A 56443-nucleotide genomic window follows, 5' to 3' on the forward strand; every position below is an offset into this window, starting at 1 on the left:
GGCTGTCGGGCCGTTTCGCCGTCTGTCCGGTGGGTGGGTCGGGTCCGTGCCGGTGATCCGCCCGTTGCAGCCGTCGTGTGGTCCGGTGTGTCGGTGCGGTGGGTTCGTGTCGCCGTCCGCAACGGGCATGTGATTCACCGGCACGGCCCCTTCCGTGAGAGGGCGGGTGCGGGTGTGGGTGGGGTGCGGATACGGATACGGGTGCGGGTGGGTGCGGATACGGGTGCGGGTGCGGGTGCGAGTGGGGTGAGGGGCCGGTCATGGCCCGTCCCGACGGCAGTTCCCGCGTCGTCCGGCGGTACGTCCCGTGCCGTCCGGCATTCCTCGGCCCGTCCGGCGGCGGTTCCCGTCCCGTCCCGCCTTGAGGGCAGAGAGCCACCTCTCAGCCCGTCCGGCGTTTGAGGACGAGGCCGTCCAGGCCGATCGGGGCCGGGGGCGTACAGACGGCGAGGAACGCGGGGGCATGGTCCGGAGGGAACGGGGCAGGCGTCCCGTACCCCACGGGATCCGGCGTCGTCCGGGAGGGCAACCCTCCCGGACACCGCCCCGGTGACCCCGATGGCGGCCGCCGCGTCCCCCTCTCCCGGACCGGCGGCCGCCACCGCTCGGAAGGTCTGTGGGGTGGGCCACACGAACCCGGACGTCCGGGATGCTGGAGGCGCGATAGCCTGACGGGCGGATCTCTCTTGACGCCGAGAGATCGATCATCGGAACCTTTGATCGATCATTGCGGCGGTTGCCAGGGACGATCCTGCACCCGGGGCAGGGACGCCCCACCGCCAGCTGTCATACGGAGAACGCCATGACCCGCACTCCCGTGAACGTCACCGTCACCGGCGCGGCCGGCCAGATCGGTTACGCCCTGCTCTTCCGCATCGCCTCCGGCCAGCTGCTCGGCGCGGACGTGCCGGTCAAACTGCGCCTCCTGGAGATCACGCCGGCCCTGAAGGCCGCCGAGGGCACCGCCATGGAGCTCGACGACTGCGCCTTCCCGCTCCTTCAGGGCATCGACATCACGGACGACCCGAACGTCGCCTTCGACGGCACCAACGTCGGTCTGCTCGTCGGCGCCCGCCCGCGTACCAAGGGCATGGAGCGCGGTGACCTCCTGGAGGCCAACGGCGGTATCTTCAAGCCGCAGGGCAAGGCCATCAACGACCACGCCGCGGACGACGTCAAGATCCTGGTCGTCGGCAACCCGGCGAACACCAACGCGCTCATCGCGCAGGCCGCCGCCCCGGACGTACCGGTCGAGCGCTTCACGGCCATGACCCGCCTGGACCACAACCGCGCGCTGACCCAGCTCGCGAAGAAGACGGGCAGCACGGTCGCCGACATCAAGCGTCTGACCATCTGGGGCAACCACTCCGCCACCCAGTACCCCGACATCTTCCACGCCACGGTCGCCGGCAAGAACGCCGCCGAGGTCGTGGGCGACGAGAAGTGGCTGGCCGAGGACTTCATCCCGACCGTCGCCAAGCGCGGTGCCGCGATCATCGAGGCCCGTGGCGCGTCCTCCGCCGCCTCGGCCGCCAACGCCGCCATCGACCACGTGTACACGTGGGTCAACGGCACCGCGGACGGCAACTGGACCTCGATGGGTATCCCGTCGGACGGTTCCTACGGTGTGCCGGAGGGTCTCATCTCCTCCTTCCCCGTCACCACCAAGGACGGCCAGTACGAGATCGTCCAGGGCCTGGACATCAACGAGTTCTCCCGCGCCCGCATCGACGCGTCGGTGAAGGAGCTGGAGGAGGAGCGCGAGGCCGTTCGCGCCCTCGGCCTCATCTGAGCCACCCACACCTGCGTCGGCCCCCGCCCGGAAGCGATTCCGGGCGGGGGCCGACGTGTGCGTAGGGAAAGTACGTATCGAACATGCGCGCTTTGTCGCCATAAAGAAGGGTGCGGCAGGGGCAGACCTCACTATCGTCGTGACGTGCGAGCCGCCCAGGGAACCGGGGCGGCCGGGGGAAACACGGCGGGGGTGGTCCCAGTGACGGGATCCGGGCGACAGTACGCGCACAGCGAGGCCACTCGGCCGCCGTGCGCCGGGGCCCATCTTGACCCGGCCTTCGGGGCCAGGGTGATCGACGAACTCGTCGGGCACGAGGAGCATCCCGCGGCACCGTCCCTCGGTGCGGACGCCGACGCCGTACGCCCACGCGTTACGGGCGCGCCGACGGGAGGCCTCGACCGGGGTCGCGCTGCTCGTGAACCGGGGCTTGTTCCTCGTCGCGGAGACGTCGGTGGCGGACCCCGGGGGCATCGCGATGCTGTCCGGCTCCGTCGCGGTGCCGTACTACGCGTCGGTCTGCGTGCTCCTCTGGCTCGCGCGGGCCGCCTCCGGCCGGGGCACGACGATGCTCCCGGAGGCGGTGCGCACCCTGCGGGACCGGCTGCGGCTGCTCACCGCGAGGGACGACATGGCCGGGCTCGACAGCGAACTCGCCGTGGTGCAGGGGAAGATCGAGCGCACGGGCCGCGGGGATCCGGCGCGGCCCGGACGGCTGCGCGTGCGGCTGGAGACCGCCGCGGCGGCGGTCGCGGGGCCGGCCGCGACGGCCGCCGTCGTGCAGGTGATCGCACAGCTCGCGGAACAGCGGCAGCGGTCCGGGAGGAACGGGGGGTGACGAGATGACACAGCGGTGGGACGCGGACCGTCAGCGGTGGATCGACGACGACGGCACCGGCGTGCGCGACGGGAGCGCCGCCGCGGGCGGATCCGGTGCCGCGGGGGCGCCGCCGGACGCGCAGGCGCAGTGGTGGGCGTCCGCGCCGACCCAGGCGGGGACCCTGCGCCCGGACGGGTATCCGCCCGCGGTTCCTCCCCCGCCGCCACAGCTGCCGCAGCAGGCGCCGTATCCGTTTCCGCAGCCGCCCGTGCTCGGTCCGGCTCCCGCCGGAGGCCGCCCGCCCTCCGGTGGGGCGGACTCGCGCCGGCTGCTCGTGGTGATCGTGGCGGTGGCCGTCCTCGCGGGCGGGTTGGGTGGCGGAGTGTGGGCGCTGACCAGGGACGACAGGGGAGGCCGTACGGACGCCGGCGCGTCGTCGCCGGCGGTGACCGTCACGGCCACGCAGACGGCGCCCCCGCAGGAGACCGGGCAGGCCTCCGGCAGCGACGACACCTTCGCCGACTCGGCGCAGCCCACCGTCGCGGCACCCGCGCCCGGATACAGCCGGGCGGTGGACCCGGTCGGCTACACGGTGGACGTGCCGGACGGGTGGGCGCGCAAGGAGGAGCGGGGCAAGCTGGCGCAGGTCGTCACGTACACGTCCCCCGGTGGTGACCGCAGGCTGATGCTGTTCGAGGTCAAGGAGAACTCCCTGGCCGAGTCGATGGACAAGGCCGAGACGATCTGGGGGAAACTGAACGGCTACCGGTTCCTGGGACGGCAGTCGGGATCCGACTGGATCGAGGTGACCTACCGCTACGACAGCAAGGACAACGGACCCACGCACGTCGTCGACCACCGCTTCCGGGCCGCCGACGGCACGCTGTACGCGATCAACGCGAGCGGCCCCGAGGGCGGTGACATGACCGGTGACCTGACGACGGCCGTGAACTCCTTCTGCCCCACCGGCGCCGACTGCGCGAACGGTTCCTAGGGCCTTGCTACGGGGGGCAACCGCTTCTCGAACCAGTGGGCCGCGTACACGTTGTCGTCGTACCGCGGGATCTCCGTGTATCCGCACGCCCGGTACATGGCCTGCGCCTCGGTGAGCACGGCGTGCGTGTCGAGTCGGACGACGGTGCAGCCGAGTGCGGCGGCGTGCTCCTCGAGGCCGCGCAGGACGCGCCGCGCGAGGCCGAGGCGGCGGGCGTCGGGGTGGACCCACACGTGCCGGATCTCACCCACTCCCGGTTCCAGTCGGCGCAGTGCCCCGCAGGCCACGGGCCGTCCCTCCTCGTAGGCGACGAGGAAGGCGCCCGCGTCCCCCGACACCTCGTGGGGCCGGACGAGGGCGGCGGTGTCGAAGCCCTCGGGGAAGCGGGCGTCGATGTCGGCGGCGTAGGCGGCGAGGCAGTCGCGGGCGTCGCGCGAGGCGCCGTCGACGCGTACGACCGTGATCGCGGCGAGCCGCAGGAGCCGCTGGGCGGCGCCGAGTGCGGCGGTCAGCTCGTCGCGCTGCCGTCCGCCGAGTCCGGCGAGCAGTCCTTCCGCCAGTTCGTCGGCCAGCCGGTTCTGCTCGGTCACCTCGGCCCGTCCGGTCGCGGTGAGTTCGGCGACCCGCAGCCGGTTGTCGTGCGGGTGAACCGTCACCCGGACGAGCCCCTGTGTCTCCAGGGCTCGCACCGTGCGGCTCAAGTACCCGGCGTCCAGGCCGAGTCGGCTCCTCAGGTCCCGCAGCGAGGCGCCCTCGGCGCCGATCTCGAACAGCAGCCGGGCCTCGCCGAGCGGGCGGTCCTGGCCGAGGTAGTGGTCGTCGAGCGCGCCGATGCGGCGGGTGAAGTAGCGGTTGAAGCGACGCAGCGCACGCACGTGGTGGGCCGGCGGGTGCGCTGACGGGTTCGCTGACACGGGCCTCATATTTCTTTGACTTTAGTCAAAGGAAAGTCCGGCGTCCACGGGGTGGCGGGCCGGAGTCCGGTACCCGTACCCAGGGTTGTCGGGCTCGCGCGGGCCGCGCTCCTGGCTTCCGGTCACTCTCGGTAGAAGATTTCAGCCGTTGTGGTCCTATTTCGTGGGATTTTTCAGTGACCCGGCGCACTTTTGGTGACCGGTTGTGCATGCATCCGGGGTCGGGGGGGCAGGTGCTCCCGGTCCCCAAGGGCGACATGCGTGTGACCCGGGGCGCGGAACAGGAACGGAAGGCATCACCGATCATGGCCGGACAGCAGGCAGAACAGACCATCCACGTGGGCGGCGAATGGCGCGACGCCGTCTCCCGCGCCACCCGCGAGATCCTCGATCCCGCCGATGCCAAGCCGTTCGCCGTGGTCGCGGAGGGTGACGAGCGGGATGCGGACGCGGCCGTCGAGGCGGCCCGCCGTGCCTTCGACGAGGGCCCCTGGCCCCGCACCCCCACCGCCGACCGGGCCGCCCTGCTCCGTCGCGTCGCCGACCTCCTGGTGCGCGACCGCGAGGAACTCGGGCTGCTCGAGAGCCGTGACGCGGGCAAGACCGTCGAGGAGGGCCGCGTCGACATCGACTGCGTCGCCGACGCCTTCCGCCACTTCGCCGATCTCGTCGTGGGCGAGGGCGGCGGGCGGGTCGTGGACGCCGGCACCGACGAGGTCCACAGCGTCGTCGTGCACGAGCCGGTCGGCGTGTGCACGATGATCACCCCCTGGAACTACCCGCTACTCCAGGCCAGTTGGAAGATCGCTCCCGCGCTCGCCGCCGGGAACACCTTCGTCGTCAAGCCGAGCGAGATCACCCCGCTGACGACCGTCGCCCTGATCCGGCTGCTCGCCGAGGCCGGACTTCCGGCCGGCGTCGCCAACATCGTCACCGGGCCCGGCCAGAGCGTCGGCGCGCGCCTCGCCGAGCATCCCGGCGTCGACCTCGTCTCCTTCACCGGCGGGCTCGTCAGCGGGACCAAGGTCGGCCAGGCCGCCATGGCGGGCGTCAAGAAGGTCGCCCTGGAGCTGGGCGGCAAGAACCCGAACGTCGTCTTCGCCGACGCCTGCGCGACCGAGGAGGGCTTCGACACCGCGGTCGACCAGGCCCTCAACGCCGCCTTCATCCACAGCGGCCAGGTCTGCTCGGCCGGTTCGCGGCTCATCGTCGAGGAATCGGTCCGCGAGCGGTTCGTCGCCGAACTCGCCCGCAGGGCCGCCCGGATCAGGCTCGGCCGCGGCACCGAGGACGGCGTCGAGTGCGGCCCGCTCGTCTCCGAGCAGCAGCGCGAGAAGACGGAGGCGTACGTCGCCTCCGCGCTCGCCGAGGGGGCGGTGCTGCGGTCCGGCGGCAAGCGGCCCGAGCCGTCCGACGTGCGGCCCGCCACCGGCTACTTCTACGAGCCGACCGTCCTCGACCAGTGCCACCGCGAGATGAAGGTCGTCCGCGAGGAGGTGTTCGGACCCGTCCTGACGGTGGAGACCTTCCGCACCGAGGACGAGGCCGTCGCCCTCGCCAACGACACCGAGTACGGGCTGGCCGGCGCCGTCTGGACCGCCGACGCGGGCCGCGCCCGGCGCGTCGCCGGACGGCTGCGGCACGGCACCGTCTGGATCAACGACTTCCACCCCTACCTCCCGCAGGCGGAGTGGGGCGGTTTCGGAAAGAGCGGTGTGGGGCGCGAACTCGGCCCGGCCGGTCTCGCCGAGTACCGCGAGACCAAGCACGTGTACCAGAACCTGGCGCCCAAGCCGGTCCGCTGGTTCGCGGGCTGACACCGGTCCCCGCCCGGCCGGCCGCGGTCCGGCCCCGGCCAACCCCCACCACCCGCACCTTGGAGCACGACCACATGCACGAGAACACGTACGACTACGTCGTCATCGGCGGCGGCACGGCGGGCTCCGTGATCGCCTCCCGCCTCACCGAGAACCCCGACGTCACCGTCGCCGTCATCGAAGGCGGCCCCAGTGACGTGGACCGCGACGACGTCCTCACCCTGCGCCGCTGGATGGGCCTGCTCGGCGGCGAACTCGACTACGACTACCCGACGACCCCGCAGCCGCGCGGCAACTCGCACATCCGGCACAGCCGCGCCCGGGTGCTCGGCGGCTGCTCGTCCCACAACACGCTGATCGCGTTCAAGCCGCTGCCGTCCGACTGGGACGAGTGGGAGGCGTCGGGAGCCGAGGGCTGGGGCGCGGTGCCGATGGAGGCGTACTACGCGCGCCTGCTCAACAACATCGTCCCGGTCGACGAGAAGGACCGGAACGCCATCGCCCGCGACTTCGTCGACGCCGCCCGGACCGCGCTCGGCGTGCCGCGCGTCGAGGGCTTCAACGAGAAGCCGTTCACCGAAGGCGTCGGCTTCTTCGACCTCGCCTACCACCCCGAGAACAACAAGAGGTCGAGCGCGTCCGTGGCGTACCTGCACCCCGTCATGGACCAGCGGCCCAATCTGACGATCCTGCTGGAGACCTGGGCGTACCGGCTGGAGCTGGACGGGACCCGCGCGAGGGGCGTGCACGTGCGCACCAAGGACGGCGAGGAGATCCTCGTGAGCGCGCGGAACGAGGTCGTGCTGTGCGCGGGCGCCGTCGACTCGCCGCGGCTGCTGATGCACTCCGGCATCGGGCCGAAGGAGGACCTGGAGCGGCTCGGCATACCCGTCGCCCACGACCTGCCCGGGGTCGGCGAGAACCTGCTCGACCACCCCGAGTCGGTCATCGTGTGGGAGACCGACGGCCCGATCCCCGAGAACTCCGCGATGGACTCCGACGCGGGCCTGTTCGTCCGCCGGGACCCGGAGCACCAGGGACCCGACCTGATGTTCCACTTCTACCAGGTCCCCTTCACGGACAACCCCGAGCGACTGGGCTACGAACGCCCGGCGCACGGCGTCTCGATGACCCCGAACATCCCCAAGCCGCGCAGCCGCGGCCGGCTGTACCTCACCAGCGCCGATCCGTCCGTCAAACCCGCCCTGGACTTCCGCTACTTCACGGACGAGGACGACTACGACGGGCGCACCCTCGTCGACGGCATCAAGATCGCCCGAGAGATCGCCAAGTCCGAGCCGCTGGCCGGCTGGCTCAAGCGGGAGGTGTGCCCCGGCCCCGGCATCACGGACGACGAGGAGCTCAGCGCCTACGCCCGCCAGGTCGCGCACACCGTCTACCACCCCGCGGGCACCTGCCGCATGGGTGACCCGGCCGACGAACTCGCCGTCGTGGACCCCGAGCTGCGCATCCGCGGGCTCGACGGGATCCGGATCGCCGACGCGTCCGTCTTCCCGACCATGCCCGCCGTGAACCCGATGATCGGGGTGCTCATGGTCGGGGAGAAGTGCGTCGATCTGATCGGTGGTGGTGAGTGATGAGTACGGCAACCCTCCAGGAGAACAAGGCCGTCGAGCCCGTCTTCTCCGTGCACAACCTGTGGAAGGTGTTCGGCCCGAAGGCCGAGCGCGTCCCGGCGGACCCCGAACTCGCCGCGCTCGCCCCCGCCGAGCTGCGCTCGCGCACCGGCTGCACGGCCGCCGTCCGCGACGTCGGCTTCGACGTGCGCAAGGGCGAGGTCTTCGTCGTCATGGGCCTGTCCGGCTCCGGCAAGTCCACCCTGGTCCGGTGTCTGACGCGGCTCATCGAACCGACGTCCGGCAGCCTCGCCATCGATGGCGAGGACGTTCTCGCCATGGACCGGACCCGGCTGCGCGAACTCCGCCGCCACCGCGCCGCGATGGTCTTCCAGCACTTCGGCCTGCTGCCGCACCGCACGGTCCTCGACAACGTCGCCTACGGTCTGGAGATCCAGGGCGTCGGCAAGGAGGAGCGCCGCGCCAGGGCCGCGGAGATCGTCACCAAGGTCGGCCTGGAGGGCCTGGAGCAGCGCAGGCCGGGCCAGCTCTCCGGCGGTCAGCAGCAGCGCGTCGGACTGGCCCGCGCCCTCGCGGTGGACCCGGAGGTCCTGCTGTTCGACGAGCCGTTCAGCGCGCTCGACCCGCTGATCCGGCGCGACATGCAGGAGGAGGTCGTCCGGCTGCACCGCGAGGAGGGCCGCACGATGGTCTTCATCACCCACGACCTGAACGAGGCCCTGCGCCTGGGCGACCGGATCGCCCTGATGCGCGACGGCAGGATCGTCCAGCTCGGCACCCCCGAGGAGATCGTCGGCTCGCCCGCCGACGACTACGTACGGGAGTTCGTCCGGGACGTCCCGCGCGAGCAGGTCGTGACCGTCCGTACCGCGATGCGGGCGGCGTCCGCGCACGAGGCGGCCGGCGGTCCGGCCCTGACGCCCGACGCGACCGTGTCCCAGGCGATCGAGGCGGTGGCCCGGACCGGCGCCCCCGCCCGTGTCATGGACGGCGGCCGCTGTCTCGGAGTCGTCGACCACGAGCGCCTGCTCGGCGTCGTCGCCGGGACGCAGTCCGGTGCGGGTGACACGGCACAGGCCCAGTCCGGTCCTGGTGACGCCGCCGGGTCCGGCTCCGGCGGGGAGAGCGCGGCCGGAAGCGGGTCCGACCTCGGCGCCGCCGCCGGAACGGAGCAGGACAAGGAGGTGGTCTGATGGCCACCGTCACCGCGCCGCTCGCCCCCTCCCGGATCGGCGGACTGCTCAGACACCGGGCCGTCGGCAAGCTCCTGATGCTCGCCGTCGCCGCGGCCGTCGTCGTGCCCGTCCTCGACTCCCGCTGGGCCAGCGGCACCTGGCCGCACGCCCTCACCGTCGACCTCGGCGGGCCGCTCGGCCGGACCAGCGACTGGATCATCGACAACCGCGACAGCCACCCGCTGTTCCTGTACTTCTTCGGGTACGTCAGCAACGCCGTCGTCCTGGCCGTGCGCGCCGTCTACCTCGTGCTGCTCGCCGCCGGCTGGGCCGGCGTGACGGCCGTGGCGGCACTCGTCGCCTGGCGGACCGCCGGCGTACGGCTGGCACTCGGCACGGCCGCGGCTTTCCTCGCCTGCGGCGTGCTCGGCATGTGGGTGCCCACCATGCAGACACTGGCGCTCATGGTGGTCGCCGTCCTCGCGTCCGTCGTCCTGGGCGCACTGCTCGGCCTGGCCGCGGGCCTGTCCGACCGCACGTATCGCGCGCTGCGGCCCGTCCTGGACACCATGCAGGTCCTGCCCGCCTTCGCCTACCTGCTCCCCGTCGTGCTGGTCTTCGGCATCGGCGTCCCCGCGGCCGTGCTCGCCACCGTCGTCTACGCCGCCCCGCCCATGGCCCGCCTCACCGCGCTCGGCCTGCGCGACGCGGACACCGGCGTGATGGAGGCGGTCGCCTCGCTGGGCGCCACCGCCCGTCAGCGGCTCACCACAGCCCGGCTCCCGCTGGCCCGCAAGGAGCTCCTGCTCGGCCTCAACCAGACGATCATGATGGCGCTGTCCATGGCCGTCATCGCGTCCGTGATCGGTGCGGGCGGCCTCGGCGACCGCGTCTACCAGGCACTCGCCTCCGTCGACGTGGGCGCCGCGCTCGCCGCCGGCGTCCCCATCGTGCTGCTCGCCGTCGTCCTGGACCGGGTCACCGCCTCCGCGGGGGAGCGGCTCGGCGAGTCGGAACGCGCCCTCGCACCCTGGGCGTACGCCGCGGCCGCCGCCGTGGCCGTCGCGGTCGCCGGACGCCTCACCGGCCGTCTCGACTGGCCCGGCTCGTGGGTGGTGGGCATCGCCGAGCCCGTGAACCGGGTCGTCGACTGGATGACGAACCACCTCTACTCCGGCGTCCCCGTCATCGGGGGCACCGCCGACTGGGCGGGCCACTTCACGACCTGGGTCCTCGACCCGCTCCGGGACTGCCTGCTGTGGCTGTCCTGGTGGTCGGTCCTGCTGATCGTGGCCGCTCTGGCCTGGCTGATCGGCACCTGGCGCACCGCGCTCACCGCCGTCCTCGCCATGGCCGCGATCGGCGTGCTGGGTGTGTGGAAGCCGTCCCTGGACACGCTCTCGCAGGTCCTCGCGGCCGTCGCGGTGACCCTGGTGCTGGGCTTCGCCACCGGTATCGCGGCGGCGCGCAGCGAGCGCGTCGAACGGCTGCTGCGGCCCGTGCTGGACGTCTTCCAGACCATGCCGCAGTTCGTCTACCTGATCCCGGTGGTGGCGCTGTTCGGCGTGGGCCGCGCGCCCGCCGTCGCCGCGGCCGTCGTCTACGCGCTGCCCGCCGTGGTCCGCATCACCACCCAGGGGCTGCGCGCGGTGGACCCCGCCGCGTTGGAGGCGGCCCGCTCGATGGGCGCGACCAGCGGGCAGCAGCTGCGCCAGGTCCAGCTGCCGCTGGCCCGGCCGGCCCTGCTGCTCGCTGTCAACCAGGGCGTCGTGCTCGTCCTCGCCGTGGTCATCATCGGCGGTCTCGTCGGCGGTGGAGCGCTCGGCTACGACGTCGTCTTCGGTCTGGCGCAGGGCGACCTGGCGACCGGGCTGGTCGCCGGCGCCGCGATCGTCTGCCTCGGCCTGATGCTCGACCGGGTGACCCAGCCCACCGAACGCCGTGCGAAGAAGGGAGCGTGACATGCGATTTCGTACCACCGCCGTGGTGGCGGGCGGATCGGCGCTCCTGCTGCTGACCGGCTGCGGCGCCGCCGACATGACCAAGCAGGCCTCGCCGTTCGCGAACGCCCAGGGCGCGAAGACGGTCACCCTGTCCGTGCAGTCCTGGGTGGGCGCGCAGGCCAACGTGGCCGTCGCCCAGTACCTGCTGGAGCACGAGATGGGCTACCGCGTCGACACCGTCCAGGTCGACGAGGTCCCCGCCTGGGACGCGCTCAGCCAGGGCCGCGTCGACGCGATCCTGGAGGACTGGGGTCACCCCGACCAGGAGAAGCGGTACGTCGACGACAAGAAGACGATCACGAAGGGTGGGCAGCTCGGGGTGACCGGGCACATCGGCTGGTACGTCCCGACGTACTTCGCCGAGCAGCACCCGGACGTGACCGACTGGAAGAACCTCGACAAGTACGCCGACCGGTTGCGCACGGCCGAGAGCGGCGGCAAGGGCCAGCTCCTGGACGGCTCCCCGTCCTACGTCACCAACGACAAGGCGCTGGTGAACAACCTGAAGCTGAACTACCAGGTGGTGTTCGCGGGTTCCGAGGCGGCGCAGATCACCCAGATCAAGCAGTTCGCCAAGGCGAAGAAGCCCTTCCTCACCTACTGGTACTCCCCGCAGTGGCTCTTCGAGAAGGTCCCGATGACGGAGGTGAGACTCCCCGCCTACAAGGAGGGCTGCGACGCCGACGCCGCGAAGGTCGCCTGCGCCTACCCGCACACCCCGCTCCAGAAGTACCTCAACACGGACTTCGCGAAGAGCGGCGGCAAGGCGGCGGACTTCCTGAAGAAGTTCAAGTGGACGACCGAGGACCAGAACGAGGTCTCCCTGATGATCGCCAACGACAAGCTGACGCCCGAGGAGGCGGCGAAGAAGTGGGTGGGCAGCCACGAGTCGACGTGGCGGGCGTGGCTGCCCTGACCCTGCCTGCTTCCGCGGGCCCCCGCCGGAGTCCCGCCGGCGGGGGCCCCGCTCACCGCCGGAGTCCCGCCGGCGGTGGGGGCCTGCCTACCGCCGGAGTTCCGCGGCGATCTCCCCCAGGGCCTGAGCGGTCCGGCGCTGCAGCCCCGGCCCGAACGTGACGCGGGTGGCGCCCCGTTCGCCCAGCTCCGTGAGGTGCTCGTCGAGCCGGGCGTCGCCGGTCCTGGCGAACACGTTGACCGGCCCCTCGATCCCGGCGCGCAGCTGGGGGAGTACGTCGACGGGAGCGCCGATGGGGTACACGCAGTCGGCGCCTGCGGCGACGTACAGCGCGGCCCGCTCGATCGCCCGTTCCGGGTCCGGGTCCCCGTACGCGAACGTGTCGATGCGGGCGTTGACGAAGAGCCGGTCCCCGGCGGCGGCCCGCACCTCGGCCAGCCAGTCGGCGTGCCGGGCGGGGTCCTTGAGGACGCCTCCCACCGAGTCCTCCAGATTGCAGCCGACCGCCCCCGTCCCCAGGAGCCGCTCCACCAGTTCCCCGGGCGGGAGCCCGTAGCCGTCCTCGACGTCCGCGGACACGGGCACGTCCACCGCGCGGACGATCCGCGCGACCGCCGCGAACATCTCCTCGGCGGGCGTCGCCCCGTCCTCGTACCCGAGGGAGGCGGCGACCCCGGCGCTCGGTGTGGCGAGCGCCGGGAACCCGGCGTCCACGAACACCCGCGCGCTGGCCGCGTCCCACGGGCCCGGCAGCACCAGCGGGTCACCCGGCGGGCGGCCCCGGTGCAGTGCCCGGAACGTCTCGGCCCTGTCCGTGCCGTGACTCACCACGCGGTGGCGCCCGGTGCGATGCGCCGGGTCACCATCAGCCGGTTCCAGCTGTTGATGGCGGTGATCAGCCCGATGAGATGCGCGATCCCCGCCTCGTCGAAATGCTCGGCGGCGCGCTCGTAGACCTCGTCCGGCACGAAACCGTCCGTCAGGACCGTGACCGCGTCGGTCAGGGCGAGCGCCGCCCGTTCGCGTTCGCTGAACGCCTCCTCGGCCTCCTCCCAGGCGTTGAGGAGCTGGATGCGGTCGTCGTCGACTCCGTGCTTGCGGGCGAGCTTCACATGCATGTCGAGACAGAACGCGCAGTGGTTTGTCTGCGAGGCGCGGATCATGACCATCTCCGCCAGCGCCGGGTCCCCGAGACCCTTCTTCGCGGCGGCGCTGAACGCCTGCATCGCGGTACGCACCTCGGCGTCGAGGAGGCTCGTACGGGTGCTCCCGTCCGAGCCCGTCACTTGTACTGACCCGCTCGGTAGTGCCCGGCCACCAGCCGGCAGGCCACGCCGAACCGGTTCCAGGCGTTGATCACCGTGATCGCGGCGATCAGCTGGGCCAGTTCGGCCTCCTCGAAGTGCTTGGCGGCCTGCTCGTACACCTCGTCGGGCACGAATCCGTCCGTCAGGACCGTGACCGCCTCGGTCAGTTCGAGCGCCGCGACCTCCTTCTGCGTGTAGAAGTGCTTCGACTCCTCCCACGCGCCGAGCTGGATGATCCGCTCGACGCTCTCACCGGCGGCGATCGCGTCCTTGGTGTGCATGTCCAGGCAGAAGGCGCAGTGGTTGAGCTGCGAGGCGCGGATCTTCACCAGTTCCAGGATCACGGGGTCCAGACCCTTCCGGGCCGCCGCGTCGAGCTTGATCATCGCCTTGTACACGTCGGGGGCGAGCATGGCCCAGTCCAGGCGGGGGGTGTGCTCGGGAACGTATTCGGTGGAGCGGCCGGTGGTCGTGGTGTCGTCATGCGTCGTCATGGGTCCCGACACTACGGGCGGAGTAGCCCAGGAGTATGGTCCATTTCCATGGCAGAGTCACGGGCCACTTTGGGAGGCGAGGGATTCGACCTCCATGTCGAGCCGACCGGGTCCGGGGTGCGCAAAGGGCTGACGGACGCGCTGCGCGAGGCCGTCCGCAGCGGCCGGCTCGCACCCGGCACCCGGCTCCCCTCCTCCCGGTCGCTCGCCGTCGACCTGGGCATCGCCCGCAACACGGTCGCCGACGCGTACGCCGACCTCGTCGCCGAGGGCTGGCTCACCGCACGCCAGGGCTCGGGCACCAGGGTGGCCGAGCGGACGGTCGTACCGCCGGCCCCGGAGACGGCGCCGCGCCACCGCGAGCAGGCGCGCCCCGCCTACGACCTCGCCCCCGGCAGCCCGGACCTCGCCTCCTTCCCACGCACCGCATGGCTCAGGGCCGCCCGCCGAGCGCTGAGCGCCGCGCCGCACGAAGCACTCGGGTACGGCGATCCGCGCGGCACCCCCGAACTGCGCACCGCCCTGTCCGGCTACCTCTCCCGCGCCCGCGGCGTGCGGGCCGATCCGGAGCGCATCGTGGTCTGCTCCGGATTCGCCGACGGCCTGACGCTGCTCGGCGCGGTCCTGCGACAGCGCGGCGTGCGCTCCGTGGCCGTCGAGGCCTACGGGCTCGAACTGCACTGGAACCTCCTGCACCGTTCGGGCCTGCGGACCGTCCCGCTGCCCCTGGACGGACTCGGCGCCCGCACCGACGACCTGGCCGGGGTCGGAGCCGTCCTGCTCACGCCCGCGCACCAGTTCCCCATGGGGGTGCCGCTCCATCCGGACCGCCGGGCCGCCGTCGTGGACTGGGCCCGCCGCACCGGCGGCCTGATCCTGGAGGACGACTACGACGGCGAGTTCCGCTACGACCGCCAGCCCGTCGGCGCCCTCCAGGGACTGGACCCCCGGCACGTCGTCCACCTGGGTACCGCGAGCAAGTCCCTGGCCCCCGCGCTGCGACTGGGCTGGCTGGTCCTGCCGCCGTCGCTCACGCCCGAGGTCACCGCGCTCAAGGACGGCGGGGGCTGGTCGACCGGGGCGCTGGACCAGCTCACCCTCGCTGAGTTCCTCACCTCCGGCGCCTACGACCGGCACGTCCGGGCGGCCCGGCTGCGCTACCGACGGCGCCGCGACGCGCTGGTCGCGGCCCTCGCCGATCGCGCCCCGACGGTCCACGCCACCGGAATCGCGGCCGGCCTGCACGCCGTCCTCAGGCTTCCCGCGGGCACCGAACAGTCGGTGGTCCGGGCGGCGGCCTGGCAGGGGCTGGCCGTCCACGGCCTGACGCGCTACCGCCACCCCGACGCGGTCACGGAACCGCAGGACGCGCTGGTGGTGGGGTACGGGACACCGCCGGACCACGCGTGGTCGGGGGCGCTCGACGCGCTGTGCCGGGCGCTGCCCTGACGCGACTCCCGGCTCCCTTTCCCCGGTTCGCGGCACGGGCTCCCGTTCCCCGGCTCCCGCTCCCTGGCTCGCGGCCCCGGCTCCGGCTCCCGTTCCCCGGCTCCTGCTCGCGGCTCCGGCTCCCGCTCCCTGGCTCGCGGCTCTGGCTCCCGCTCCCTGGCTCCCGGCTCCAGCTCCCTTTCCCCGGTTCGCGGCCCGGACTCCCGGTTGCCGCGGAGCCGGAGGGGACCGTCGCGCTCTCTGAAGCGAGGCCTCTGCCGAGGGGAGTCGGGAGCGGCTCCTGCACCTGGGTCGGGCGGACGTGGACCGCTGCCTGCCGAGCGGGCCGGGAGCGGCTGTGGCGTGCTTTGCCCCGGAGCCGTGACTAAGCGGGCCCGCTGCCCGCCGAGCGAGCCGGAGCGACTACGTCGATTCCCATCGGGGCCTCGCCGGAGCGACTACGTCGATTCCTGCACCGGGGCCCCGCCGGAGCCCTGCACCGGGGCCTCGCCGAAGCGGGCCAGCGCCAACGCGCCCGCCACCGCGACCGCGAAGCCGAGGACCGCCAGCCAGGCGAGCCCCTCCCGCGTGCGGTCGCCCAGCCACACCACGCCCACCAGGGCGGGCCCGATCGTCTCCCCGATCACCAGCCCGGCGGTCGCGGTCGTGACGGAGCCGCGCTGAAGGGCCGAGGTGAGCAGCAGGAACGCCGCGCCGCCGCCGATGAGCAGCGCGTACGCCGCCGGATCGGCCAGCAGCGCACCGGGGTCGAGGTCGTCGATGAGCCGCACCGACACCTCGACCACACCGAAGCCGAAGCCGGCGCCGAGACCGAGGACGAGCGGGCGCCCCCGATCGGGCAGCCGCCCGCTCACGAGGCCCAGCAGCAGCACCCCGACGGCCGTGCCCAGCATCGCGTACTTCAGGGCCGCCGACCCCGGGCGCTCGCCCTCGGTGCCGGACGCCGACCCCAGCATCGCGAGCCCCGCGCACACCAGTCCCACCGCGCCCCACTCGACCCGGTCCAGCCGTACCCGCAGCAGCCGTGAGGCCACGACCGCCGTCACGGCGAGGCTCGCGGCGAGCGCCGCCCCCACCGTGTAGATCGGAATCGACCGGAGCGCGGCGATCTGGAGCAGGAACCCGACCCCGTCGAGCGCGAGCCCGGCCAGATAGCGCCATTGCCGCAGTGCGCGGAGCAACAGTGCCGCGTCCCCGCCCGGCCCGGTGCCGGCGGCCGCGCGCGACGCCATCGCCTGGAGCACCGTCGCGGTTCCGAAGCAGACCGACGCACCAAGCGCGCACACCATTCCAAAGAGCACGAAGCGACTGTAGGGGAGCCCGCATCGCAGGGGGCCGTCGCACGCACGTACTGCGGTGCTCTCTACTCTGATCGTCGGACGTCCAAGAAGAATCACAAACGAAGCAAAGTCGAACCGAACGAAACAACGGGGGAACGGACATGGCTGACACACGTCGTCAACTGCGCTCGGGCACCGTCGTGCTCGGCGGCATGGGCCTCCTCGCCGCTGCACTCACGGCCTGCTCCTCGGAGCCGGACAAGCGCTGCGTCGACCGCGACAGCTACAACCTCGCCAAGGGCTACCGGGTCGTCGCCGACAAGAACTGCAAGTCCACCAAGGTGTCCGTAAACGGCAGTTGGTACTACGGCGGCAAGAAGAAGAGCGGCTGGGTCGACGGCGGCTCCTTCGTCAAGCCCGGCAAGGGCTCCGGTGGCTCCGGCGGCAGCCACAGCGGCGTCGACCGCGGCGGCTTCGGCAGCGGCAAGGGCAGCTCCGGCGGCTGAACAGGAGACACCCCGTGGAACGCCGCACCATCGCACCCCGCCCCGACTGGCAGCGGACCGTCGAGGAACAGGGCCTCATCTATCCGCTCACCCGCCACCCCGACGACTCCCTGCGCCCCTACTGGGACGAGAGCGCGTACTACGTCTTCTCGCTCCCCGAGGTCGAGGCGCTGGAGGAGGTCGTGGACGAACTGCACCGCATGTGCCTGGCCGCGGCCGAGCACATCGTCCGCACGGACCGCTTCGCCGACCTCGGCATCACCGACCCGCACGTCGTGCGGGCCGTCGCCGAGGCCTGGCGGCGGCGCGCCGAACTCCCCTCCGTCTACGGCCGTTTCGATCTGCGCTACGACGGCACGGGCCCCGCCAAGCTGCTGGAGTACAACGCCGACACGCCGACCTCCCTCGTCGAGGCCGCGAGCCCGCAGTGGTTCTGGATGGAGGACCGCTTCCCCGGCGCCGACCAGTGGAACTCGCTGCACGAACGCCTCGTCGCCGCCTGGAAGAAGCAGGCACCCCTCCTGCCGCCGGGCAGCCCGCTGCACTTCGCGCACTCCTCCGCCGACGAACTCGGCGAGGACCTGATGACGGTCGCCTACCTCAAGGAGACCGCGGAGCAGGCGGGCCTCGACACCGACTGGATCTCCATGGAGGAGATCGGCTGGGATCCCCTCTCCGGCCGCTTCGTCGACAACTCGCTCCGCTTCATCCGCAGCTGCTTCAAGCTCTACCCCTGGGAGTGGCTCACCGCCGACCGCTTCGCCGGACACGTCCTGGACACCCTCGACAACGGCGGCGGCACAGGGACGACGCTGTGGATCGAGCCGGCCTGGAAGATGCTCCTCTCCAACAAGGCCCTCCTCGCCGTCCTCTGGGAGCTCTACCCGGACCATCCGAACCTGCTCCCCGCCTACCTCGACGGCCCGCGTGAACTGGCCGCCGGCCGGGGCTACGTGGCCAAGCCGCTCCTCGGCCGCGAGGGCGCCGGCGTCACCGTGCACGAGCCGGGCGCCGCCCCGGCCGTACGGACCGACGAGCCCTGCGTCTACCAGGAGCTGGCTCCCCTCCCGTCCTTCGACGGCAACCGCGTCGTCCTGGGCGCCTGGGTCGTCGAGGACGAGTCGGCGGGCCTCGGCATCCGCGAGTCGTCCGGCCTGGTCACGGACGAGTACGCCCGCTTCCTGCCGCACGTGATCCTCTGACGGCCCGGCACGCGAACCCCACGCGGCCCCGGGCGCCCGGCGACACGGAGGCCGGGGCCGGGCCCGTGCCACGGCGGGCACCCGCGCCCCCGGACCCGGCGCCGCGCCTCGGCCGCCCCGGGCCACCCCGCGCCGGGACCCGGAGCAACCCGGAGACGACGGATCCCAGAGGTCGCGCCGGGTCCCGGCAGCTCCCGGACCCGGCCCTAGGCCCCCAGCACCTCGCGGAGCCGGCCGAGCCCCCAGTCGAGGTCCTCCTCGGAGATGACCAGCGGCGGGGCGATCCGGATCGTCACGCCGTGGGTGTCCTTCACCAGGACGCCCCGGTCCACCAGCTTCTCGGAGATCTCCCGGCCCGTGCCGTACTCCGCGGCGATGTCGACGCCCGCCCACAGCCCGCGCCCGCGGACCTGCGTGACATGACCTGAGTCCTTCAACCGGCCCAGCTCCTGGTGCAGATGAGCACCCAGCTCGGCCGCCCGCCGCTGGTACTCGCCCGACCGCAGCATCGCGATCACCTCCAACGCCACCGCGCAGGCCAGCGGATTGCCCCCGAACGTCGAACCGTGCTCCCCGGGCCGGAACACCCCCAGCACGTCGGCGCCCGCCACCACCGCCGACACGGGGACGACCCCGCCCCCGAGGGCCTTGCCCAGCACATACACGTCCGGCACGACCCCCTCGTGCTCGCACGCGAACGTCTTCCCCGTGCGGCCGAGACCCGACTGGACCTCGTCCGCGACGAACAGCACGTTCCGCTCGCGGGTCAGTTGCCGCACCCCCGGCAGGTAGCCCGGGGGCGGCACCAGCACCCCCGCCTCGCCCTGGATCGGTTCCAGCAGCACGGCGACCGTGTTCTCCGTCAGCGCCCCCCGCATCGCGGTCAGGTCCCCGTACGGCACGATCTCGAAGCCCGGTGTGTACGGCCCGAAGTCCGCCCGCGCCTCGGGGTCCGTGGAGAAACTGATGAGCGTGGTCGTACGGCCGTGGAAGTTGTTCCCCGCGACGACGATCTTCGCCCTCTCCGCGGGCACCCCCTTCACGCGGTACCCCCACTTCCGGGCCGTCTTCACCGCGGTCTCCACCGCCTCCGCGCCCGTATTCATCGGCAGCACCATCTCCATGCCGCACAGCGCCGCCAGTTCCCGGCAGAAGTCCGCGAACCGGTCGTGGTGGAACGCCCGCGACGTCAGCGTCACCCGCTCCAGCTGCGCCTTCGCCGCCTCGATCAGCCGCCGGTTTCCGTGCCCGAAGTTCAGCGCCGAGTATCCGGCCAGCATGTCGAGGTAACGGCGCCCCTCGACGTCCGTCATCCAGGCCCCGTCCGCCGTCGCCACGACGACCGGCAGCGGGTGGTAGTTGTGCGCGCTGTGCGCGTCGGCCGAGGCGATGAGCGCCTTCGTCGTCTCCGTTGCGGTCACGCGATCTCCGTTTCTTGACGAGCGGCACGGGGCGACGCGCGTGCCCGCGCACGGGCGGCACGGGCCGCCCGGACCGGGCGGCTCGCGCTTCCCGGACCACGGGCGGATACGTGCTCCCGGGCGGGAGACGGCGTGTCCTCCGGGCGGGGAGTGGCGCCCGCCGACGGTGGGCCCCGGCCTCCTTCCTACCGTCGCTCGCATGGTGGACCGGGGAAGCCGCAGATCCGGCGCGCCCGGTAGGCTGACCGGCGGGGCCGTGACTGGCGCGCTGGGATGGGACCGACCATCGGGGAGCGGCCCTCGAACCGTGTGCCGTGCGCCTGGGCCGACCCGTGAACGCTGAACACCACGTCCGGAGGCCGTCATGCCAGAGCCCCTTTCCACCGAGTCCACCGCGTTCCGCAGTGCCCTGGACGTGATCCGGGCCGTGGAGCCCCGCGTCGCCGACGCCATCCGCCAGGAGGTCGCCGACCAGCGCGACATGCTCAAGCTGATCGCGTCGGAGAACTACGCCTCCCCGGCCACGCTCCTCGCCATGGGCAACTGGTTCAGCGACAAGTACGCCGAGGGGACCGTCGGCCGACGCTTCTACGCCGGCTGCCGCAACGTCGACACCGTCGAGGCCCTCGCCGCCGAGCACGCCCGCGAACTCTTCGGCGCCGAGCACGCCTACGCCCAGCCGCACTCCGGCATCGACGCCAACCTCGTGGCCTTCTGGGCCGTCCTCGCCGCCCGCGTCGAGGCCCCCGCCCTGGAGCGCGCCGGCGTCCGCAACGTCAACGACCTCACCGAGGCCGACTGGGCCGAACTGCGCCACGCCTTCGGCAACCAGCGCATGCTCGGCATGTCCCTCGACGCCGGCGGCCACCTCACCCACGGCTTCCGCCCGAACATCTCCGGCAAGATGTTCGACCAGCGCTCCTACGGCACCGACCCCGCCACCGGCCTCATCGACTACGAGGCCCTGCGCACCGCCGCCCGCGAGTTCAAGCCGCTCATCATCGTCGCCGGCTACTCCGCCTACCCCCGCCTGGTGAACTTCCGGATCATGCGCGAGATCGCCGACGAGGTCGGCGCCACGCTCATGGTCGACATGGCGCACTTCGCGGGTCTCGTCGCCGGCAAGGTGCTCACCGGAGACTTCGACCCCGTCCCGCACGCCCAGATCGTCACGACCACCACGCACAAGTCGCTGCGCGGCCCGCGCGGCGGCATGGTGCTGTGCGACGAGAGCCTCGCCGAGCAGGTCGACCGCGGCTGCCCGATGGTCCTCGGCGGCCCCCTCCCGCACGTCATGGCGGCCAAAGCCGTCGCGCTCGCCGAGGCCCGCCGTCCCGAGTTCCGCGACTACGCACAGGCCGTCGTCGACAACTCCCGTGCCCTCGCCGAGGGACTGATGCGCCGCGGCGCCACGCTGGTCACCGGCGGCACCGACAACCACCTCAACCTGATCGACGTCGCCTCCTCCTACGGCCTCACCGGCCGTCAGGCCGAGTCCGCCCTGCTCGACTCGGGCATCGTCACCAACCGCAACGCCATCCCCGCCGACCCCAACGGCGCCTGGTACACCTCCGGCATCCGCATCGGCACGCCCGCGCTGACCACCCGGGGTCTGGGTACGGCCGAGATGGACGAGATCGCGGGCCTGATCGACCGCGTCCTGACCTCCGCCGAGCCCGGCACCACGGCCAAGGGCAGCCCGTCCAAGGCCCAGCACGTTTTGGACGCGAAGATCTCCGACGAGATCGCCCACCGCGCCACCGACCTGCTCGCCGGTTTCCCGCTCTACCCGGAGATCGACCTCGGCTGACGCGTCTCGCGCGGGCTACAGATCGATCAGCTCCTGTCGTGGTTCCCGCGGCGGTCCGGCAGCCTCACGCCGGGCCGCCGCGCGGCGTATCAGGACGGAGCCCCCCGCACCGAGGACCAGCCCCGCCGTCAGCCCGGGTACCGCCCACCTCACGCTGTCCGCCGCGTCCGGCTCCGCCACGCGCCCCGAGGCGCTTTTCGAGCCGAACAGGTCTCCCTCCTCGTCCAGTTGGTCGAACACCGCGCGCGGCGCCCGATGCCAGCGGATGTCGTCGTCCCGGACGTCGGGGGAAGGATCCGTCCGCACCCATGGAGTGCCGTCCGCAGCGACGAACACCTGGTCCTGACGCTCGATGGCGACATCGCCACCCGGTGCCCTGCTGGTCTGCGGCCAGCCCCCCACTCCTGTGAGCCCCCAGATCACGGTGACCCGCACTTCGGGGAATCGGCCCTCCGCCCATGCCTCGGGAACCCGCTCCGTCCCCGTGTACCGCGGGGAGAGCAGCCGCCACAGCCGTACGAAGTCCCGCTCCCCGGAGTGCAGCGAGGTCGCCCGCCCCGTGTCACCGGCGACGACCAGCGCCAGGTCGGGGGTGTCGGCCTTCGCCCGCGCCGAGTCGCGCGCCCGTTCGTGTGCCGAATCGTGTGCAGAGGCCCGAGCGCCCGGAGCGCCGAACGCGGCCGACGCCACGACGACCAGCAACAGAAGCCACACCCGCCTCCCCCCGGTCCCCGCCCGCCTCCCACCGGTCCAGAGCCTTGTGCCGGCCCTCGCTCGCGTCCCGCCGTGCCACGACGCAGCCCCGCCGGTCCACGGCCCGCTCCCGTCGAGCTGCGACGCCGGCGCGCCGAGCCGCTGCACCATCCCACGGGTCCACAGCCTCGTCCGGGCCGGCCGGCGTTCCGACCGGGCGGGGCGCCGTCTCCTCGTGCCGGGGCGCCACCCCCGCCGGGCGGCCCGGGACCTCTCCTGTCCGAACGGCGATCTCATCCGGCCCCCTCCTCCCCGTGCGTCCCTCTCACCGGTCTGCCCGCCTCCCCGCGGATCCTCACATGTCCAGCAACTCCTGGTGAGGTTCATCCCTGCGAGGCCGCCACAGCCGGGCCAGCAGCGCCCCGGCGGCCGCTCCGGGCAGAGCCCACCACCAGTCGGTGCCGTCGTCGGAGGCGGCCGCGGCCGGCCTCGTCGTCCCCGCGCGGACCTCACCGGACGGGGTCGGGGTCGCCGCGTCGACAGAGTCGTCCGCCGGCTCCCACGCGCCCGGGGGGATTCCCGCCGCCCCCTCGGGCGACGGCTTGCCCAGGACGCCGAGCTTCTTGAACAGCGCCCGTACCTGGGCGGGGTGCGCGGCCTTGTGCCAGTAGCCGTTCATGCTCCGGATGTCGGTGGCCGTGTGTATCCAGACCTCCTTGCCGCGCGGCGCGTCCGGATAGACACGGTCGACCCGCCACGGCGACACGTCGTGCGCCAGCCAGGTGACATTGAGCTGACGCCCGCTCGCCGCGCTCAGCCCCGGCGGCTCCTCACGGTCGCCCGCGTCGGGCTCGCCCAGCAGGCGCATCAACTCCCCGTACTCCTCGTCCGAGTAGTACAGCGAGGCGGTCTGCGCGCTCTCCGGCGAGACCACCAGCACGCTCGTCGGTCCACCGGCCGTCGCCGAGGGCGCCGCGATCAGCACCACCGCGAGTGTCACGATCAACACCCCCGTCACCGACGGCAGTTCACGAAGCCTGCGCATCCGAGCCCCCAACCAGCCGGTCGTCCCGCGTGCGGCCCGCCCGCACGCGATGTCTCACTTCTGGTACACCGCTCGACCCGCCGGGGTTCCCACCCGGCGCCGACGGATCCGCGGCGCTGCCTCACCGACCGGAAACACGTCCTATTTCAGCGACTTGGCGATCGCCACCGCCCGCTCCCTCGACGCGACGCCCTCCAGACGCAGGGTCACCTCACCACCGGAGTGCAGCCACAGCAGCGTGGGCCCCGCGGTCCGCACCGAGCGGGTGAAGCGGTCGCCGTCGTCGTCGACCAGCCAGAAACTCAGCAGATGCGGCTTCGCGAACCACAGGGCCTGGCGGCCGTAGTCCTCGGGGGCGCCGAGCGCCACCCATTCCGGGGGCCGGCGCACCGTCTTGGAGAAGCCGATGTCCAGCTGTGCGGGGTACTCGTCCAGCCGGACCGTGCGCCCGTGCTCCTGCCAGCACAGACTCATCAGCAGGCGCCCCTTCGGCTCACGTGTCACCGTCACCGCGTCGGGCACGCCGAGGGCGCCGGGCACGAGCGGGGTGAATCCGGCCCGCCGTCCGGCCTGCGCCAGGGTCAGCGAAGGCCCGCACCCCGGCACCCGCGCGCCGGGCGAGGGCACCGCCGACGGGTCGTACCTCACCTCGACCCCGCCGAAGCCGAACCAGTCGACGACCGCGGCGCGCACCGGAGGCGTGAGCACGAGAACCGTGAGCAGTCCGCACAGGCCCGCCGTCAGCCCGCGCCGGCGCGCCCGGGCCCAGCGCAGCACCGCCCGCATCCGGTCGCGGACGCCCGGCGGCTCGGCCACCGGGACCGGGATGTGCTCGGCGAGCATCTGCTCCAGCACCCGCTCGACCATCGACTCGCCGTCGGCCGCATCCGGCCGGTCCAGCGAGCGCCCGAGCGCCCGGAGCTCCTCCGGCAGCCGTGAGACGTCCTCGCCGCCCCGCCGCCTCCGGTCGCCGGGGGACCCGGCCGCACCGTCCCGCTCACGCATGCCCTTCACCCCCTTCCCGCTCCAGGGCCCCGAAGTCCGGCAGCAGTCGGCTCAGCTTGCGCAGCGCGCGGTTGAGCCGGGACTTCACCGTGCCGCGCGGCCAGCCCAGCGCCTGGGCCGTCTCGGGCTCGTCCATCTCCAGCAGATAGCGGTAGGTGACGACGAGGCGGTGTTCCTCGCTCAGCTGCTCCAGGGCGGCCAGCAGCGCCGTCCGGCGCTCTGTCTCCACCGCCGCGACCGCCGGATCCGCCGCCTCGGGTATCAGCGGTTCCGCCTCCACGAACGCGGCCTCCCGGCCCGCCAGGGTCCGCTGGCGCACCGCCGTCCGCACTGTGTTCCTCGTCTCATTGGCGACGATCGACAGCAGCCACGGCTTGAACGCCGCGCCGTCCCGAAAGCGCCCCAGCGAGCAGTACGCCTTGATGAAGGCCTGCTGCACCACGTCCTCCGCGTCCGCACCCGCCCCCAGCGCCCTGGCCGCCCTGATCGCGATGCCCGTGTGGGCACGGACCAGCTCCGCATACGCCTCCGGCTCACCGGCGCGTACGCGTGCGATCACCGCGGCCTCGTCGACGACGATGCGGCCCCCCTCCCGCGTCCTCACATTCTTGTTACACCGCTGGAGGCGGATCGGTTCCCACCTGTTCCCGAGCAATGAGAGTCACCTGAGAGAATGGGCCCCATGGCCTCAGATCGTCCTCGCGTCCTCTCCGGGATCCAGCCCACCGCGGGCTCGTTCCACCTCGGCAACTACCTGGGTGCGGTCCGCCAGTGGGTGGCCCTCCAGGAGTCCCACGACGCGTTCTACATGGTCGTCGACCTGCACGCGATCACCGTGCCGCAGGACCCCGCGGACCTGCGTGCCAACACCCGGCTCGCCGCCGCGCAGCTGCTCGCCGCCGGCCTCGACCCGGAGCGCTGCACGCTGTTCGTCCAGAGCCATGTCCCCGAGCACGCCCAGCTCGCCTGGATCATGAACTGCCTCACCGGCTTCGGCGAGGCGTCCCGCATGACCCAGTTCAAGGACAAGTCCGCCAAGCAGGGTGCAGACCGCGCCTCCGTCGGTCTGTTCACCTACCCGGTCCTCCAGGTCGCGGACATCCTGCTGTACCAGGCCAACGAGGTCCCGGTCGGCGAGGACCAGCGCCAGCACATCGAGCTCACCCGCGACCTCGCCGAGCGTTTCAACGGCCGTTTCGGCCAGACGTTCACGATCCCGAAGCCGTACATCCTCAAGGAGACGGCGAAGATCTTCGACCTCCAGGACCCGACGATCAAGATGAGCAAGTCGGCGTCGACGCCGAAGGGCCTCATCAATCTGCTCGACGATCCGAAGGCGACCGCCAAGAAGGTCAAGAGCGCGGTCACGGACACGGACACCGTCATCAGGTATGACGCGGACCTGAAGCCGGGTATCAGCAACCTGCTGACCATCTACTCGACCCTCACCGGCACCGGTATCGCGGAATTGGAGCAGAAGTACACCGGCAAGGGCTACGGTGCGCTCAAGACGGACCTCGCCGAGGTCATGGTCGACTTCGTGACGCCGTTCCGGGAGCGCACCCAGCAGTATCTGGACGACCCGGAGACGCTCGACTCGATCCTGGCCAAGGGCGCCGAGAAGGCGCGTGTCGTCGCCGCGGAGACGCTCTCCCAGGCGTACGACAGGGTCGGCTTCCTGCCCGCCAAACACTGACGGCCGACACCGCTGCCCCGGCAGCGGTGCGACCGCCGCTACCACAGCCCGTTCGGCAGTGCGTACGAGACGAGCGCGACACTCGTACGGCCGCCGCCGACGGGCCGTACCGCCGTACAGTCGATAGCCGGACCGGCCGAGCAGCAACCCCTGCCCGCGCCGGGGCGGCGGACCTCGAGACAACGACAGGAGACGACGTGGGGACCGTAACGATCGGCGTGTCGATCGCGGTCCCGGAGCCTCACGGCAGCCTGCTCCAGGAGCGGCGCCTGAGCTTCGGCGACGCCGCGGCTTCCGGCATCCCCACGCACGTCACCCTGCTGCCGCCGACGGAGGTCGACGACTCGGTGCTGCCCGCGGTCGAGGCGCACCTCACCGAGGTCGCCTCCGCCGGGCGCCCCTTCCCGATGCGGCTGTACGGCACGGGCACCTTCCGCCCCCTGTCGCCCGTCGTCTTCGTGCGGGTCGTCGAAGGGGCCGAGGCCTGCGCCCGGATCCAGATGCAGGTCCGGGACGCGTCCGGTCCCGTCGCCCGTGAGCTGCACTTCCCGTATCACCCGCACGTCACCGTGGCGCACGGCATCGACGACGCCGCGATGGACCGGGCCTTCGAGGAGCTGTCCGAGTACGAGGCCCAGTGGCCGTGCGCCGGATTCGCGCTCTACGAGCAGGGCGCCGACGGCATCTGGCGCAAACTGCGGGAGTTCCCCTTCGGCGGCACGCTGGTGCCGCCGCAGGCCGGGGCACCCGAGGTCGACAGCACGCTGCCGGCCCGCTGAGCGCCCGGCGCCCCCCCCGGAGCGCCCCTCGGGCCGTTGCCCGGAGCGACCCCGCGGGTGCGTCACCGGACTCCCGGCCGTCGCCCGCACCCGGCACCCACGCCATGCCCTGCGGGGTCCGCAGTCCCCGCGCCTCTCCAGGAGCCCGACCCGGCGCCCGCGCGTGTGTCAGATCGGCAGACGCCGGAACAGCGGGCGCGGCAGGTGCCGCAGTGCCGCCATCACGAACCGCAGCGCCCCCGGTACCCACACCGTCTCCGAGCGCCGCCGCAGACCCGTCTCGACCGCCGCCGCGACCGCCTCGGGAGTGGTGGCCATCGGCGCCTGCGGCAGCCCCGCCGTCATCTTCGTCCGCACGAATCCGGGCCGTACGACCATCACGTGCACGCCCGTGCCGTACAGCGCGTCGCCCAGGCCCTGCGAGAAGGCGTCGAGGCCCGCCTTGCTGGAGCCGTAGATGAAGTTGGAGCGGCGGGCGCGCTCGCCGGCGACCGAGGAGAGCACCACGAGGGAGCCGTGCCCCTGGGACTGGAGCGCCCGCGCCGCGATCAGGCCCGCGGACACCGCGCCCGTGTAGTTGGTCTGCGCGACCCGCGCCGCGGCCAACGGCTCCTTCTCGTCCCGTGCCTGGTCGCCGAGGACGCCGAAGGCGAGCAGCACCATGTCGATGTCGCCCTCCGCGAAGACCTTGCCGAGCACGGTCTCGTGGGAGGCGCTGTCGAGGGCGTCGAAGGCGACGGTACGGACGTCAGCGCCCATCCCGCGCAGCCGCCCGGCGGCCTGCTCCAGCTCCGGCGACGGGCGTCCGGCCAGCCACACGGTGCGGGTGCGCCGGACGATCAGACGCCGTGCGCTGGCCAGCGCGATCTCGGACGTACCGCCGAGGATCAGCAGGGACTGGGGGATGCCGAAGGCGTCCTTCATGGCAGCTCCTAAGGGCGAGAGAGGGCGGACTGCGGGACGTGCGCGGGCGACGGGGGCGGGGCCGCGAGGGGGCGTGCGGGAGCGGCGGCCGGCGCGCGGGACTAGAGATCGAGGCGTCGGGACAGGTCGGAGGTGAAGACCCGCGCCGGGTCCAGTTCCTGCCGCAGGGCACGGAACTCGGCGATCCGCGGATACATCCCGGCCAGCAGCTCGGGGCGCAGCCGCGCGTCCTTGGCCAGGTACACCCGGCCCCCGGCCGTGGCCACCTCCTCGTCCAGTTCGTCGAGGAAGGCGCCGAGTCCCGTCAGATTCGCGGGGACGTCCAGGGCGAGGGTCCAGCCGGGCACGGGGAACGACAGCCAGCCGGGATCGGCCTCTCCGAAGCGCTTGAGGACGGCGAGGAAGGACGGGCACCGGCGCTCGGAGATGCGCCGCACGATCCGGTGCAGGGCCTCCTCCTGTCCGTGTCCGACGACGAACTGGTACTGGACGAAGCCGCCGCGCCCGTAGACCCGGTTCCAGTGCGGAACGCCGTCGAGGGGGTGGAAGAAGGTCGAGATCTTCTGCAGTTCACCGGCACGCGCGCGTGGCGCCTTGCGGTACCAGAGCTCGTTGAACAGCCCCACCGTCGTACGTCCCAGAAGGCCCTCCGGTACGAACGAGGGGGCGCTGGGGAACTGCGCGGGCCGGAACACCAGAGGGTGCCGGCGCGCGCGGGGCGGCAGCGCGCCCAGCGGCGCGTGCTCGCCCCGGGTCAGTACCGAGCGCCCCAGGGAGCAGCCCCGGGCGAGCAGGTCGATCCAGGCGACCGAATACCGGTAGCGGTGGTCGGAGGCGGTGAGGCGGGCCATCAAGTCGTCAAGGTCCGCGGCGCGTTCGGTGTCGACGGACATCAGCGCGGTCTCGACGGGCTGGAGCCGGACGGTCGCCGTGAGGATCACACCGGTCAGGCCCATGCCGCCGGCCGTCGCGTCGAAGAGGGGGGTGCCGTGGCCGACCGTACGGATCCGGCCGTCGGCGGTGAGGAGTTCGAAGGAGAGGACGTGGCGGGCGAACGAGCCCGACACGTGGTGGTTCTTGCCGTGGATGTCCGCGCCGATCGCGCCGCCGACCGTCACATAGCGGGTTCCTGGGGTGACCGGCACGAACCAGCCGAGGGGCAGCAGGACTTCCATCAGCCGGTGCAGGGACACCCCGGCGTCGCACAGGACGGTGCCGCCGTCCGCGTCGATCGCGTGGATCCGGTCGAGGCCCGTCATGTCGAGCACGGCTCCGCCCGCGTTCTGCGCGGCGTCCCCGTACGCCCGTCCGAGGCCCCGGGCGATGCTGCCGCGTGCCCCGCACGCCCGGACCGCGGCCGCCGCCTCCTCGTACGTGCGCGGGCGGACCAGACGAGCGGTGGTCGGGGCGGTGCGGCCCCAACCCGTGACGGAGACGGTGTCGGCAGGCATGACCGTGACCGTAGCGCCGACAAGGGTGCATAACATCAGAATCATCCCCTACCTCACGGCTCCTCACCGAAATGGGTGATTAATGGGATGTCGTCCTAGATTGCCGTAATTCTGCGGCCACTCCCTAGAAGAGTGAGATCGCATGGACGACCTTGACGACCGGGACGACCGGGACGACGTGGACCGACGGCTCGACATGGACCACCGACGTGACGACGCGCACGGGCTCGGCGAGGACGTGGACCGTCGACTGCTGGCCGCGCTCCACGAGTGCGGTACGGAACATCCGCGGGTGGCGGCCGTCGCGCGCGCCCTGTCGTGGAGCGGGGAGCACGGCGCGCTGTGGCTCGCGGCGGGGCTCACCGGGGCCGCCGTCGACCGTGAGCGGCGGGCGGCGTGGCTGCGTGCGACGGCGCTCACCACGACCGCGCACCTCGCCAGCATGGGGGTGAAGCGGATCGTGCGCCGCCCGCGTCCGGCCCACCTGGTGCCACTGACGCGCACGGCCGGGCGCCACTCCTTCCCGAGCTCGCACGCCTCCTCGTCGGCGGCCGCGGCGGTCGCCTTCGGCGCGCTGGGCGCCCACGTGGCCACGCCGGTCGCCGCCGCGATGTGCCTCTCCCGGCTCGTCGTCGGCGTCCACTACCCCTCGGACGTCGCCGCGGGCGCCGCCCTGGGGGCCCTGACGGCCCGGCTGGGCGCCCGCTGGATCGGGGTCGGCCATGGCTGAGCGCACGGCGCTCCTGGAGCGCGCACCGGCCGCCGCGGCACCGGAGCGTGGGCCGGGTGGTCTGGCCCGCGGCCTGCTCAGGACCGCCCGCCCACGCCAGTGGGTGAAGAACGTGCTCGTCGTGGCCGCCCCGGCCGCCGCGGGGCGGCTCTTCTCCGAGCATGCGCTCGTCCAACTCGCTCTCGTGTTCGCGTTGTTCACCGCCTGCGCCGCCGCCGTGTACCTGATCAACGACGCCCGGGACGCCGACGCCGACCGTGCCCACCCGGTCAAGCGGCACCGGCCGGTCGCCGCGGGCCAGGTCCCCGTCCCGGTCGCGTACGCCGTCGGAGGCGCCCTCGCGGTCCTCGGTCCGGCCGCCGCGACCGTGCTCTGCTCACCGGCCGTCGCCGCGTTGCTGACCGCTTACATCGGCATGCAACTGGCTTACTGCGTCAGCCTGAAGCACGTCCTGGTGGTCGACCTCGTCGTCGTCACGACCGGGTTCCTGATGCGCGCGATGGTCGGCGGACTCGCCCTCGGCATCCCGCTCTCGCGCTGGTTCCTGATCACCACCGGCTTCGGGGCGCTGTTCATGGTCTCGGCGAAGCGTTACTCCGAGGCCGTGCAGATGGCCGGGAAAGCGGGCGCCACGCGCGCGTTGCTCACCGAGTACACCACCGGCTACCTGCGCTTCGTGTGGCAGCTGGCCGCCGGGGTCTCCGTCCTCGGCTACTGCCTCTGGGCCCTCGAGGAGGGCGGGGTGCCGAGCACCGGCCTGCTCCCGTGGCGGCAGCTGTCGATGGTGGCCTTCATCCTGGCGGTCCTGCGCTACGCCGTCTTCGCCGACCGCGGCACCGCGGGTGAGCCCGAGGACGTGGTCCTGCACGACCGTGCCCTCGCGCTCATCGGCCTGGTCTGGCTGGCGATGTACGGGCTCGCGGTGGCGAACTGGTGAGCGTCGCCCAGCGGGGGCTCGGCCAGGAGCTCCTCGGCTTCGCCACCGCCGGAATCCTCGCCTACGCCACCGACCTCGGCCTGTTCGTCTGGCTGCGCGGACCCGTGGGGCTGGACCCGCTGACCGCCAAGGCGCTGTCGTTCGTGGCGGGCTGCTCGGTCGCCTACGCGGGCAACGCGCTCGGCACCTACCGTCAGACGGCGGTGCGCGGCATGCGCCAGTACGCGGTCTTCTTCGCGGTGAACATCGCGGGCGCTCTCGTCCAGCTGCTCTGCATCGCCGTCAGTCACTACGGTCTCGGCTTCACCTCGCAGCGCGCGGACACCGTGGCGGGGGCCGGAATCGGCATGGCGATCGCCACTGTCCTGCGTTTTTGGGGTACTCGGACCTTGGTTTTCCGAGGTGAGGGCAGAGTCGGATCATGGACTGGCTGAAGAAGCTCCCCGGCGTGGGGCCGTTGGTCGCACGACTGACGGCCACGCACGCGTGGCGCTCGTACGAGCGTCTGGACCGGGTGAAGTGGACGCGGCTCGCCGCGGCCATGACGTTCATCAGCTTCGTGGCGCTGTTCCCGCTGCTGACGGTCGCCGCGGCGATCGCGGCGGCCGCCCTGAGCGCCCAGCAGCAGAAGGACCTCCAGGACAAGCTGGCCGAGCAGGTGCCCGGGATCTCCGACCAGCTGGACATCGACAGCCTCGTCCAGAACGCCGCCACGATCGGAGTGATCGCCGGCGCCGTCCTGCTGTTCACCGGCATCGGCTGGGTCGGCTCGATGCGGGAGTGCCTGCGGGCCGTCTGGGAGCTGCCGGACAGCGAGGAGAACCCGTTCCTGCGCAAGATCAAGGACGCCGGGGTGCTCGTCGGACTCGGCGGCGCGGTGCTCGTGACCGTCGCCGCCTCCACCATCGCGTCCACGACGGTGGGATGGACGGCTCGACGGCTGTCCGTCGACGAGAGCGGCTGGGGCGAGACCGTGCTCCGTCTCGCCGCGTTCGCCGTCGCGGTGCTCGCCGGGTTCCTGCTCCTGCTGTACGTGCTGACGCTGTTGCCCGGTGTCGAGCCGCCGCGCCGTCGGCTGATCGTCGCCGCGCTCATCGGCGCGGCCGGCTTCGAGCTGCTCAAGCTGCTGCTCAGCGGCTACATGCGGGGCGTCGCCTCGAAGAGCATGTACGGCGCCTTCGGCGTGCCGATCGCGCTGCTGCTGTGGATCAACTTCACCGCGAAACTGCTGCTGTTCTGCGCCGCCTGGACGGCGACACCGAGCGAGGAGGCACCGGCGGAGGAGGGCGCGCCGCCCCCGCGGGAGCCGGAGGCCCAGGGCGGGGGACCGGCGAGGGGCGGCGCGGCGCGTTCGCCGGTCAGCGGCGACGGCGCATCAGGTCGGGCAGCGGCCACCGGCGGTTGACCAGGAACACGCCCGCCGCGAGCAGGACGACGAAGCCGCCCGCCACCGCCAGCGCGATCCCGATGCCGCTCGAACCGCTCTGGGCGCCCGTGGCCGCCGCCACCGGCTTGCTGGACGCGCGGTCGTCCTCGGGGGTCCCGCCGGACGCCGTCGCGCCCGGCTGCGCGGTGGTGTCGACGCCCTTGGGCGGCACCAGTTCACCGACCGGCTGGACCTTGCCCGCGGCCTGGAAACCCCAGTCGAACAGCCGCGCGGTCTCCTTGTAGACCTCGTTGTGTTCGTTCTTCTCCGGGTTCATGACCGTGACGAGCAGCACCTTGCCGTCCCGCTCGGCGACACCGGTGAAGGTGGCTCCCGCGTTCGTGGTGTTGCCGTTCTTGACCCCGGCGATGCCCTGATAGGTGGAGATGTCGCTGTCGCCGGTCAGCAGACGGTTGGTGTTCTGGATCTCGAAGGACTCGCGGCTCTTCTTGCCCTTCTTGTTCTTCTTCGTCTCGCCCGGGAACTCGGCCCGCACCGTCGAGCAGTACTCGCGGAAGTCCTTCTTCTGCAGCCCCGAGCGGGCGAACAGCGTCAGGTCGTACGCGGAGGACACCTGCCCCTTGGCGTCGTAGCCGTCCGGGCTGACCACGTTCGTGTCGAGGGCCTGGAGTTCGGTGGCGTGCGCCTGCATGTCCTTGACCGTCCGCTCGACGCCGTTGTTCATCGCGGACAGCACGTGCACGGCGTCGTTGCCGGAGCGCAGGAAGACGCCGAGCCACAGGTCGTGGACCGTGTAGGTCTCGTTCTCCTTTATCCCCACCATGCTGGAGCCCGAGCCGATGCCCGCCAGGTCGGAGGGGACCACCTTGTGCTTGGTGGACTTCGGGAACTTCGGCAGCACCGTGTCGGCGAACAACATCTTCATGGTGCTCGCCGGGGGCAGCCGCCAGTGCGCGTTGTGCGCGGCCAGCACGTCACCGGACTCGGCGTCGGCGACGATCCAGGAGCGTGCGGTGAGGTCCTTGGGCAGGACGGGCGCGCCGCTGCCGAGATCCACCTGGGTGCCCGGCCTGCCGAGCCGTTCGCCGCCGACGACCGACATGTCCGCCGGGGGAGTGGCGCTCGGGCTGGTGCTCGGTGATGGTGACCCGTCGGCCAGGGCCGGGGCGGCCGTCAGGGAAAGGGACAACAGGGTGGCTGAAGTGACCAACAAGGATCGCTTGACGGTCTTTTTGGTGGCGGGCACGGTCGAGAAAGTACAGGGCTCCGGTCGGGAAGTCCCATCACCCTCCCCACCCCGACACCGGGTCCCGGCCGACGGCGGCGATACTGAACCCATGAAGCTCAGCCGCCCCGTGTCCTGGTTCCTGCTCGCCTTCGGGGTGTGGAGCTGGGTCATTTGGGTCACTTTCATCAAGAATCTGTACAAGGACGGCAGTGGGCTCGCGTTCGACGACGCGGGCGATCCGACGGCGTACTTCTGGGTGCACCTGACGCTCGCCGTCGTCTCCTTTGTCTTGGGGACGGTCGTCGGGGTCATCGGGTTGCGCGGGGTACGCGCTTTGCGCCGGACGTCATGACGGGGGATTCCGCGACGTGGTGATCGTGTTCGTACTGGTGGGTCTCGCGGTGCTGGCGGCCTTCGGCGCGCTGCACTGGTACGCCTGGCGGCGCCTCGTGCGGGACACCACGTCCGGGCCGGGGCTCGCGCGGCGTTCGGGCACCGTGCTCTTCGTCGCGGGACCGTTGCTGATGTTCGGCGCGGTCGCGAGCGAGCGCGCGAGGGCGCCGTTCCGGCTCCAGCAGGTGCTGGCGTGGCCCGGGTTCCTGTGGATGGCGCTGTCCCTCTACCTGCTGCTGGCGCTCCTGGTGGGGGAGGTCCTGCGGCCGCTCGCGCGATGGGGGCTCACCCGGCGGAGCGCCGCGGCCGGGCAGCCGTCCGCCGCCGAGGACGGGGCCGCCGTCGCCGGGGCACCGGCCGCGTTCGTCACGGCGGCGCGCGACGTGAGCGTCGGCCCGGCGCCGGGCCGCAGCGCGTCCGAAGGGGCCGGCACGGAGCCGGGTACTCGCGCCACGAGCCTCGCCGACGCGCCGTCCGCCGACGGCCCGGGCGACGGCTCGGCCCCTGCGGCGGGAGGATCCGCCCCGGACACGGCCGGAGCCACCGGGCCCTCGCGGCGGCTGTTCGTCTCGCGGGTGGTCGGTGGCGCAGCCGCCGCCGCGGCCGTGGGGACGGTCGGATACGGGACGTACGGGGTCCTGCGCGGGCCCGCGGTGAAGCGGGTCACCGTGCCGCTGGCCAAGCTGCCGCGTTCCGCGCACGGCTTCCGGATCGCGGTGGTCAGCGACATCCACCTCGGTCCGGTGCTCGGGCGGGGCTTCGCGCAGAAGGTCGTCGACACGATCAACTCCACGCAGCCCGATCTGATCGCCGTGGTCGGTGACCTGGTCGACGGCAGTGTGAAGGACCTCGGCCCCGCCGCCGCGCCCCTGGCCGGACTGCGGGCCCGCCACGGGGCCTTCTTCGTCACCGGGAACCACGAGTACTTCTCCGGCGCCGAGCAGTGGGTCAGGCAGGTGCGGGAGCTGGGCATCCACCCGCTGGAGAACGCGCGCACCGAGCTGGCCGGATTCGATCTCGCGGGCGTCAACGACGTGCAGGGCGAGAGCGAGGGCCAGGGGCCCGACTTCGGCAGGGCGCTCGGGGACAGGGACGCCTCGCGGGCCTGCGTGCTCCTCGCCCACCAGCCCGTACAGATCCACGAGGCCGTGCGCCACGGGGTCGACCTCCAGCTCTCCGGGCACACCCACGGAGGACAGTTGTGGCCCGGGAGCCTCGTCGCGGACGCCGCCAACCCGACGCTCGCCGGACTGGAGCGCTACGGGAACACCCAGCTCTACGTCTCCCGCGGCGCGGGAGCCTGGGGGCCGCCGACCCGGGTGGGCGCGCCCTCGGACATCACGGTCGTCGAACTGGCCTCCCGGCAGGCGTGAGAACCGGCCCCCGCCCGGAGTGTCCCCGGGCGGGCCGGCCGGCAGGGTGAGCGGCTGTGAGGGCCGTCGGGGCTGTCGGGGCTTTCAGGGGGACGGCGTGGAACCGTACGCCGTCAGGAAGCGGTCCCGGAACGAGCTCATCTTCCACACCGGGGCGTCATGTGCGGGCTGCAGCCCGTCCGACCAGCCCCAGCCGGCGATCCTGTCGAGGACCTTCGGGTCCTTGGCGACGATCGCGCAGGGAACGTCACGGCTGGCGTGGTTGCCGCTGACCCGGGCGATGGGCTGGTGGTCGCCGAGGAAGACCAGCACGGTGTCCTTGTCGCCGTACTTCACCAGGTGGTCGATGAGGCTGGTCACCGAGTACTGGATGGACTTCCCGTACTCCTGCTTCGACTTGGTGGAGTCGGTGATGATGTCCGAGGGCCTCTTGCCCGCCTTCTCGATGGCGTCGTAGACCGAGCCGTCGCCGACCTGGTCCTGCGGGACCGTCTTCGGGATCGGCGCCCACGGCTGGTGGCTGGAGGTCAGGATGATCTCCGACATCAGCGGCTTGTCGTGCTTCTTTCCGTGCACCAGGCGCTCGAACGCGGTCAGGGCGTACTGGTCGGGCATGGTCGACCAGCTGAACTTCGGCCCCCTGTAGCCGAGTTCACGGGAGTCGTAGACCTTGTCGAGGCCGTAGAACTTGGCCTCCGGCCAGGCCTTCTGGACGCCTGGCATGATGCCGACCGTGTCCCAGGCGCCCGTCTTGCGGAAGGCCTTGGTGAGGGTGAGGTGCTCGCCCGCGGTGACGGTGCGGTAGCGCTGCTGGTTGTTGATCCACAGGCCCGAGAGGAAGGTCGAGTGGCCCAGCCAGCTGCTTCCGCCGTACGTCGCCGAGGTGAGCCAGCCGCTCTTCGCCGCGAACCCGGCCTTGCGCAGTTTGTCGTTCTCGGCGGTCAGGGTCGCGTCGACACCGGGTGCGATGACCGGATCCTCGATGGCGCTGCGGCCGTAGCTCTCGATGAACGTGATCATCATGTCCTTGCCGCGCAGCCCGGTCAGCAGCCGGTCGGGCGGGGTGTCGGCGAAGTCGTCCTTCTTGGCGATCCGGGCGAACGCCGCCTCGTCCCGCAGCGTCTCCCGCACGCGATGGGCACGGTCCTGGACGACCGCGGCCGTGTGGTCGGCGGCGATCGGTACGTCGGCGACCTGCACGCCGAGCGCCGCGCAGGTGATCCAGACGGTTCCCAGCACCAGTGTCGTCCGTGTCGAGGTGACGGTGTGCCGGGCCAGGAGGTTGGCGAGCCGGACCACCGCCAGCGCGGTCAGGGCCAGCACGGCGATCACCAGGGCCACGACGGCGACGACGACGGCGAGCGCGCCCCTGCCGCCCATCGTGTCCCGCAGGTACGCCTCCGCGTCGCCGAACAGGCTCCAGTCGAGGACGACGTTGAAGCCCCGGCCCAGGTACTCGTTGAAGCCGATGTCGAGGAGGTTCAGGACCGTCAGCGCGCCCAGGCCGAGCCCGGCGAGCGCGGCCACGACGATCCGCGGTGTGCGCGGCAGGACGATCAGCACGGCGGCGCCGAAGATCGCCTCCACCGGGATGCGGGTGAACTCGGCGGGCCGGAAGTTGTCGACCTTGCTCGGCATCAGCAGCGCGAACAGCACGAGCGCGGCGGCCAGGAACGTCAGGGTCCACGCCAGGATGCGGGCCGCGACGGGGTACTTCTGCCTCCAGCCGCGCCCGCGCCGCAGCCGCCGGCGGGAGCGGACGGGCGCCGACGAGCCGTCGGAGGCTTCGCCGTCACCGGGGGCGGGGGCGGCCTCGGCCGAGTCGCTGTCGTCGGGGGTGGCGTCCGCCGAGTGGCTGTCGTCGGGGGTGGCGTCCCCCGAGTCGCCCTTCTCGGCAGTGGTGTCGGCCGAGTGGCTGTCGTCGGGGGTGGCGTCCGCCGTGGCGGGGTCTTCCACCGGGGCGGCTCCGGCCGGAGGGGCGCCGTCGCCCTCGGACGCGACAGCGCTCCCGGCGCTGCCACCGTCTTTGGGCGCGGCGGCGCCGTCGTCCTCGGACGCGGGGTCGCCGACGGTGTCACCCTCCCCCGACGCGGTGGCGTCCCCGGTGACGGTGTCCGCGGGCGGCTCCGGCGCCGGCCCCGTCGGCGGAGTCCCCTCGTCCGTGTGCGGTAGCTGTCGAGAACTCGTGTTGGACGACAACCCGGCGGTCCTTCCGTGCGAAGCCCGGTGATGGCGCGGCGGACCAGGCTGGAGACGTCAGGGCCGCCTTCACCTGTGTACGGCGTCGTGGCTGCCTGCGTTCAACCGTCCCGGTCAGCTTCTTCCCAAGTCCGTTCTAGCAGGTCATCGCGTCGGCGGCGGGAGCACGCGGGGCCGTCACCGCACCGGCAGTGTCACCGTCACCGCCAGCCCCCGGCCCGGTGCCGTCCGCACCGCCACCTCACCACCGTGCGCCGTCACCACACCCTGCACGATGGCCATGCCGAGCCCGCTGCCCGCCCCGCCCCCGGTCCGGAAGAACCGGTCGAATATGCGGGCGGCGTCCTCCTCCGGGAGCCCCGGTCCCTCGTCCGCCACGCACAGACGGACCACCCCGTCCTCGCGCTCCACACCGAGCCGCACCGGCACATCGACGGGCGTGTGGGTGCGTACGTTCCCCACGAGGTTGCCGAGCACCTGCCGCAGCCCCGACTCGTCGGCGTGCACGAGCAGTGTTCCGTCCGCGCCCACGGTCACCGGCCGCTCCGGCTGCTGGGCCCGCAGGTCCTCGGCGGCGTCCCGCACCAGCCGGCTCAGATCGATGTTCCGGAACCGCAGTTCGGGGCGCTGGTCGAGGCGGGCCAGGGTCAGCAGCTCGTCCACCAGCCGTCCCATGCGGTCGACTTCGGCGTTCATCCGGTCCCAGGCCCTGCGGCGCTCGACCGGATCCGTCAGCATCCCCTTGTCGTACAGCTGGAGGTAGCCGCGGATGGCGGCCAGCGGGGTGCGCAGCTCGTGCGAGGCGTCCCCGACGAAGCGGCGCAGCTGGGCCGCACTGCGCTCGCGCGTCCGGTACGCCGATTCCACCTGCTGGAGCATCGAGTTGAGGGCGACCCGCAGCTGCTCGACCTCCTGTGTCGGATGGTGGCTGGAGGGAACGCGCCGGGTGAGGTCCCCCTCGGCGATCGCCGACGAGGTCTCCACCATGTCCTCCAGCGGTCGCATCCGGCGGCTGACGCCGATCATCGTGAGCACCGCGAGGAGCGCCAGCAGCAGGGTGCCGACGGTCAGATCGAGCCGGAGCGCCTTCGCTATGCCTTTGTGCAGGCCCTCCGTCGACGTGGCGAGCAGGACGTACGTGCCGTCGGTGAGCCGGGCGGCGGTCGCCCGGTAGGCGTCCCCGCGCACGGTGACGTCGTGCGGTTCCTCGGCACGGGCGAGCGCGCCAGGGTCGCCCACGGCGTCCGCGAAGGCCTTCTGGGTGTCGGTCGGTTCGAAGCCGCCGAGGGAGACCGCCTTGCCCTGCCCGTCGACCCAGGCGAAGACCGAGTCCGGTTTCGGGGACTGCTCGGTGGCGGGGACGAGCCGGTCGCGGATGAAGGCGAGGGTGCTCAGCGAGTCGATCTCGCGCATGCTGAGCCGGGCGCTGCTCAGCGACTTCCGTGTCTGGTCGAGCTCCGCGTCGACCTGGTCGAGCAGATAGTGCCGCATGCCCATCAGGCTCACGGCGGTCGTCACGACGATGCCGAGGGCCAGCAGGGCCACGTTCGCGAGGGTCAGCTTGCCGCGCAGGGAGTGCAGACCGTGCCGGCAGCGGGGAAGCGGGATGTAGGGCGGGAGCCGGATCATCAGGCGAGTCCGTAGCCGACGCCCCGCCGGGTCTGGATCAACGGCGGACCCAGTGGTTCGAGCTTGCGCCGCAGATAGCTGATGTACGTCTCCACGACGGTCGACTCGGCGGAGTGCTCGTACTGCCATACATGGCGCAGGAGTTGCTCCTTGGGGACGATCCGCCCACCGTTGCGGACGAGGAAGCGCAGCAGGGCGTACTCGGTGGGGGTGAGCTCGACGGTGCGGCCCGAGCGGTGGACGCGGTACGTCGTCTCGTCCAGCTCCAGGTCGCCGTAGCGCAGCGGCGGACGCTGCGGCAGGACGTCGTCGGAGCGGGTGCGGCGCAGGACGGCGGTGATCCGGGCGACGACCTCGTCGATGTTGAACGGCTTGGTGATGTAGTCGTCGCCGAAGCCGAGCGCGCCCACGATCTCGGCGGGGGCGTCCCGCGCGGTGAGGAACACGATCGCCAGGTCCGGTCGCCGTCCGCGCAGTTCACGGCCGAGCGCCCGGCCGTCGCCGTCCGGCAGCATCACGTCGAGCAGGGCCGCGTCGGGCCGGGTGCGCTCGGCGAGCGCGAGCGCCTCACGGACGGTGCTGGCGGTCATCACCTCGAAGCGGTGGTAGCGCAGGGCGATGGCGAGGACGTCCGCGATGCTCGGCTCGTCCTCGACGACGAGGACGGTGGCTCCCTCGTGAGCGGTCATGCCCCCAGTATCCGTACGCCCGTCGTCCCGCGGGGCGGCTCCCCCTTTGGAGTTCCTTGAGAGTCATGGGCGTGTCGTGTCCCCGGGCGCGCCGCGACACGGAGGGTGGGTGCAGGACCTGGGGGACCGACGGACCGATTCCACTGACGAACAAGGAGCGTTGAGCGTGACGGCATTGGCACGGTGGTGCTATCGGCACCGGCTGGTGGTCCTGTTGCTTTGGCTGGGGGGACTGTTCGGACTGGGCTTCGCGGCGTCCACCGCGGGCACGGACTACGCGAATGTCTTCTCCCTTCCGAACACGGACTCCAAGCGCGCGTACGACCTGATGGAGAAGGCCTTCCCGGACAGCGCGGGAGACACCGACACGGTGGTGTGGAAGGTCGACGAGGGGACGGTCCGGGACCAGGACGTGCGGTCCCGGATCCAGCCCGCACTGGACGACATCGGCAGGATGAAGGGCGTCGGAGGGGTCGCGGGGCCGTACTCCGGCGCGCAGGGCGCGGCGCAGATCAGCTCCGACGGGAAGATCGCCTACGCGCAGATCACCTTCGCCGAGCAGGCCAACGCCGTACCCAAGAAGCTCGTGCAGGATGTCCTCGACACCGCGCAGGGCGCCGAACGTGGCGGCCTTCGGGTCGAGTTGGGCGGGCAGGCGATCCAGCGGGTGCAGGAGCCGCCCACCGGGCTCGCCGAGATGGTCGGCATCCTGGCCGCGGCCGTCGTGCTGTTCCTCGCGTTCGGCTCGCTGTTCGCGATGCTCCTCCCGATCGGCGTCGCGATCTTCGGCGTCGGCACCGGCCTGTTCTCCACCCAGCTGATCAGCCACGTCACCGACGTGCCCGACCTCGCCCCGCTGCTCGCCACCCTGATCGGGCTCGGTGTCGGCATCGACTACGCGCTGTTCATCGTCACCCGGCACCGGCGCGGCATCCTGCGCGGCGCGGACCCGGAGGAGTCCGCGGTCACCGCCCTCAACACCTCTGGGCGGGCCGTGCTGTTCGCGGGCGGCACGGTCTGCATCGCACTCGCCGGGATGCTCGTCACCAATCTCCGTTTCCTGGACGGTGTCGTCATCGGCACCTCGCTCACCGTCGTGTTGAGCGTGCTCGCCGCGGTCACCCTGCTGCCCGCGCTCCTCGGCGTGCTCGGCACCCGGGTGCTCAGCCGCCGCCAGCGGCGCAGGCTCGCCGCGACGGGTCCCGAGACGGAGCGCACGAGCGGCGCGGCTGCCCGCTGGTCGCAGACGGTGCAGCGGCGCCCCCGTACGATCGCCGTCCTCGCCGTGGCCGTCATGGCAGTGCTCGCGCTGCCGGTCCTCGGCCTGCGGCTCGGCGCCACCGACCAGGGCAACGACGACGCGTCGACGACGACCCGGAAGGCGTACGACCTGCTCGCCGAGGGCTTCGGTCCCGGCTTCAACGGCCCCTTGCAGGTGGTGGCGTCCAGCGGGGACACGGACACGCTGGTCAAGGACATCCGGGCGACCGACGGGGTCGCCAGGGCCGCCGCGCTGCCGCCGGCGAACGGCGTGACGGTGATCCAGGTGGTGCCCAGGACGTCGCCGCAGTCGGAGCGGACCGACGAGCTCATCGACACGCTGCGGGACCGGGTGATCCCGGAGGCGGGCGCACAGGCCCATGTGGGCGGGGTGACGGCCGTCTCCAAGGACTTCGCGACCATCACCGGCGACCGGCTGCCGTACTTCGTGGCCACGATCATCGGCCTGGGTTTCCTGCTCCTGCTGGTCGCCTTCCGCTCCCTCGTGGTGCCGCTGACCGCGGCGCTGATGAACCTGATCGCGGCCGCCGCGTCCTTCGGCGTCCTGGTGGCGATCTTCCAGTGGGGCTGGGGGCTGGAGCTGCTCGGCCTCGGCAAGGAGGGGCCGATCAACGCCTTCCTGCCGGTCATCATGCTGTCGCTGCTCTTCGGCCTGTCCATGGACTACCAGGTGTTCCTGGTGAGCCGGATGCACGAGGAGTGGGTGCACACGAAGGACAACGCGCGCGCCGTGCGCGTCGGCCTCGCGGAGACCAGCCGCGTCATCAACTCCGCGGCCCTGATCATGGTCTGTGTGTTCCTGGCCTTCGTGCTGAGCGGCGACTCGGGCGCGGCGATGGCGGGGGTGGGCCTGGCCGCGGCCGTGGCCCTCGACGCCTTCATCCTGCGTACGGCGCTGGTGCCGGCGGCGATGCATCTGCTCGGCAACGCCAACTGGTGGCTGCCCGCGGGGCTGGACAAGCGGCTGCCGCACCTGGCGGTGGAGCCGGCGGAGGAGCAGCCCGAGCCCACCGTCTCCGTGGCGGCGGGCAGCGCGTCGGTGGTGCACGGCTTCGTCCGCGACGCGGAGGGCGCGGCGGTCGACGGCGCGGTCCTCACGCTGCTGTCCAAGGGCGGACGTCAGCTGGACCGGGTGACGTCGCTGGCGGACGGCTCGTACATCGTCTCGGTACCGGCCCCGGGTACGTATCTGCTCTCGGCGACCGCTCCGTCGTACGGGGCGCGCGCGCACCACGTGGTGGTGTCCGACGAACCGCTCGTGCACGACGTGGAGCTGTTGCAGGGCGAGGTGGACGCGGTCAACTGAACGACCGCGGTCCGTGACGGCGACCGGCTCGTGCCCCCTGCTGCGGGCACGGGTTCGGTCGCTAGTCCTTCTTCTTCGACTTCGACGGGTCGGGCAGCGCCTTGGTCATGCCGGGCAGGAAGTCCGTGAACAGCTCGTGCACCTCGTGGACGAGCGGCCGCAGGACGCGGAAGCGGGCCAGGGAGACTCCGCGCGCGGTGAGGCGCGCGCCCCGCTCGGCGAGCCGGTAGCTGCGCTCGCGTCCTTCCGTGCGGTCGAACACCCAGTACAGGACGAGTCCCATCTGGGAGAGCCACAGCAACTCGGGCAGCACGTCCCGCAGTTCCTCCGGCACTTTGGTCTTCGCCCCGGCGAGCACTTCCCGGTGGACGCTGATGGCCTCCACGCGCGCGTGCTCCGACTCCGGGGAGAAGGGGCTGAGCGGGCTGTCGGGGTCGGCGGCGTTCTTGAAGAACTGCACCGCGAACTCGTGGTACGGGGTCGCGATGTCCAGCCAGGCCTTCAGCACGCCGCCGATCCGGGCCTCCAGGTCCGTCTCACGGTCCAGCACCTCCCGCACCGCCACCTGGTGCTCGGCCGCGATCCGGTCGTAGAAGCCCTGGATCAGGTGTTCTTTGCCGTCGAAGTAGTAGTACGCGTTCCCGACGGAGACCCCGGCCTCCTTCGCGATGGCCCGCATGGTGGTCTTGTCGTAGCCCCGCTCCTGGAACAGGCGCATCGCCGTCTCCAGGATCAGGGCGCGGGTCTGCTCGCTCTTCGCGGGGCTCTTGGCGGACCCCTTCTCGGCGCTCTCGTCGGGACCGGGGCGGTCTGTTGGTGCTGGCACGGGGACGAGCCTAACGAGTGGGCCCCGTGGAACAGGCCCCGCTGTCGCAGGCGGGCGGCTCGTACGTCCATCCCGAGCCCGGGTCGTAACGCCATCCGTCGCCCCAGTGATAGGCGCCCCCGCCCCACGGACCGTGGTCGGGGGAGCCGGTCCACTGCCCGTTCGCGTGGGCCCCGCGCCACTTCGCGGCGGCGAGGACCGCGCCCTTCGCCAGCAGGGAGCCGGCCGGTGTGCTCAGCCGGTGCGCGAGCGGCCGGTGCTCGCGCAGCGCCCAGAGGGTCACGATCCAGGCGGCGGACCCCTTGTAGACCTGTCCGCCGTCCCCGACCACGGTGATCTCGCCGAGGCTCGCCGCGTGATCGAGTCCCGGGAAGCGCTGCCGGGCCTCGTCCGAGGCGGCCGGGACGAACCGGAGGGGGACCAGACAGGGCTGGCGCGCCAGCCAGTCGCGGAGGAAGCCGCACAGTGGACACTGCGCGTCGTAGAGGACGGTGAGCCCGAGGACCGGGACGCGCACGGCGTCCCGGTCCCCGGTGGCGGCGGCGCCGGCCATCGGGGTCACGCCCCGGCCGTCGGCGCGATCCAGCCGGTGGGCGCGACGGGCGGCATCTGCTCCCGCTCCATCACGCCGCGGCGCCGGATCTTGTTGAGCACGTAGACGTTCCCCAGGTGCATGACCCCGAGGACGAGCAGGACGACGCCGAGCTTGGTCGACAGGGCCTCGAAGACCTCCCGGGCGTTGCCGATGGTCTCGTCCTGGTTCAGGTAGAGCGCGACGAAGCCGAGGTTGACCAGGTAGAAGCCGACCACCAGCAGGTGGTTGACGGCGTCGGCGAGCTTCTCGTTGCCGTGCAGCACGTCGGCCAGGAAGATCCGTCCGTTGCGGCTCAGGGTGCGTGCCACCCAGACGGTCAGCGCGATGCTGACCAGCAGGTAGATGACGTACGCGACGACTGTGAGGTCCATGTCCCCACCCCTTCTTGAACGCGTTCAAAACGCTGTCGGGAATGAATGTAGACCTCCTTTTGAACATGTTCAAGTCGAGTGGCGGGTGTGCGGTCGCCCGCGCCCGGCCGCCTGTGCCGGACCGCCCGCGCCCGGTCGCCCGCGTCGGGTCCTGCGGGTGCGACCACCCGTGCGGGACTCCCGTACGTCACCGCTACGTCCGTGCGGAGCGGGCCAGTTCGGGCCGCTTGTTGTAGTCCGTGAGGCCCACGACATTGCCCCAGGGGTCGGCGATCTCGACGGTCCATCCGGTGGCGACGGGGAAGGGTGCGTCCAGCGGCCGGATCCCCGCCGCGGCGAGAGCGCTCGCCGCGGCGCGGGCGTCCCGGACCTCCAGCCACACCCGCGGCACGGCCCAGGGCGGTGGCCGGTGGCTCAGCTCCTCGTCCAGTCGCAGCAGCACGCCCGGCGTCTCGCCGCCCACCTTCAACGCGGCGATCCCGGCCTCGTCGAGCCGGAACGCCACCGGGAACCCGGCCAGCTCGTAGAAGCGGACCGCCTCGTCGAGGTTCCCGACGGGCAGCAGTACGTTGTCGATTCCGAGCAGTTCGTATGACACGTCATCTGACATGTCATCAGGTTAGGGATCTCGGCCGGCCGCGGAGCACAGCCGACCGCGGGCCCGGCCGGCGATCACCCATTGGGATGAGGGACCTCCGGCCCGTCCGTTGTCAGTGGCGTCTCGTACGGTCTTCGGCATGGGAATGGTGACGTTCGTCGACGAGACGACGAGTGGGGGCCGGAGCGCCGGCTGGGGGGTCGAGATCGCCGAGGAGCGGCTCGCGTTGCGCGAGCTGATCCGGCGCAGGGTCTTCCAGGAGGTCGCCGAGTACAACGCGCGTGCGACGGGGGTGTTCCAGGGACTGGTGCAGCCCGAGGACACCGAGCGCGTGCTGAACGGATACGCGTTGCGCACGCCCCGGCGGATAGACCCGCAGGCGCAGACGGACCTGGCCCTCGCGGCCTTCGCGGGGAACGGCTTCCTGGTGCTCGTCGGGGACCGGCAGCTGACCGACCTCGACGAGGAGATCGACCTCGTCCTCGGCACCGAGGTCACCTTCCTGAAGCTCGTCGCACTGGTGGGGGGCTGACCATGACCGGCACGCGGTCCTACGAACAGCGCATCCGCAACCGGATCGCCGAGGGCAACATGGGCAAGGTCGCCGACCTGGCCCTCAAGGCCGCCCTGGAGAACAAGGGCTACTGGGGCGGCGGCTGGGCGACGCTGCTCGACCTGCTGCGCGAACTGCCCGTCGAGCGGCGGACGGTGCTCGCCGACGCCCTGGTGGCGCGCTACCACTCGGTCGGGGAGGAATCCGCCGCCAAGAGCAACGCGATGACGCTGATCGGCATCCTCGCCAGAGGCCTCCCCGGCGACCGGCTCGTCCCCGAACGCCTCAAGCAGCTCGACGAACTCGGCCGGCAGCACTCCTTCTGGTATGCGGCACGGCTCGACGTCCTGGCCGAGGCGGAGCTGGCCGCCGGACGCCCCCTCGCCCCCGCCGTCGTCGCGGTCTTCCGCCGCACCGCCATGGACGCGTACCGCTCCCACGAGCTGGGCGAGCTGGCGAAGAAGCTCACCGAACCGGTCCTCAACGTCGGGGAGGAGTGGGCCGAGACAGCCATGGAACACCTCTCCGGGCCCGACGACCCCTGGCACGCGCTGCTCGCCCACGCCGCCTCGGCCACCGCCTCCAAGCCCAGCGCCAAATGGGACAGGCGGGCCGCCGCGCTCATCGACGCCCTCGGCCCGGAGCGCGTCCGCGACACCGCGCTGCCCTGGCTCGCCCTCGTCGGACGCCCCCGGACCCTCCCGCTGGAGCGCAGGTCGTGGGAGGCGGACATCAACAACGCGTACGACCCCTGGAACGCGAACGCGCTGCGCGGCCTCGCCTGGGTACTCTCCCTCCTGCCCGCCCACCCCGACACCGCCAGGGCGCTCGGTACGCTCGTCGAGACCTCCCTGAAGAAGGTCGCCGGACTCGGCCCACGCAATCCGAAGGTCGCCAACGCCGGGGTCGTCGCCCTCGCCCGCATCGACAGCGAGGCCGCGCTCGCCGAACTCGCCCGGCTCGCCACCCGGGTGACCTACAAGAACACGGCGAAGCTGCTCGACGGCGCGCTGGAGGCGCGGGCCGTGGCCCTCGGGCTGAGCCGGGAGGAGATCGAGGAACTGGCCGTCCCGGCTTACGGCCTCGACGAGGTCGGCAGGGCCGTGCACCGGTTCGGCGAGGCCACCGCGACGCTCGGCGTCCACGGCTCCAGAGCGGTGCTGAGCTGGCGCAACGCGGCGGGCAAACCCGTGAAGGCAGTACCCGCGACGGTGCGGCGCGACCACGCCGAGGAGCTCAAGGAGCTGAAGGCGGCGGTCAAGGACATCGACAGGATGCTGTCGGCGCAGGCGGAGCGTCTGGACCGGCAGTTCCTCGCCCGGCGCACCTGGGCGTACGGCGCGTGGCGCGAGCGCTACCTCGACCATCCTCTGGTGGGCACGCTCGCCCGCCGTCTCCTGTGGACCGTCGACGGCACGCCCGCCGGGTTCGCCGACGGCGAGCTGCGCACCCTCGCCGACGAGACCGTGACCGAAGGCTCCGAAGTCGAACTCTGGCACCCCGTCGGCCGCGAGCCCGCCGAGGTCGTCGCCTGGCGGGACTGGCTGGAGCGGCACGAGATCACCCAGCCCTTCAAACAGGCCCACCGCGAGGTGTACCTGCTCACGGACGCCGAGCGCACCACGGGCACCTACTCGAACCGTTTCGCGGCGCACATCCTGCGCCAGCACCAGTTCAACTCCCTCACCGCGATCAGGGGCTGGCGCAACAAGCTCCGTCTCTGCGTCGACGACGAGGCGCCGCCCGCCTCGCGCGACCTGCCCCAGTGGGGCCTGCGCGCCGAGTACTGGATCGAGGGCGACGGCGAGGAGTACGGCGAGGACACCACCGAGTCGGGCAGCTATCTGCGCCTGCGCACCGACCAGGTCCGCTTCTATCCGATCGACGCACCGGAGAACTCGGCGCACTGCTGCGGCGGCGAGTACCGCATGTGGCTGCGGGACGGGCAGGAGCCGGTGGAGCCCGTCCCGCTCACCGACGTCCCGCCCCTCGTCCTGTCCGAAGTCCTGCGCGACGTCGACCTGTTCGTGGGCGTCGGGAGCGTCGGGAACGACCCGACCTGGCAGGACGGCGGCCCCGGTGGACGTTTCCGCGAGTACTGGACGACGTACGGCTTCGGCGAGCTGAACCAGAGCGCCGAGACCCGCCGCGCCCTCCTGGACCGCCTGGTGCCCCGTCTGGCGATAGCCGACCGCTGCACCCTGGAGGGCCGCTTCCTGCACGTCAGGGGCGAACGCCACACGTACAAGATCCACCTCGGCTCGGGCAACATCCTCATGACCCCGAACGACCAGTACCTGTGCATCGTCCCCAAGTCCGCCCCCGGAGCCCCCAGGCCGGCTACCTCCCCTTCGAGGGCGACCGCATGCTGGGCGTGATCCTCAGCAAGGCGATCCTGCTCGCGGACGACACGGCGATCACGGATCCTTCGATCCTGAGTCAGTTGTGACCGCCTGAGGCAGGCGGCCACGGCAACGACGCCGGCGTCAGGGGAGGCCGAGAAGAGGTGTGAGCCGTAGAGCCCCGTACTGAAGAGCGCTGAGGGGAGTATGGGGAGGGCGGGCTTCGTGCGTCGGCTGCTGGCTGTGCGGTTCGCGCTGTTCGTCGCCGGGGCCCTGCTCCTTGTCGTCATGGCGTCCATCGCGCTGATCGCGGGCATGCAGCTCGGCACGGACGCCTTCCACGACGTGACGCTCCCGGGACACGCGCCTTTGACGCACCTGTACGAGACGTCGGGTGGAGGGCGGGATCCGGTCAGAGACACCAGAGGGCCCTGCTTCCGAAGTGACGGAAACAGGGCCCTGGAGTGGGATCGAGAAGATCAGAAACGCCGAGTGATCAGCGCCCTCTTCACTTCCTGGATCGCCTTGGTGACCTCGATGCCGCGCGGGCAGGCGTCCGTGCAGTTGAACGTCGTGCGGCAACGCCACACGCCGTCCTTGTCGTTGAGGATCTCCAGGCGCTGCTCGCCCGCCTCGTCGCGCGAGTCGAAGATGAAGCGGTGGGCGTTCACGATGGCGGCCGGACCGAAGTACTGGCCGTCGTTCCAGAACACCGGGCACGAGGACGTGCACGCCGCGCACAGGATGCACTTGGTCGTGTCGTCGAAGCGCTCGCGGTCCTCGGCGGTCTGGAAACGCTCACGCGTCGGCTCGTTCGTGTCCTTCGTGATGAGGAAGGGCATGACGTCGCGGTACGCCTGGAAGAACGGCTCCATGTCGACGACCAGGTCCTTGAGGACCGTCAGGCCCTTGATGGGCTCGACCGTGATCGGCTTCTCGGGGTTGATGTCCTTGATCAGCGTCTTGCAGGCAAGGCGGTTCTTGCCGTTGATCCGCATGGCGTCCGAGCCGCAGATGCCGTGCGCGCAGGAGCGACGGAAGGTCAGCGTGCCGTCGACGTCCCACTTGATCTTGTGCAGGCCGTCGAGGACGCGCTCCTTCGGGTCGATCTCCAGCTGGAAGTCTTGCCAGACCGCCTCCGCCGAGATCTCCGGGTTGAAGCGGCGGATCCGGAAGGTGACGGTGATGTAGGGAGAGGCGGCGGACTCCGCCTCGACCTTGTCCAGAACAGGGGTAGCCATCAGTACTTACGCTCCATCGGCTGGTAGCGGGTCTGGACGACCGGCTTGTAGTCGAGACGGATGGACTCGGTGCCGTCGTCGCCGACCTCGCGGTACGCCATGGTGTGGCGCATGAAGTTGACGTCGTCGCGGTTCGGGTAGTCCTCGCGGTAGTGACCGCCGCGGGACTCCTTGCGGGCGAGGGCGGACACGGCCATGACCTCGGCCAGGTCGAGCAGGTTGCCCAGCTCGATGGCCTCCAGCAGGTCGGTGTTGAACCGCTTGCCCTTGTCCTGGATCGAGACGTTCTTGTAGCGCTCGCGCAGCTCGGCGATCTTCTCGACCGCCGTCTTGATCGTCTGCTCGGTGCGGAACACCATCACGTTGGCGTCCATGCACTCCTGGAGCTCCCGGCGGATCTCCGCGACCCGCTCGGTGCCGGTCGAGGCACGCAGCTGCTCGACCTGCGCGACGACCTGCTCGGCCGGGTTCTCCGGCAGCTCGACGTAGTCGGCCTTCGCCGAGTACTCGGCGGCGGCGATGCCAGCGCGGCGCCCGAACACGTTGATGTCCAGGAGCGAGTTGGTGCCGAGGCGGTTGGCGCCGTGCACGGAGACACAGGCGACCTCACCGGCGGCGTACAGACCCGGGACGACGGTGGTGTTGTCCGACAGGACCTCACCCTCGACGTTCGTCGGGATGCCGCCCATCGCGTAGTGCGCGGTGGGCTGGATCGGGATCGGGTCCGTGTAGGGCTCGATGCCGAGGTAGGTACGCGCGAACTCCGTGATGTCGGGCAGCTTGGCGTCCAGCTGCTCCGGCGGGAGGTGCGTGAGGTCGAGGTAGACGTGGTCGCCCTCGGGACCACAGCCGCGGCCCTCGCGGATCTCCGTGTAGATGGAGCGGGAGACGACGTCACGGGACGCGAGGTCCTTCATGACCGGCGCGTACTTCTCCATGAAGCGCTCGCCGTCCTTGTTGCGGAGGATGCCGCCCTCACCGCGGGCGCCCTCCGTCAGCAGGATGCCCATGCGCCAGATGCCGGTCGGGTGGAACTGGAAGAACTCCATGTCCTCCAGCGGCAGCCCGCGGCGGTAGACGGCGGCCTGGCCGTCACCGGTCAGCGTGTGCGCGTTGGAGGTCACCTTGAAGAACTTGCCGGTGCCGCCGGACGCGTAGATCACGGCCTTCGCCTGGAAGACGTGGATCTCGCCGGTCGCGAGCTCGTAGGCGACGACGCCCGCCGAGCGCTTGACGCCGTCGACCTCGGTGATCAGCTGGTCGAGGACGTAGAACTCGTTGAAGAACTCCACGCCCTCCTTCACGCAGTTCTGGTACAGCGTCTGGAGGATCATGTGACCGGTGCGGTCGGCCGCGTAGCAGGACCGGCGGACCGGGGCCTCGCCGTGATTGCGGCTGTGGCCGCCGAAGCGGCGCTGGTCGATCGTCCCGTCGGGCGTGCGGTTGAACGGCAGGCCCATCTTCTCCAGGTCGAGGACCGAGTCGATGGCCTCCTTCGCCAGGATCTCGGCGGCGTCCTGGTCGACCAGGTAGTCACCGCCCTTGACCGTGTCGAAGGTGTGCCACTCCCAGTTGTCCTCCTCCACGTTGGCGAGCGCGGCGGCCATGCCGCCCTGCGCTGCGCCCGTGTGGGAGCGGGTCGGGTAGAGCTTCGTCAGCACGGCGGTGCGGCTGCGCTTCGTCGCCTCGATGGCGGCGCGCATGCCGGCGCCACCGGCGCCGACGATGACGGTGTCGTACTTGTGGATCTTCATGAGTGGTTGCCTCAGCCCCGTGCCTAGCGGATGTTCGGGTCGAAGGTGAAGATCACCAGCGTGCCCAGCAGGATCGTGAACACCGTGGCGGTGTACAGCAGGCCCTTCAGCCAAAGGCGCGTGTCGGCGCGCTCCGCGTAGTCGTTGATGACGGTACGCAGGCCGTTGGCGCCGTGCAGCATGGCGAGCCACAGCATGGCGAGGTCCCAGACCTGCCACCACGGGTTGGCCCAGCGGCCGGCCACGAAGGCGAAGCCGACCTTGGAGACGCCGCCGTCGAGGACGAGCTGGATGAGCAGGTGGCCGATGACCAGGACGACCAGGACGATGCCGGACAGCCGCATGAACAGCCAGCCGTACATCTCGAAATTGCCGCGGGTCGACTTCGGGGTCTTCTTGGTGCGCTTGCGGGGGGCCTCGATGACCGGGGCGGGGTTGTCGACGCTGTACGCCGAGAACTCGCCCGCGCCCTCGACGGGGCCGATGCCGGAAGCGGCGGTGTCAGTAGTGGACATCTGCGTCAGCTCCCGAAGACTTCGCGGAATGCGTGACCGAGGACGGGGTAGAGCGCCCCGGCCATCAGCACGATCCAGATACCGACGACGGACCAGAGCATCTGCTTCTGGTAGCGCGGGCCCTTCGACCAGAAGTCGACGGCGATGACGCGCAGGCCGTTGAGCGCGTGGAAGAGGATGGCGGCGACGAGGCCGTACTCCAGCAGCGCGACGATCGGCGTCTTGTACGTGGACACGACCTTGTCGTAGTCCTCGGGGGAGACACGGACGAGAGCGGTGTCCAGCACGTGTACGAACAGGAAGAAGAAGATGAGGACGCCGGTGACTCGGTGAGCCACCCAGGACCACATTCCTTCCCGGCCGCGGTACAGCGTTCCAGCCGGCACGGAAGAACCCTCCGGGAGCGGGGATTGGGGCCGCGCCGGCTTCTGTGTCGGTCGGGCCCGGCCGGGTACGGTCCACCGGCCCCGGCCATCGTAGCGACGACTTGTCGGAACGCTTACAGCGGCCCCGCTGGTGTGATCAAACAGGCAATCAAACAGGCACGTACGGGCTATCCGGGTGGCCCGAATCCGTCGATTCGGCCGTTTCCGGACGAGATCCCGCCGGATCGTCGAACGTACGTACAAGCCGGGAGATGCGCCCCCGGGCGAGTCGCCTGAGCTCCTCGGCCGTCAGGACGCGTTCCTCCTCGGGCTCGTTCGCCAGGCGGGCCCGGATTCCGGCCAGCACCTGGTCGAGGACCTCCTCCGGTCCGAGGTCGTCCAGACAGATGACGAACACGTGACCGAAACGGCTCTCGTATGCGGCGTGCGCGGCGCTCAGTGCGGTGTGCGCGGCGGAGTACGCGCCGTCCGGGAGCGGGGTGAGCGACTCGCCGGCCAGCGCTTCGGCGAGGTCGGCGGGGGTCAGGTCGTACGCCGCCTCGTCGGCCGCGGCGAGCAGTGCGCCCAGGTCCGGGTAGGGCCGGTGGTCGGCCAGGCGCTCGGCCCAGCGCAGGCTGCCGCAGCAGGCGAGCAGGGCACGGGTGACCACGTCGGCGGGCGCGGCGTTGAACCGTGCGAGGCGGCCCGGGGACGGCCCCGCGCTCTTCTGCTCGGGGAGGGCGACCTGGCCGGGGAGGCGTGGGTGACGGTGCGACGGCAGCGTAGGTCCTCGGCGGTGGGAGAGAAGGTCCGGGCCGTGACGTCGTGGGCGTCACGCGTGTTTAGGCAGGGAAAAGAGTGAAAGTTGTGCCACTCACGCTATCGAGGTGTGCTGGAAGCTGTCCGATGGATGCCCGAATTTCACCCGCACGGGAGAGTTTCGGAATGTGCGGTGGACGGATGATGCGGGCTCTGGGCTTAGGTTCGCTGTGCAGTGGACCTCGGTGGCGAAGTGAGGGCAGCGTGATGCGGAACGTTCGCAGGGGTGTGCGGGGAGCTCCCGGAGGGCCGGAGGTCTCCTCGATACGTCCGCGGCCTGCGCGCCACGCCCGGCGTGATCCGACGGCCTCACAGTTCGCCCGAACGGCGCAAGCCGCACCGTGGACCGCCCCGCGAGGGCACGCGGCACCACGGATCGCCCGCGCGCCGCAAGCGGCTTCGCGGCTCGCCCCGCCAGGGGGCGCGGCGCCGTGGCCGGTCCCGCGGGCGTCCGTCGTGATGGCCGCGGCCGGCGGCTCCCGGTGTGCGCCGGACGCCGTCGCTCCCCGCCGAGCCGGGGGCGCGGGCACGGGAGGTGCGCTGTGACCGGCCGCAGGCGGCGGGCACCGGAGCGGCGGGCCCGGCGCACGGGCGCCGTCGCGGGCGGCGCGGCCGTGGTCGTGGCGGGCGCCGTCGCCGCGGCCTTCGCGTTCTGGCCCGGAGGTGACGGGGAGCCGACAGGGGCCGGGACGTCGACGGCCGCCCGGTCGGGCACCTCGCCCGGCGCGCAGCCCTCGCCCACCCGGTCGTACCCGCTGTCGCAGGCGCCCCGGACGATTCCCGCCGTACGGGAGCACACCCCGGCCCGGGGGCCCGGATGGCGTCCCGCCTCCGGGGCCCGCGTGGTGGTGCGCGACGACTCACTCGCCGACGAGGGACGGCTGATCGCGGGAGAGCTGAAGCTGACGTACGCGGGGCGGACGGGAGCCGAGGACGGCGACGTGGAGCTCGGCCTCGACCACGGCAGCGCGGGCCCCGAGTCGTACACACTGACCGTCAGGAACCGCCGGGTCACCATCACGGCCCCCGCCGAGGCCGGAGTCTTCTACGGCACGCGCACCCTCAAGCAGGAGGTGCACGGCGGCGGCACCGCGCCGGAGGGGGTCGTGAACGACCGGCCCGCGAAGGAACAGCGCGGGTTCATGCTCGACATCGCCCGCAAGCACTTCACGGCCGACTGGATCGAGGACCGGGTCCGTGAGCTCGGGGACCTGAAGTTCAACCAGCTCGGCCTGCACTTCTCGGACGACCAGGGCTTCCGCATCGAGTCGGACACGCACCCCGAGATCGTCTCGAAGGAGCACCTCAGCAAGGCGGAGGTCCGCAGGATCATCGACCTCGCAGCGAGCCGGCACATCAATGTCGTCCCCGAGATCGACTCACCGGGCCACCTGGGCGCGGTCATCGCCGCGCACCCCGACCTCCAGCTGTTCAACGTGTCGGGTGCCGCCACGCGGGGCGCCGTCGACATCTCCAAGCCCGCCGCGGCGAACCTGGTCGACGATCTGCTCAACGAGTACGCGGACCTCTTCCCCGGCCCGTACTGGCATCTCGGCGGCGACGAGTACCAGGCTCTGACGGTGTCGAACCCGGCCGCGTCCTTCCCGCAGCTGGCCGCCGCCGCCCGCACCAGGTACGGACCCGGCGCGGGCGTCGCCGACCTGGCGACCGGCTGGCTCAACGACCGGGCCGCCGTCGTCCACGGCCACGACCGGACGGCACGGGCGTGGAACGACGGGTTCTTCCGCGGCGGCCAGGTCAAGGCGGACGCCGATCTCCAGGTGGCGTACTGGACGGGCAAGGAGATCGGGGCCCGGCTGCCGGTCGAGTACCTGAGTGAGGGCCGCAAGGTCATCAACTACAACGACGAGTACCTCTACTACGTCCTCGGCGAGCCGCAGACCTTCGTGTACCCGACCGGGCAGCGCATCTACGAGCAGTGGACCCCGCTCGTCCTGCGCGGATCGACGGCGGTGTCCGCGAAGTACGACTCCCAGATCCTCGGCGGCAGCTTCGCCGTCTGGTGCGACCTCTCGGCCGCCCAGACGCAAGGCCAGGTCGCCGCGGGCATCCGCATGCCGCTGCGCGCCACGGTCCAGAAGCTGTGGGACCCGCGGAAACCGGCGCTGTCCTGGGCGGACTTCAAGGCACTCGCGAACCGGCTGGACTGAGCACGGGCCCCCGACGGGTGGACGGCCGGGCACGGCGAACCGTATGTTCCGCATGCCGTGCGCGAGGTCCTGGGGAGGGACCCGGCCGGTCTCCGTCTTCTGAACCCGTGGGGGGCCCTCAGTCATGCTCTGCACGCGTTGCCGGCACTTCGAAGCGACGGCCGAGGGCGGCCTGTGCGACATCTGCGCCGTCGCGACGGCCGCACCTCACCGGCTGGGCAGCGCGCGGCGGTTCGCCGGCTCCCAGTGGTCGGGCAGCTCCCAGCCGCCCGCCGCGCAGCTGCGCTCGCCCGTCGGTCTCGCCCAGGCCACGGTCGTCATGCTCGCCGTGTCGGCCGCCGCCGGACTCTTCACCCTCTACTCGGTCCTCTCGGCGTACGGGCTCGTCAGCGACCTCGCCGCCGGGGCGTTCGAGGCGGTGGACCAGGACGACCTGGACCTGGCGGACCGGCTCCTCGTCGCCGCGGGCAGGCTCCAGTTCATGCTGGAGATCGCCACCGCCGTCGTGTTCGTCTGCTGGTTCCACCGGGTGCGGGTCAACGCCGAGGTGTTCGGGCCGCAGGAGCACCGGATGAGGCGCGGCTGGGCCGTCTGGGGCTGGTTCGTCCCCGTGGTGAACCTGTGGTTCCCGCGCCGTGTCGCCGCCGACATCTGGGACGCGAGCGCACCGCTGCCGACACTGTCCCTGGCGGACGGGACGCGGATGCCCTCGTCGTCGCACCTCCTCCTCAACTCCTGGTGGCTCACGTGGGTGGCCGCCGCGCTCACCGACCGGCTGTCCGGCCGGTCCGTACGGAGCGCCGACACGCCCGCCGAACTGCGCGAGGCGATGGGCATGCTGGGAGTCGCCGAGGTCCTGTGGGTGGTGGCCGCCGTCCTCGCGGTGCTCTTCGTGCGGCGTCTGACCCGTATGCAGGACGACAAGGCCCGGCGCGGTCCGCTCGTCGCCGCGGCGGCCCGACCCGCACCGAATCATCTCTTTCCGTAGCCAACTGACCCACCCCTGTGGTGTATTCGGCCCGAGCCGCCGAACCGAGACACCGGGGGGGGGAACCGGCATGGGCTACTGGGGCTACTACGTCGTGGGCAGAAGCGAGGCACCGCTCGCGGACTTGGACACGCTGGCCGGGGCGCGCGGCATGGTACTGCGCGGTACGGCGCCGGCAGGCTGGCAGGTGTGGGAGTACCCGGGCGGTGGCGGGGACGTCGGGAACATGAACGCACTCGCCCGGGAGACCGGCGCGCCCGCTCTCTTCGGATACGTCATGGACAGCGACTGTGTGGCCGTCGAGGCCGCCGCTCCCGAGAGCGGCGCGTGGACCACCTGCCTCGCGCGGGAGGCGATGGCCGGGTATCTGGGCGCCGGCGAGGACGAACTCGGCGTCGACGACTACTTCCTCGAACCGGGCGACGCCGCCGCGCGTGCCGTCGCCTGGGCCGCCGAGGCCGGTCACGCCGTCACCGCGGAATCGCTGCTCGACGTGCTGACCGCGGGCCCCGACCCGTTGGCCGAAAACCTCTTCTTCAGGTTCCTCGACAGACTCGGTGTGGTGCCGCTGTGACACTCCCGGACCGTTGCACGCAGTAAGGGGAAGTGCGGGCTCCGTGAGACAAGGGTGCCCTGTCGAGGCATTTCGAGGGAGGCGCGATGAGCCTGGTGGAACTGATCGCTCAGGCCGACGAGCGAGGTCTGGCGGCGAGCGGTCTGGCTTGTTTGGATCGGTGCGTGCCTCTGCTGGGCGGCGACGACGAGATCCTGCGGCCGCTGTGGGCGAGCCTGGCGGACGGGAACGCATGGGGCGACCGCCTGAAGGAGGCGCGCACCAGACTCGACGCGGACGCCCCCGAGCCGGCCGCGGCCGAAGAGGACGAGGCCGTCGTGCTCGCCCGCCGCATGCTCGACGCGGCACCCGCCGAGTGCTCCGCCGCCGCCCTGCGCGCCTGGGCCGACGCCTGTTCCGTCGCTGCCCTGCAGATCCACCGGTTGCTGGACGCCGCCGAGGACGGCGCGTCGTGTGTGACGTCCCGCCGCGAGGGCCGCACGGACGGC

Annotated in this window: 52 protein-coding genes (1 of these 52 cut by a window edge); 27 read left to right on the plus strand and 25 right to left on the minus strand. The window is 71.8% G+C overall.

Going from position 1 to position 56443, the window contains the following annotated elements; translation table 11 throughout:
• Positions 1 to 802 precede the first annotated feature (802 nt).
• The 3 genes from H305_RS0125465 (at position 803) to H305_RS47055 (ending at position 3606) form a co-directional block, all read left to right on the plus strand.
• The gene (locus H305_RS0125465; protein WP_028802894.1) at positions 803 to 1792 is read left to right on the plus strand and encodes a malate dehydrogenase; all 990 of its coding nucleotides are present in this window, start codon (positions 803 to 805) and stop codon (positions 1790 to 1792) included.
• Positions 1793 to 2135: 343 nt separating this feature from the next.
• On the plus strand, positions 2136 to 2630 hold the full coding sequence (locus H305_RS0125470; RefSeq protein WP_028802895.1) for a hypothetical protein: 495 nt from the start codon (positions 2136 to 2138) through the stop codon (positions 2628 to 2630).
• A gap of 4 nt (positions 2631 to 2634) precedes the next feature.
• On the plus strand, positions 2635 to 3606 hold the full coding sequence (locus tag H305_RS47055; RefSeq protein WP_051370956.1) for a hypothetical protein: 972 nt from the start codon (positions 2635 to 2637) through the stop codon (positions 3604 to 3606).
• Here H305_RS47055 and H305_RS0125480 read toward each other — a convergent pair.
• Positions 3603 to 4529 (minus strand): bifunctional helix-turn-helix transcriptional regulator/GNAT family N-acetyltransferase, encoded by a 927-nt coding sequence (locus H305_RS0125480; RefSeq protein ID WP_028802896.1) that lies wholly within the window; start codon positions 4527 to 4529, stop codon positions 3603 to 3605. The genes H305_RS47055 and H305_RS0125480 overlap by 4 nt on opposite strands.
• Before the next feature lie 296 nt (positions 4530 to 4825).
• On the opposite strand from H305_RS0125480, the gene H305_RS0125485 reads away from it, so the two are divergent.
• The 5 genes from H305_RS0125485 (at position 4826) to H305_RS0125505 (ending at position 12029) form a co-directional block, all read left to right on the plus strand.
• A complete protein-coding gene (locus tag H305_RS0125485) occupies positions 4826 to 6337 on the plus strand; it encodes an aldehyde dehydrogenase family protein (RefSeq protein WP_028802897.1) in 1512 nt (503 codons plus the stop codon).
• Between the two features lie 74 nt (positions 6338 to 6411).
• Entirely contained in the window at positions 6412 to 7935 is a 1524-nt protein-coding gene (locus H305_RS0125490) for a GMC family oxidoreductase (protein WP_028802898.1), read from the plus strand.
• Positions 7935 to 9128 (plus strand): quaternary amine ABC transporter ATP-binding protein, encoded by a 1194-nt coding sequence (locus tag H305_RS47060; RefSeq protein WP_078629244.1) that lies wholly within the window; start codon positions 7935 to 7937, stop codon positions 9126 to 9128. Before H305_RS0125490 ends, H305_RS47060 begins: the two co-directional genes overlap by 1 nt.
• Positions 9128 to 11071 carry an ABC transporter permease gene (locus tag H305_RS0125500; RefSeq protein ID WP_028802899.1) on the plus strand — a complete coding sequence of 648 codons (1944 nt, stop codon included), beginning with the start codon at positions 9128 to 9130 and terminating at the stop codon, positions 11069 to 11071. Before H305_RS47060 ends, H305_RS0125500 begins: the two co-directional genes overlap by 1 nt.
• Position 11072: 1 nt before the next feature.
• A complete protein-coding gene (locus H305_RS0125505; protein WP_028802900.1) occupies positions 11073 to 12029 on the plus strand; it encodes an ABC transporter substrate-binding protein in 957 nt (318 codons plus the stop codon).
• A gap of 87 nt (positions 12030 to 12116) precedes the next feature.
• Here H305_RS0125505 and H305_RS0125510 read toward each other — a convergent pair whose 3' ends face one another.
• From H305_RS0125510 to H305_RS0125520, 3 genes are read right to left on the minus strand one after another with little or no spacing between them, the layout of a single operon-like run.
• Positions 12117 to 12857 (minus strand): isocitrate lyase/PEP mutase family protein, encoded by a 741-nt coding sequence (locus tag H305_RS0125510; RefSeq protein WP_037765372.1) that lies wholly within the window; start codon positions 12855 to 12857, stop codon positions 12117 to 12119.
• Positions 12854 to 13255: a carboxymuconolactone decarboxylase family protein gene (locus H305_RS0125515; RefSeq protein WP_051370981.1), complete on the minus strand. Its 402-nt coding sequence runs from the start codon at positions 13253 to 13255 to the stop codon at positions 12854 to 12856. The genes H305_RS0125510 and H305_RS0125515 overlap by 4 nt, the downstream gene beginning before the upstream one ends.
• Positions 13256 to 13311: 56 nt before the next feature.
• Positions 13312 to 13830: a carboxymuconolactone decarboxylase family protein gene (locus tag H305_RS0125520; protein WP_028802903.1), complete on the minus strand. Its 519-nt coding sequence runs from the start codon at positions 13828 to 13830 to the stop codon at positions 13312 to 13314.
• 48 nt (positions 13831 to 13878) lie between these two features.
• Between H305_RS0125520 and H305_RS0125525 the strand changes: the two genes are divergently transcribed.
• Positions 13879 to 15279, plus strand: a complete 1401-nt coding sequence (locus H305_RS0125525) for a PLP-dependent aminotransferase family protein (RefSeq protein ID WP_028802904.1) — start codon at positions 13879 to 13881, stop codon at positions 15277 to 15279.
• Between the two features lie 437 nt (positions 15280 to 15716).
• Here H305_RS0125525 and H305_RS0125530 read toward each other — a convergent pair whose 3' ends face one another.
• Entirely contained in the window at positions 15717 to 16568 is an 852-nt protein-coding gene (locus tag H305_RS0125530; RefSeq protein ID WP_028802905.1) for a hypothetical protein, read from the minus strand.
• Between the two features lie 152 nt (positions 16569 to 16720).
• On the opposite strand from H305_RS0125530, the gene H305_RS0125535 reads away from it, so the two are divergent.
• Together H305_RS0125535 and H305_RS0125540 are read left to right on the plus strand one after the other, a co-directional pair.
• On the plus strand, positions 16721 to 17065 hold the full coding sequence (locus tag H305_RS0125535; protein ID WP_028802906.1) for a hypothetical protein: 345 nt from the start codon (positions 16721 to 16723) through the stop codon (positions 17063 to 17065).
• Between the two features lie 14 nt (positions 17066 to 17079).
• Positions 17080 to 18267 carry a glutathionylspermidine synthase family protein gene (locus H305_RS0125540; protein ID WP_028802907.1) on the plus strand — a complete coding sequence of 396 codons (1188 nt, stop codon included), beginning with the start codon at positions 17080 to 17082 and terminating at the stop codon, positions 18265 to 18267.
• A 206-nt stretch (positions 18268 to 18473) separates the two neighbouring features.
• On the opposite strand, the gene rocD is transcribed toward H305_RS0125540, so the two are convergent.
• Positions 18474 to 19688 (minus strand): ornithine--oxo-acid transaminase, encoded by a 1215-nt coding sequence (gene rocD / locus H305_RS0125545; RefSeq protein ID WP_028802908.1) that lies wholly within the window; start codon positions 19686 to 19688, stop codon positions 18474 to 18476.
• Positions 19689 to 20052: 364 nt separating this feature from the next.
• On the opposite strand from rocD, the gene H305_RS0125550 reads away from it, so the two are divergent.
• The gene (locus tag H305_RS0125550; RefSeq protein ID WP_028802909.1) at positions 20053 to 21498 is read left to right on the plus strand and encodes a glycine hydroxymethyltransferase; all 1446 of its coding nucleotides are present in this window, start codon (positions 20053 to 20055) and stop codon (positions 21496 to 21498) included.
• 15 nt (positions 21499 to 21513) lie between these two features.
• Here H305_RS0125550 and H305_RS0125555 read toward each other — a convergent pair whose 3' ends face one another.
• From H305_RS0125555 to H305_RS0125570, 4 genes are all read right to left on the minus strand, one after another.
• Complete coding sequence (locus tag H305_RS0125555; RefSeq protein WP_234021047.1) at positions 21514 to 22212, minus strand: hypothetical protein; 699 nt, start codon at positions 22210 to 22212, stop codon at positions 21514 to 21516.
• A gap of 334 nt (positions 22213 to 22546) precedes the next feature.
• A complete protein-coding gene (locus H305_RS0125560) occupies positions 22547 to 23236 on the minus strand; it encodes a hypothetical protein (RefSeq protein ID WP_158690575.1) in 690 nt (229 codons plus the stop codon).
• Between the two features lie 141 nt (positions 23237 to 23377).
• Positions 23378 to 24241: a hypothetical protein gene (locus H305_RS0125565; RefSeq protein ID WP_028802912.1), complete on the minus strand. Its 864-nt coding sequence runs from the start codon at positions 24239 to 24241 to the stop codon at positions 23378 to 23380.
• Positions 24234 to 24845 carry an RNA polymerase sigma factor gene (locus H305_RS0125570; RefSeq protein WP_199791455.1) on the minus strand — a complete coding sequence of 204 codons (612 nt, stop codon included), beginning with the start codon at positions 24843 to 24845 and terminating at the stop codon, positions 24234 to 24236. The genes H305_RS0125565 and H305_RS0125570 overlap by 8 nt, the downstream gene beginning before the upstream one ends.
• 78 nt (positions 24846 to 24923) lie before the next feature.
• Between H305_RS0125570 and trpS the strand changes: the two genes are divergently transcribed.
• Both trpS and H305_RS0125580 read left to right on the plus strand, forming a co-directional pair.
• Positions 24924 to 25937: a tryptophan--tRNA ligase gene (gene trpS / locus H305_RS0125575; protein ID WP_028802914.1), complete on the plus strand. Its 1014-nt coding sequence runs from the start codon at positions 24924 to 24926 to the stop codon at positions 25935 to 25937.
• A 197-nt stretch (positions 25938 to 26134) separates the two neighbouring features.
• Positions 26135 to 26716, plus strand: a complete 582-nt coding sequence (locus H305_RS0125580) for a 2'-5' RNA ligase family protein (protein WP_028802915.1) — start codon at positions 26135 to 26137, stop codon at positions 26714 to 26716.
• 168 nt (positions 26717 to 26884) lie between these two features.
• Here the strand turns inward: H305_RS0125580 and H305_RS0125585 are convergent, their stop codons facing one another.
• On the minus strand, positions 26885 to 27640 hold the full coding sequence (locus tag H305_RS0125585; RefSeq protein WP_028802916.1) for a decaprenylphospho-beta-D-erythro-pentofuranosid-2-ulose 2-reductase: 756 nt from the start codon (positions 27638 to 27640) through the stop codon (positions 26885 to 26887).
• A 101-nt stretch (positions 27641 to 27741) separates the two neighbouring features.
• Entirely contained in the window at positions 27742 to 29091 is a 1350-nt protein-coding gene (locus H305_RS0125590; protein ID WP_028802917.1) for an FAD-binding oxidoreductase, read from the minus strand.
• A gap of 196 nt (positions 29092 to 29287) precedes the next feature.
• Here H305_RS0125590 and H305_RS0125595 point away from each other — a divergent pair, with 196 nt between their 5' ends.
• Genes H305_RS0125595 through H305_RS0125610 form a run of 4 tightly spaced genes read left to right on the plus strand, consistent with a single transcriptional unit; the run spans position 29288 to position 32163 of the window.
• On the plus strand, positions 29288 to 29821 hold the full coding sequence (locus tag H305_RS0125595) for a phosphatase PAP2 family protein (RefSeq protein WP_051370983.1): 534 nt from the start codon (positions 29288 to 29290) through the stop codon (positions 29819 to 29821).
• Entirely contained in the window at positions 29814 to 30758 is a 945-nt protein-coding gene (locus tag H305_RS0125600; RefSeq protein WP_028802919.1) for a decaprenyl-phosphate phosphoribosyltransferase, read from the plus strand. Before H305_RS0125595 ends, H305_RS0125600 begins: the two co-directional genes overlap by 8 nt.
• Positions 30755 to 31192, plus strand: a complete 438-nt coding sequence (locus H305_RS0125605; protein ID WP_037765322.1) for a GtrA family protein — start codon at positions 30755 to 30757, stop codon at positions 31190 to 31192. Before H305_RS0125600 ends, H305_RS0125605 begins: the two co-directional genes overlap by 4 nt.
• Positions 31180 to 32163, plus strand: coding sequence for a YihY/virulence factor BrkB family protein (locus H305_RS0125610; RefSeq protein WP_028802921.1), 984 nt, complete (start codon positions 31180 to 31182; stop codon positions 32161 to 32163). The genes H305_RS0125605 and H305_RS0125610 overlap by 13 nt, the downstream gene beginning before the upstream one ends.
• On the opposite strand, the gene H305_RS0125615 is transcribed toward H305_RS0125610, so the two are convergent.
• Complete coding sequence (locus tag H305_RS0125615) at positions 32117 to 33391, minus strand: D-alanyl-D-alanine carboxypeptidase family protein (RefSeq protein ID WP_028802922.1); 1275 nt, start codon at positions 33389 to 33391, stop codon at positions 32117 to 32119. The genes H305_RS0125610 and H305_RS0125615 overlap by 47 nt on opposite strands.
• A 91-nt stretch (positions 33392 to 33482) precedes the next feature.
• Here H305_RS0125615 and H305_RS0125620 point away from each other — a divergent pair, with 91 nt between their 5' ends.
• Together H305_RS0125620 and H305_RS0125625 are read left to right on the plus strand one after the other, a co-directional pair.
• Positions 33483 to 33725: an SCO4848 family membrane protein gene (locus H305_RS0125620; RefSeq protein WP_028802923.1), complete on the plus strand. Its 243-nt coding sequence runs from the start codon at positions 33483 to 33485 to the stop codon at positions 33723 to 33725.
• Between the two features lie 16 nt (positions 33726 to 33741).
• The gene (locus tag H305_RS0125625; RefSeq protein WP_028802924.1) at positions 33742 to 35139 is read left to right on the plus strand and encodes a metallophosphoesterase; all 1398 of its coding nucleotides are present in this window, start codon (positions 33742 to 33744) and stop codon (positions 35137 to 35139) included.
• Between the two features lie 84 nt (positions 35140 to 35223).
• Here the strand turns inward: H305_RS0125625 and H305_RS47065 are convergent, their stop codons facing one another.
• From H305_RS47065 to H305_RS0125645, 3 genes are all read right to left on the minus strand, one after another.
• Positions 35224 to 37338 (minus strand): sulfatase, encoded by a 2115-nt coding sequence (locus H305_RS47065; RefSeq protein WP_234021052.1) that lies wholly within the window; start codon positions 37336 to 37338, stop codon positions 35224 to 35226.
• A 177-nt stretch (positions 37339 to 37515) separates the two neighbouring features.
• Positions 37516 to 38967, minus strand: a complete 1452-nt coding sequence (locus tag H305_RS0125640; RefSeq protein WP_037765327.1) for a sensor histidine kinase — start codon at positions 38965 to 38967, stop codon at positions 37516 to 37518.
• A complete protein-coding gene (locus H305_RS0125645) occupies positions 38967 to 39656 on the minus strand; it encodes a response regulator transcription factor (RefSeq protein WP_028802926.1) in 690 nt (229 codons plus the stop codon). Before H305_RS0125645 ends, H305_RS0125640 begins: the two co-directional genes overlap by 1 nt.
• 175 nt (positions 39657 to 39831) lie before the next feature.
• On the opposite strand from H305_RS0125645, the gene H305_RS0125650 reads away from it, so the two are divergent.
• On the plus strand, positions 39832 to 42243 hold the full coding sequence (locus H305_RS0125650) for an MMPL family transporter (protein WP_028802927.1): 2412 nt from the start codon (positions 39832 to 39834) through the stop codon (positions 42241 to 42243).
• 61 nt (positions 42244 to 42304) lie between these two features.
• Here H305_RS0125650 and H305_RS0125655 read toward each other — a convergent pair whose 3' ends face one another.
• The 4 genes from H305_RS0125655 to H305_RS0125670 all read right to left on the minus strand — a co-directional run bounded on the left by H305_RS0125655 (position 42305) and on the right by H305_RS0125670 (position 44645).
• Positions 42305 to 43069 carry a TetR/AcrR family transcriptional regulator gene (locus tag H305_RS0125655; RefSeq protein WP_028802928.1) on the minus strand — a complete coding sequence of 255 codons (765 nt, stop codon included), beginning with the start codon at positions 43067 to 43069 and terminating at the stop codon, positions 42305 to 42307.
• 10 nt (positions 43070 to 43079) lie between these two features.
• The gene (locus tag H305_RS0125660; RefSeq protein ID WP_028802929.1) at positions 43080 to 43622 is read right to left on the minus strand and encodes a thiol-disulfide oxidoreductase DCC family protein; all 543 of its coding nucleotides are present in this window, start codon (positions 43620 to 43622) and stop codon (positions 43080 to 43082) included.
• Between the two features lie 5 nt (positions 43623 to 43627).
• On the minus strand, positions 43628 to 44035 hold the full coding sequence (locus H305_RS0125665) for a hypothetical protein (RefSeq protein ID WP_028802930.1): 408 nt from the start codon (positions 44033 to 44035) through the stop codon (positions 43628 to 43630).
• A 193-nt stretch (positions 44036 to 44228) separates the two neighbouring features.
• Positions 44229 to 44645, minus strand: a complete 417-nt coding sequence (locus tag H305_RS0125670; protein ID WP_028802931.1) for a VOC family protein — start codon at positions 44643 to 44645, stop codon at positions 44229 to 44231.
• A 127-nt stretch (positions 44646 to 44772) separates the two neighbouring features.
• Here H305_RS0125670 and H305_RS0125675 point away from each other — a divergent pair, with 127 nt between their 5' ends.
• Both H305_RS0125675 and H305_RS47070 read left to right on the plus strand, forming a co-directional pair.
• Positions 44773 to 45165 (plus strand): hypothetical protein, encoded by a 393-nt coding sequence (locus H305_RS0125675; RefSeq protein ID WP_028802932.1) that lies wholly within the window; start codon positions 44773 to 44775, stop codon positions 45163 to 45165.
• A gap of 2 nt (positions 45166 to 45167) precedes the next feature.
• The gene (locus tag H305_RS47070; RefSeq protein ID WP_324608120.1) at positions 45168 to 47564 is read left to right on the plus strand and encodes a DUF4132 domain-containing protein; all 2397 of its coding nucleotides are present in this window, start codon (positions 45168 to 45170) and stop codon (positions 47562 to 47564) included.
• A 443-nt stretch (positions 47565 to 48007) separates the two neighbouring features.
• Here H305_RS47070 and H305_RS0125685 read toward each other — a convergent pair whose 3' ends face one another.
• The 5 genes from H305_RS0125685 to H305_RS47075 all read right to left on the minus strand — a co-directional run bounded on the left by H305_RS0125685 (position 48008) and on the right by H305_RS47075 (position 52184).
• Entirely contained in the window at positions 48008 to 48769 is a 762-nt protein-coding gene (locus H305_RS0125685) for a succinate dehydrogenase iron-sulfur subunit (protein ID WP_028802933.1), read from the minus strand.
• Complete coding sequence (gene sdhA / locus H305_RS0125690; RefSeq protein ID WP_028802934.1) at positions 48769 to 50523, minus strand: succinate dehydrogenase flavoprotein subunit; 1755 nt, start codon at positions 50521 to 50523, stop codon at positions 48769 to 48771. Before sdhA ends, H305_RS0125685 begins: the two co-directional genes overlap by 1 nt.
• A 23-nt stretch (positions 50524 to 50546) precedes the next feature.
• Positions 50547 to 51038, minus strand: coding sequence for a succinate dehydrogenase hydrophobic membrane anchor subunit (locus H305_RS0125695; protein ID WP_028802935.1), 492 nt, complete (start codon positions 51036 to 51038; stop codon positions 50547 to 50549).
• A 5-nt stretch (positions 51039 to 51043) separates the two neighbouring features.
• Positions 51044 to 51424, minus strand: coding sequence for a succinate dehydrogenase, cytochrome b556 subunit (sdhC, locus tag H305_RS0125700; RefSeq protein WP_078629246.1), 381 nt, complete (start codon positions 51422 to 51424; stop codon positions 51044 to 51046).
• A 148-nt stretch (positions 51425 to 51572) separates the two neighbouring features.
• Positions 51573 to 52184 carry a 2-oxo-4-hydroxy-4-carboxy-5-ureidoimidazoline decarboxylase gene (locus H305_RS47075; RefSeq protein WP_078629247.1) on the minus strand — a complete coding sequence of 204 codons (612 nt, stop codon included), beginning with the start codon at positions 52182 to 52184 and terminating at the stop codon, positions 51573 to 51575.
• A gap of 580 nt (positions 52185 to 52764) precedes the next feature.
• On the opposite strand from H305_RS47075, the gene H305_RS0125710 reads away from it, so the two are divergent.
• The 4 genes from H305_RS0125710 to H305_RS0125730 all read left to right on the plus strand — a co-directional run.
• Positions 52765 to 54393: a beta-N-acetylhexosaminidase gene (locus H305_RS0125710; RefSeq protein WP_107440098.1), complete on the plus strand. Its 1629-nt coding sequence runs from the start codon at positions 52765 to 52767 to the stop codon at positions 54391 to 54393.
• A 124-nt stretch (positions 54394 to 54517) separates the two neighbouring features.
• Positions 54518 to 55381, plus strand: a complete 864-nt coding sequence (locus tag H305_RS47080) for a DUF4328 domain-containing protein (protein WP_028802938.1) — start codon at positions 54518 to 54520, stop codon at positions 55379 to 55381.
• Between the two features lie 70 nt (positions 55382 to 55451).
• A complete protein-coding gene (locus tag H305_RS0125725; RefSeq protein WP_028802939.1) occupies positions 55452 to 55955 on the plus strand; it encodes a hypothetical protein in 504 nt (167 codons plus the stop codon).
• Between the two features lie 86 nt (positions 55956 to 56041).
• Positions 56042 to 56443 carry the 5' portion of a hypothetical protein gene (locus H305_RS0125730; protein ID WP_028802940.1) on the plus strand. 162 nt of this gene lie beyond the right edge of the window, so 402 of the gene's 564 nt are visible here — the first part of the coding sequence; the start codon lies at positions 56042 to 56044; its stop codon lies beyond the right edge, outside the window.

Source organism: Streptomyces sp. 142MFCol3.1, from assembly GCF_000424945.1.
GTDB lineage: Bacteria > Actinomycetota > Actinomycetes > Streptomycetales > Streptomycetaceae > Streptomyces > Streptomyces siamensis.

Coding starts and splice junctions, on each gene's coding strand:
- H305_RS0125465 (WP_028802894.1), top strand. CDS start 803: ATGACCCGCACTCCCGTGAACGTCACCGTCACCGGCGCGGCCGGCCAG.
- H305_RS47055 (WP_051370956.1), top strand. CDS start 2,635: ATGACACAGCGGTGGGACGCGGACCGTCAGCGGTGGATCGACGACGAC.
- H305_RS0125480 (WP_028802896.1), bottom strand. CDS start 4,529: ATGAGGCCCGTGTCAGCGAACCCGTCAGCGCACCCGCCGGCCCACCAC.
- H305_RS0125485 (WP_028802897.1), top strand. CDS start 4,826: ATGGCCGGACAGCAGGCAGAACAGACCATCCACGTGGGCGGCGAATGG.
- H305_RS0125490 (WP_028802898.1), top strand. CDS start 6,412: ATGCACGAGAACACGTACGACTACGTCGTCATCGGCGGCGGCACGGCG.
- H305_RS47060 (WP_078629244.1), top strand. CDS start 7,935: ATGAGTACGGCAACCCTCCAGGAGAACAAGGCCGTCGAGCCCGTCTTC.
- H305_RS0125500 (WP_028802899.1), top strand. CDS start 9,128: ATGGCCACCGTCACCGCGCCGCTCGCCCCCTCCCGGATCGGCGGACTG.
- H305_RS0125505 (WP_028802900.1), top strand. CDS start 11,073: ATGCGATTTCGTACCACCGCCGTGGTGGCGGGCGGATCGGCGCTCCTG.
- H305_RS0125515 (WP_051370981.1), bottom strand. CDS start 13,255: ATGCAGGCGTTCAGCGCCGCCGCGAAGAAGGGTCTCGGGGACCCGGCG.
- H305_RS0125520 (WP_028802903.1), bottom strand. CDS start 13,830: ATGACGACGCATGACGACACCACGACCACCGGCCGCTCCACCGAATAC.
- H305_RS0125525 (WP_028802904.1), top strand. CDS start 13,879: ATGGCAGAGTCACGGGCCACTTTGGGAGGCGAGGGATTCGACCTCCAT.
- H305_RS0125530 (WP_028802905.1), bottom strand. CDS start 16,568: ATGGTGTGCGCGCTTGGTGCGTCGGTCTGCTTCGGAACCGCGACGGTG.
- H305_RS0125535 (WP_028802906.1), top strand. CDS start 16,721: ATGGCTGACACACGTCGTCAACTGCGCTCGGGCACCGTCGTGCTCGGC.
- H305_RS0125550 (WP_028802909.1), top strand. CDS start 20,053: ATGCCAGAGCCCCTTTCCACCGAGTCCACCGCGTTCCGCAGTGCCCTG.
- H305_RS0125560 (WP_158690575.1), bottom strand. CDS start 23,236: ATGCGCAGGCTTCGTGAACTGCCGTCGGTGACGGGGGTGTTGATCGTG.
- H305_RS0125565 (WP_028802912.1), bottom strand. CDS start 24,241: ATGCGTGAGCGGGACGGTGCGGCCGGGTCCCCCGGCGACCGGAGGCGG.
- trpS (WP_028802914.1), top strand. CDS start 24,924: ATGGCCTCAGATCGTCCTCGCGTCCTCTCCGGGATCCAGCCCACCGCG.
- H305_RS0125585 (WP_028802916.1), bottom strand. CDS start 27,640: ATGAAGGACGCCTTCGGCATCCCCCAGTCCCTGCTGATCCTCGGCGGT.
- H305_RS0125590 (WP_028802917.1), bottom strand. CDS start 29,091: ATGCCTGCCGACACCGTCTCCGTCACGGGTTGGGGCCGCACCGCCCCG.
- H305_RS0125595 (WP_051370983.1), top strand. CDS start 29,288: ATGGACCACCGACGTGACGACGCGCACGGGCTCGGCGAGGACGTGGAC.
- H305_RS0125600 (WP_028802919.1), top strand. CDS start 29,814: ATGGCTGAGCGCACGGCGCTCCTGGAGCGCGCACCGGCCGCCGCGGCA.
- H305_RS0125610 (WP_028802921.1), top strand. CDS start 31,180: ATGGACTGGCTGAAGAAGCTCCCCGGCGTGGGGCCGTTGGTCGCACGA.
- H305_RS0125620 (WP_028802923.1), top strand. CDS start 33,483: ATGAAGCTCAGCCGCCCCGTGTCCTGGTTCCTGCTCGCCTTCGGGGTG.
- H305_RS0125640 (WP_037765327.1), bottom strand. CDS start 38,967: ATGATCCGGCTCCCGCCCTACATCCCGCTTCCCCGCTGCCGGCACGGT.
- H305_RS0125645 (WP_028802926.1), bottom strand. CDS start 39,656: ATGACCGCTCACGAGGGAGCCACCGTCCTCGTCGTCGAGGACGAGCCG.
- H305_RS0125660 (WP_028802929.1), bottom strand. CDS start 43,622: ATGGCCGGCGCCGCCGCCACCGGGGACCGGGACGCCGTGCGCGTCCCG.
- H305_RS0125665 (WP_028802930.1), bottom strand. CDS start 44,035: ATGGACCTCACAGTCGTCGCGTACGTCATCTACCTGCTGGTCAGCATC.
- H305_RS0125670 (WP_028802931.1), bottom strand. CDS start 44,645: ATGTCAGATGACGTGTCATACGAACTGCTCGGAATCGACAACGTACTG.
- H305_RS0125675 (WP_028802932.1), top strand. CDS start 44,773: ATGGGAATGGTGACGTTCGTCGACGAGACGACGAGTGGGGGCCGGAGC.
- H305_RS47070 (WP_324608120.1), top strand. CDS start 45,168: ATGACCGGCACGCGGTCCTACGAACAGCGCATCCGCAACCGGATCGCC.
- H305_RS0125685 (WP_028802933.1), bottom strand. CDS start 48,769: ATGGCTACCCCTGTTCTGGACAAGGTCGAGGCGGAGTCCGCCGCCTCT.
- sdhA (WP_028802934.1), bottom strand. CDS start 50,523: ATGAAGATCCACAAGTACGACACCGTCATCGTCGGCGCCGGTGGCGCC.
- H305_RS0125695 (WP_028802935.1), bottom strand. CDS start 51,038: ATGTCCACTACTGACACCGCCGCTTCCGGCATCGGCCCCGTCGAGGGC.
- H305_RS47080 (WP_028802938.1), top strand. CDS start 54,518: ATGCTCTGCACGCGTTGCCGGCACTTCGAAGCGACGGCCGAGGGCGGC.
- H305_RS0125725 (WP_028802939.1), top strand. CDS start 55,452: ATGGGCTACTGGGGCTACTACGTCGTGGGCAGAAGCGAGGCACCGCTC.